The sequence below is a fragment of the Acidovorax sp. genome, assembly GCF_016783915.1.
Taxonomy (GTDB): domain Bacteria; phylum Pseudomonadota; class Gammaproteobacteria; order Burkholderiales; family Burkholderiaceae_C; genus Acidovorax.
Map to the genome: position 1 here is coordinate 57,672 of NZ_JADHVT010000004.1, position 45,609 is coordinate 103,280.

Annotated in this window: 39 protein-coding genes, 2 tRNA genes and 1 riboswitch; of the genes, 18 read left to right on the top strand and 23 right to left on the bottom strand. The window is 64.3% G+C overall.

The genetic code is table 11. From position 1 onward, the window contains the following. Positions 1-71 precede the first annotated feature (71 nt). The 16 genes from ISS20_RS01890 to rpsB form a co-directional block, all read right to left on the bottom strand. The gene (locus ISS20_RS01890; protein ID WP_291433157.1) at positions 72-845 is read right to left on the bottom strand and encodes an RNA methyltransferase; all 774 of its coding nucleotides are present in this window, start codon (positions 843-845) and stop codon (positions 72-74) included. A 20-nt stretch (positions 846-865) separates the two neighbouring features. Continuing rightward, positions 866-1,498: a ribonuclease HII gene (gene rnhB / locus ISS20_RS01895; protein WP_291433158.1), complete on the bottom strand. Its 633-nt coding sequence runs from the start codon at positions 1,496-1,498 to the stop codon at positions 866-868. Then, a complete protein-coding gene (gene lpxB, locus ISS20_RS01900; RefSeq protein WP_291433160.1) occupies positions 1,464-2,627 on the bottom strand; it encodes a lipid-A-disaccharide synthase in 1,164 nt (387 codons plus the stop codon). The genes rnhB and lpxB overlap by 35 nt, the downstream gene beginning before the upstream one ends. Before the next feature lie 10 nt (positions 2,628-2,637). Continuing rightward, positions 2,638-3,426 carry an acyl-ACP--UDP-N-acetylglucosamine O-acyltransferase gene (lpxA, locus tag ISS20_RS01905; protein WP_291433162.1) on the bottom strand — a complete coding sequence of 263 codons (789 nt, stop codon included), beginning with the start codon at positions 3,424-3,426 and terminating at the stop codon, positions 2,638-2,640. A gap of 21 nt (positions 3,427-3,447) precedes the next feature. After that, positions 3,448-3,888: a 3-hydroxyacyl-ACP dehydratase FabZ gene (gene fabZ / locus ISS20_RS01910; protein WP_291433164.1), complete on the bottom strand. Its 441-nt coding sequence runs from the start codon at positions 3,886-3,888 to the stop codon at positions 3,448-3,450. Positions 3,889-3,904: 16 nt separating this feature from the next. After that, positions 3,905-4,888, bottom strand: a complete 984-nt coding sequence (lpxD, locus tag ISS20_RS01915; protein ID WP_291433166.1) for a UDP-3-O-(3-hydroxymyristoyl)glucosamine N-acyltransferase — start codon at positions 4,886-4,888, stop codon at positions 3,905-3,907. Between the two features lie 24 nt (positions 4,889-4,912). After that, positions 4,913-5,434 (bottom strand): OmpH family outer membrane protein, encoded by a 522-nt coding sequence (locus tag ISS20_RS01920; RefSeq protein WP_056067203.1) that lies wholly within the window; start codon positions 5,432-5,434, stop codon positions 4,913-4,915. Next, positions 5,434-7,731, bottom strand: coding sequence for an outer membrane protein assembly factor BamA (bamA, locus tag ISS20_RS01925; protein ID WP_291433170.1), 2,298 nt, complete (start codon positions 7,729-7,731; stop codon positions 5,434-5,436). Before bamA ends, ISS20_RS01920 begins: the two co-directional genes overlap by 1 nt. A 45-nt stretch (positions 7,732-7,776) precedes the next feature. Further along, positions 7,777-9,141, bottom strand: coding sequence for an RIP metalloprotease RseP (gene rseP / locus ISS20_RS01930; RefSeq protein WP_291433172.1), 1,365 nt, complete (start codon positions 9,139-9,141; stop codon positions 7,777-7,779). A gap of 29 nt (positions 9,142-9,170) precedes the next feature. Continuing rightward, positions 9,171-10,349 (bottom strand): 1-deoxy-D-xylulose-5-phosphate reductoisomerase, encoded by a 1,179-nt coding sequence (ispC, locus tag ISS20_RS01935; RefSeq protein WP_291433232.1) that lies wholly within the window; start codon positions 10,347-10,349, stop codon positions 9,171-9,173. Next, positions 10,349-11,203 (bottom strand): phosphatidate cytidylyltransferase, encoded by an 855-nt coding sequence (locus tag ISS20_RS01940; protein ID WP_291433174.1) that lies wholly within the window; start codon positions 11,201-11,203, stop codon positions 10,349-10,351. Before ISS20_RS01940 ends, ispC begins: the two co-directional genes overlap by 1 nt. 27 nt (positions 11,204-11,230) lie before the next feature. After that, positions 11,231-11,962: a polyprenyl diphosphate synthase gene (gene uppS / locus ISS20_RS01945; protein ID WP_291433176.1), complete on the bottom strand. Its 732-nt coding sequence runs from the start codon at positions 11,960-11,962 to the stop codon at positions 11,231-11,233. Between the two features lie 23 nt (positions 11,963-11,985). Continuing rightward, on the bottom strand, positions 11,986-12,546 hold the full coding sequence (frr, locus tag ISS20_RS01950; RefSeq protein WP_291433178.1) for a ribosome recycling factor: 561 nt from the start codon (positions 12,544-12,546) through the stop codon (positions 11,986-11,988). A 49-nt stretch (positions 12,547-12,595) separates the two neighbouring features. Next, the gene (gene pyrH, locus ISS20_RS01955; protein WP_008906712.1) at positions 12,596-13,318 is read right to left on the bottom strand and encodes a UMP kinase; all 723 of its coding nucleotides are present in this window, start codon (positions 13,316-13,318) and stop codon (positions 12,596-12,598) included. Positions 13,319-13,377: 59 nt separating this feature from the next. Further along, the gene (gene tsf, locus ISS20_RS01960) at positions 13,378-14,304 is read right to left on the bottom strand and encodes a translation elongation factor Ts (protein ID WP_291433180.1); all 927 of its coding nucleotides are present in this window, start codon (positions 14,302-14,304) and stop codon (positions 13,378-13,380) included. A 106-nt stretch (positions 14,305-14,410) separates the two neighbouring features. Then, a complete protein-coding gene (gene rpsB, locus ISS20_RS01965) occupies positions 14,411-15,163 on the bottom strand; it encodes a 30S ribosomal protein S2 (protein WP_291433182.1) in 753 nt (250 codons plus the stop codon). A 187-nt stretch (positions 15,164-15,350) separates the two neighbouring features. Here rpsB and ISS20_RS01970 point away from each other — a divergent pair, with 187 nt between their 5' ends. The 3 genes from ISS20_RS01970 to ISS20_RS01980 all read left to right on the top strand — a co-directional run bounded on the left by ISS20_RS01970 (position 15,351) and on the right by ISS20_RS01980 (position 19,608). Then, positions 15,351-16,706, top strand: a complete 1,356-nt coding sequence (locus ISS20_RS01970) for an amidase (protein WP_291433184.1) — start codon at positions 15,351-15,353, stop codon at positions 16,704-16,706. A 52-nt stretch (positions 16,707-16,758) separates the two neighbouring features. After that, positions 16,759-17,991: an FAD-dependent oxidoreductase gene (locus ISS20_RS01975; RefSeq protein ID WP_291433185.1), complete on the top strand. Its 1,233-nt coding sequence runs from the start codon at positions 16,759-16,761 to the stop codon at positions 17,989-17,991. Positions 17,992-18,078: 87 nt separating this feature from the next. Next, on the top strand, positions 18,079-19,608 hold the full coding sequence (locus ISS20_RS01980; RefSeq protein WP_291433186.1) for an NAD(P)H-hydrate dehydratase: 1,530 nt from the start codon (positions 18,079-18,081) through the stop codon (positions 19,606-19,608). A gap of 3 nt (positions 19,609-19,611) precedes the next feature. Here ISS20_RS01980 and ISS20_RS01985 read toward each other — a convergent pair whose 3' ends face one another. Next, positions 19,612-20,352 carry an AraC family transcriptional regulator gene (locus tag ISS20_RS01985; protein ID WP_291433188.1) on the bottom strand — a complete coding sequence of 247 codons (741 nt, stop codon included), beginning with the start codon at positions 20,350-20,352 and terminating at the stop codon, positions 19,612-19,614. Positions 20,353-20,482: 130 nt separating this feature from the next. Here ISS20_RS01985 and ISS20_RS01990 point away from each other — a divergent pair, with 130 nt between their 5' ends. Further along, the gene (locus ISS20_RS01990) at positions 20,483-21,481 is read left to right on the top strand and encodes an alpha/beta fold hydrolase (protein ID WP_291433190.1); all 999 of its coding nucleotides are present in this window, start codon (positions 20,483-20,485) and stop codon (positions 21,479-21,481) included. Positions 21,482-21,574: 93 nt separating this feature from the next. On the opposite strand, the gene rnr is transcribed toward ISS20_RS01990, so the two are convergent. Next, positions 21,575-23,908 carry a ribonuclease R gene (rnr, locus tag ISS20_RS01995; protein ID WP_291433193.1) on the bottom strand — a complete coding sequence of 778 codons (2,334 nt, stop codon included), beginning with the start codon at positions 23,906-23,908 and terminating at the stop codon, positions 21,575-21,577. Positions 23,909-23,927: 19 nt separating this feature from the next. Between rnr and ISS20_RS02000 the strand changes: the two genes are divergently transcribed. Continuing rightward, a tRNA-Leu gene (locus tag ISS20_RS02000) sits at positions 23,928-24,012 on the top strand. A 186-nt stretch (positions 24,013-24,198) separates the two neighbouring features. Continuing rightward, positions 24,199-24,283, top strand: a tRNA-Leu gene (locus tag ISS20_RS02005). A gap of 150 nt (positions 24,284-24,433) precedes the next feature. On the opposite strand, the gene ISS20_RS02010 is transcribed toward ISS20_RS02005, so the two are convergent. Then, positions 24,434-27,214: a DUF349 domain-containing protein gene (locus tag ISS20_RS02010; RefSeq protein ID WP_291433195.1), complete on the bottom strand. Its 2,781-nt coding sequence runs from the start codon at positions 27,212-27,214 to the stop codon at positions 24,434-24,436. Between the two features lie 951 nt (positions 27,215-28,165). On the opposite strand from ISS20_RS02010, the gene ISS20_RS02015 reads away from it, so the two are divergent. The 4 genes from ISS20_RS02015 (at position 28,166) to ISS20_RS02030 (ending at position 32,182) form a co-directional block, all read left to right on the top strand. Continuing rightward, a complete protein-coding gene (locus tag ISS20_RS02015) occupies positions 28,166-29,011 on the top strand; it encodes a lytic transglycosylase domain-containing protein (protein ID WP_291433197.1) in 846 nt (281 codons plus the stop codon). 95 nt (positions 29,012-29,106) lie between these two features. Then, positions 29,107-29,260: riboswitch (ZMP/ZTP riboswitch) on the top strand. Positions 29,261-29,295: 35 nt separating this feature from the next. After that, a complete protein-coding gene (gene glyA / locus ISS20_RS02020) occupies positions 29,296-30,540 on the top strand; it encodes a serine hydroxymethyltransferase (protein ID WP_291433199.1) in 1,245 nt (414 codons plus the stop codon). 17 nt (positions 30,541-30,557) lie between these two features. After that, the gene (nrdR, locus tag ISS20_RS02025) at positions 30,558-31,007 is read left to right on the top strand and encodes a transcriptional regulator NrdR (protein WP_291433201.1); all 450 of its coding nucleotides are present in this window, start codon (positions 30,558-30,560) and stop codon (positions 31,005-31,007) included. A gap of 272 nt (positions 31,008-31,279) precedes the next feature. Then, positions 31,280-32,182, top strand: a complete 903-nt coding sequence (locus tag ISS20_RS02030) for a DMT family transporter (RefSeq protein ID WP_291433203.1) — start codon at positions 31,280-31,282, stop codon at positions 32,180-32,182. A 48-nt stretch (positions 32,183-32,230) separates the two neighbouring features. On the opposite strand, the gene ISS20_RS02035 is transcribed toward ISS20_RS02030, so the two are convergent. After that, complete coding sequence (locus ISS20_RS02035; RefSeq protein WP_291433205.1) at positions 32,231-34,069, bottom strand: bifunctional metallophosphatase/5'-nucleotidase; 1,839 nt, start codon at positions 34,067-34,069, stop codon at positions 32,231-32,233. A gap of 41 nt (positions 34,070-34,110) precedes the next feature. Next, the gene (aroC, locus tag ISS20_RS02040; RefSeq protein ID WP_291433207.1) at positions 34,111-35,208 is read right to left on the bottom strand and encodes a chorismate synthase; all 1,098 of its coding nucleotides are present in this window, start codon (positions 35,206-35,208) and stop codon (positions 34,111-34,113) included. Positions 35,209-35,419: 211 nt separating this feature from the next. Here aroC and ISS20_RS02045 point away from each other — a divergent pair, with 211 nt between their 5' ends. Beyond that, the gene (locus ISS20_RS02045; protein WP_291433209.1) at positions 35,420-37,657 is read left to right on the top strand and encodes an EAL domain-containing protein; all 2,238 of its coding nucleotides are present in this window, start codon (positions 35,420-35,422) and stop codon (positions 37,655-37,657) included. A gap of 63 nt (positions 37,658-37,720) precedes the next feature. On the opposite strand, the gene ISS20_RS02050 is transcribed toward ISS20_RS02045, so the two are convergent. After that, positions 37,721-38,170, bottom strand: coding sequence for a CBS domain-containing protein (locus tag ISS20_RS02050; protein ID WP_015013536.1), 450 nt, complete (start codon positions 38,168-38,170; stop codon positions 37,721-37,723). A 158-nt stretch (positions 38,171-38,328) separates the two neighbouring features. Here ISS20_RS02050 and ISS20_RS02055 point away from each other — a divergent pair, with 158 nt between their 5' ends. The 3 genes from ISS20_RS02055 to ISS20_RS02065 all read left to right on the top strand — a co-directional run bounded on the left by ISS20_RS02055 (position 38,329) and on the right by ISS20_RS02065 (position 40,969). Beyond that, complete coding sequence (locus ISS20_RS02055; protein ID WP_056743725.1) at positions 38,329-39,639, top strand: O-acetylhomoserine aminocarboxypropyltransferase; 1,311 nt, start codon at positions 38,329-38,331, stop codon at positions 39,637-39,639. A gap of 2 nt (positions 39,640-39,641) precedes the next feature. After that, positions 39,642-40,460, top strand: a complete 819-nt coding sequence (locus ISS20_RS02060) for an alpha/beta hydrolase (protein WP_291433215.1) — start codon at positions 39,642-39,644, stop codon at positions 40,458-40,460. A 161-nt stretch (positions 40,461-40,621) separates the two neighbouring features. Beyond that, complete coding sequence (locus ISS20_RS02065; RefSeq protein ID WP_056743649.1) at positions 40,622-40,969, top strand: Mpo1-like protein; 348 nt, start codon at positions 40,622-40,624, stop codon at positions 40,967-40,969. A gap of 104 nt (positions 40,970-41,073) precedes the next feature. On the opposite strand, the gene ISS20_RS02070 is transcribed toward ISS20_RS02065, so the two are convergent. Then, entirely contained in the window at positions 41,074-42,324 is a 1,251-nt protein-coding gene (locus tag ISS20_RS02070) for a YihY family inner membrane protein (protein WP_291433217.1), read from the bottom strand. Positions 42,325-42,345: 21 nt separating this feature from the next. Between ISS20_RS02070 and ISS20_RS02075 the strand changes: the two genes are divergently transcribed. From ISS20_RS02075 to ISS20_RS02090, 4 genes are read left to right on the top strand one after another with little or no spacing between them, the layout of a single operon-like run. Continuing rightward, a complete protein-coding gene (locus ISS20_RS02075) occupies positions 42,346-42,786 on the top strand; it encodes a DUF2069 domain-containing protein (RefSeq protein WP_116749480.1) in 441 nt (146 codons plus the stop codon). Between the two features lie 57 nt (positions 42,787-42,843). Further along, entirely contained in the window at positions 42,844-44,259 is a 1,416-nt protein-coding gene (locus ISS20_RS02080; protein WP_291433222.1) for an FAD-binding oxidoreductase, read from the top strand. Positions 44,260-44,278: 19 nt separating this feature from the next. After that, on the top strand, positions 44,279-44,746 hold the full coding sequence (locus tag ISS20_RS02085; RefSeq protein ID WP_291433224.1) for a GNAT family N-acetyltransferase: 468 nt from the start codon (positions 44,279-44,281) through the stop codon (positions 44,744-44,746). A gap of 20 nt (positions 44,747-44,766) precedes the next feature. Continuing rightward, positions 44,767-45,387 carry an SMI1/KNR4 family protein gene (locus ISS20_RS02090; protein WP_291433226.1) on the top strand — a complete coding sequence of 207 codons (621 nt, stop codon included), beginning with the start codon at positions 44,767-44,769 and terminating at the stop codon, positions 45,385-45,387. The last annotated feature ends 222 nt before the right edge of the window (positions 45,388-45,609 follow it).

The following is a 45,609-nucleotide window of genomic DNA, read 5'->3' on the forward strand; positions in this document are numbered from 1 at the left end:
CCAGCGTCTATGACCTGCGGGCCCAAGGCTCGCCCTGAGCGCCCATAGCACCGCGGCGGGCGCAGACAGGTTCAGCGCCCTGCCCCGCTCGCGTGCAGGCAGATGGCTGCAGCCGCTGCCACGTTCAGAGACTCCTCGCCACCGGGCTGGGCGATACGGATGCGCAAGGCAGCTCGATCCTCCAGAGCCGGACTGACGCCTTGTCCTTCGTGGCCCAGCACCCACGCACAAGGCCAAGGCAAGGCTGCACGGTGCAGAAAATCGCCTGCGTGCGAGCTGGTGACCAGTAGCGGCACCTGCAGGGCAGCCAGATCGTCCAGCGCCAGCCCCTCGATCAGGTCGAGCGCGAAATGCGCCCCCATGCCTGCCCGCAAGACTTTGGGCGACCACAACGCGGCGCTGCCTTTGATGGCCGCCACCTGGCGGAAGCCGAAAGCCGAGGCGCTGCGGAGGATGGAGCCCACGTTGCCCGCGTCTTGCACCCTGTCCAGCACCACAGTGGCTGCATCGGGCCGCAGGGACGCCGCTGCGGGCAGTTCCAGGATAAAGCCCATCTGCGCGGGAGACTCCAGCCCGCTGATGTCTGCAAACAGCGCATCGGCAAGCACTATGAATTTCGTAGCTGCTTGGGCATATTCAATCTGCGCTTGTGGCCAAAAAGACTCTGAAAACACCGCCACCGATGCCCGCAGCCCCCGAGCGAGCGCAGCGCGGCACAAATGATCGCCTTCAAGCCAGACACGGCCCTGCTTGCGGTACGCCGTCGTGTCCTGGGCCAGACGGCGCAAATCCTTGACGAAGGTGTTATCGCGGGAATGGATGGCGGTCACGGACGAGGATGTCATGGCAAATTTTCAGTGCCCGGTCAGGAGCCGGTGCGCAGGTTCTGGGCCACAGGCGCAAACGAGCGCCGGTGGTAAATGCAGGCACCGTGCTCGCGCAAGGCTGCCATGTGCACGGCCGTACCGTACCCCTTGTGGCCGGCAAAACCGTACTGCGGAAACTCGTCATGCACCTGCGCGCACCAGCGGTCGCGATGCACCTTGGCGAGGATGGAGGCCGCCGAGATGGCAGGCACCAACGCATCGCCCTTGACGATGGCCTCCGCCGGAACGTCCAGCACGGGCAGCCGGTTGCCGTCCACCAGCACCATGGCCGGTTTGAGCCGCAGCCCCATGACGGCACGGCGCATGGCCAGCAGCGTGGCCTGCAGGATGTTGAGCTGGTCGATTTCTTCCACGCTGGCCTCGGCAATGCTGCAGCACAGGGCCTTGGCGCGGATCTCGTCGTAGAGCTTCTCGCGCCGAGCGGCCGTGAGTTTCTTGGAGTCGGCCAGGCCTGCAATAGGGTGCAGGTCGTCCAGGATCACGGCGGCGGCCACCACTGGCCCGGCCAAGGGGCCACGGCCGGCCTCGTCCACCCCGGCCACCAGGCCGGGGGGATGCCAGGGCAGGCAGGCCTGCTCAGGCAGCGGGGGCGAGGATCTTCTGGATCGCATCGGCAGCCAGTTGGGGAGTGTTGCGCAGCAGGCTTTCGTGCAGGGCCGTAAAGCGCTGCTCCAGCGCCGTAATTTTCAGCGGTTGTTGGCGCCGCGCATCCAGCCAATGCAGCGTGGCTTCACACAGCGCCTGCGGCGTGGCGGCATCCTGGATCAGCTCAGGCACCACGAACTCACGGCACAAAATATTGGGCAGGCCTACCCAGGGTTGCAACTGCTTGCGGCGCATGAGCCACCAGCTGAGCGGGTGCATGTGGTAGCCGATAACCATGGGCCGCTTGAAGAGCGCAGCCTCCAGCGTCGCGGTGCCGCTGGCGATCAAGGTGGCATCACACGCCGCGAGCACGGTGTGCGACTGGCCCGTAGTGATTTGCAAGGCCCCCCCCAACCCACACGCGCGCGCCACTTGTTCGATGCGGTCACGCAGTGCGGGCACCGCAGGCACTATCAATTTGATAGCTGACCGCGCTTTCAGCACTAGCGCTGCAGCCTCAAAGAATGGCTGCGCGATGTACTGGATCTCGGAGGACCGGCTTCCCGGCAGAATGGCCAGCACCTCATCAGAGTCCTGCAGACCGAGTTGCGCCCGGGCGGCAGCGCGGTCCGGCACCATGGGAATCACGCCTGCCAGCGGGTGCCCCACATAGGTGGCGGCAATGCCGTGCTGAGCGAGCAGCTCCGGCTCAAACGGGAAGATGCACAACACATGGTCTGCACTGCGGCGGATTTTTTCGACACGGTCGGCGCGCCACGCCCAGATCGAGGGGCAAACGAAGTGCACAGTCTTGATGCCAGCGGCGCGCAAATCGGCCTCCAGGCCCAGGTTGAAATCGGGCGCATCCACACCAATGAACACATCAGGGCGGTCTTTGAGCAGACGCTCACGCAGCTGCTTGCGGATGCCCAGCAACTCGCGCAGCCGGCGCAGCACTTCCATGCTGTAGCCGTGCACCGCCAGCTTGTCGCTGGGCCACCAGGCAGTAAAGCCACGGCGTGCCATCTGCGGCCCGCCAATGCCGCGGGACTGGAGCCCAGGCCAATGCGCTTGCATGCCATCGATGAGCAAGCCTGCGAGCAGGTCGCCCGACGTCTCGCCCGCCACCATGGCGACGCGGGGGGAAGCGGCCATTACCGAGCCCTCAGCGCGCTATGCCGCGCGTTGCGTCGGCCAGGAACCGCTCCATCATCGCGGCATCCTCGCTGGCCTGCGGTGCGGACTGTGCCAACTCTGCAATGGCGGCGCGTGCGGCCTCCAGCGTGAGGCCCTGGCGGTAAATCAGCTTGTGCATCTGCTTGACTGCGGCAATGCGTTCGACCGAGAAGCCACGGCGGCGCAGCCCTACCACGTTGTAGCCACGCACGGCCAGCGGATTTCCATCCACCAACATGAAGGGTGGCACATCCTGCGACACAGCGCTGGCAAAGCCCACCATGGCATGAGCACCAACCTTGACGAACTGGTGGATCCCAGTGAGCCCTCCCACCGTCACCCAATCGCCCAGATGCACATGGCCTGCCAGCGTGGTGTTGTTGGCCAGCGTGGTGTGGTTGCCCACATGGCAATCATGGGCGATGTGGGTGTACGCCATGATCCAGTTGTCATGGCCCACGGAGGTGATACCACCGGCCTGGGGCACACCCAGGTTCAGCGTGCAGAACTCGCGGATGGTGTTGCGGTCACCGATGACCAGCTCGGTCGGCTCGCCTGCGTACTTCTTGTCTTGCGGGATCGCGCCGATGGAGTTGAACTGGAAGATGCGGTTGTCAGCACCAATCGTGGTGCGCCCGTCAATTACGCAATGCGCACCGACCGTGGTCCCCGCACCAATGGACACGTGTTCGCCGATGACTGAATATGGCCCCACTGTGACCGTGGGGTCCAGGCGGGCACCGTCCGCAACGATGGCAGTAGGGTGGATATTACTCACGATCCAACAGGCCTGAACCGATCAACCCACGCTGCGCATGGTGCACATGAGCTCGGCCTCGCAGGCCACCTCTTCGCCCACGCTGGCCACGCCCTTGAACTTCCAGATGCCACCGCGCACGCGGTCGATGGTGATGGTCAGGATCAACTGATCGCCGGGCTCCACAGGGCGCTTGAAGCGCGCGCCGTCAATGCCGACAAAGTAGTAGATGTTGTTCTCATCGGGCACCTTGCCCATGGCATCGAACGCCAGCAAGCCTGCAGCCTGGGCCAGTGCTTCCAGGATCAACACACCCGGCATCACCGGACGGCCAGGGAAATGCCCCATGAAATAGGGCTCGTTGAACGTAACGTTCTTGATGGCCTTTATGCGGGTGTTGCTCTCCAACTCGATCACCTTGTCCACCAGCAAAAACGGGTAACGGTGGGGCAGTTGTTTGAGAATTGCGTGAATATCCATCATCGAGTTGTTCTTCCGTTCATGCTGCCTTGAGGGCCTGCTCCAGCGCCTTGATACGCTCGCGCAGGCTGTGCAATTGTTTGAGTGTGGCAGCGTTTTTTTCCCAGCGCGCATTGTCGTCGATGGGGAACATGCCGGTGTACTGGCCGGGCCGGGTCAGCGAGCGCGTCACCACCGTGGCGGCCGAAATATGCACGTTATCGGCCAGCTCCAGATGCCCCAACACGATGGCCCCGCCGCCCACAGTGCAATGCGCCCCGATGGTGGCACTGCCCGCCACACCCACGCACCCAGCCATGGCCGAGTGTTTGCCGATCCGCACGTTGTGGCCAATCTGGATCAGGTTGTCGAGCTTCACGCCATCTTCGACCACCGTGTCCTGCAGCGCACCCCGGTCGATGCAGGTGTTGGCGCCAATCTCGACGTCATCTCCAATGCGCACGGCACCCAGTTGCTCGATCTTGACCCACTGCCCGTTTTCCGGCGCAAAACCGAAACCGTCGGCCCCAATCACCACGCCCGGATGCACGATGCAACGCGCGCCGATATGACAGCCCTCACCCACGGTGACACGCGACTTGAGCACGGTATCGGCGCCCACCGTGGCACCCCGCTCGACCACGCACAACGGACCAATGGTGGCCGAAGGGTGCACCTGTGCCGAGGGATCAACCACTGCACTGGGATGCACGCCGGATGGCCGCGCGGGCGCATTGCGCTGCCGCCACAACTGGGTGGCCCGGGCGAAGTACACGTAGGGGTTGTCAACCACAATGCAGGCACCACGCGCCAGTGCGGCGTCGCGCATGGTAGGCGCCACAATGACACAGGCCGCCCGGGAGGCGGCCAGTTGCTGTTGGTAGCGGGGGTTGCTCAGGAAACTGAGGTCTCCTGGGCCCGCGACCTCCAGTGGCGCAATGCGGGCGATGGCGGTTTCCCGCCCCCCTCCTTCCAGCGAACCACCGAGCGCATCAACAATGTGCCCGAGAAGCAAGCTGCTCACGCGCCACCTGTCCTGCGCAGCGGCTTACTTGGCAGCAGCAGCGGCATTCAGGGCCTTGATCACCTTGTCGGTGATGTCGTGCTTGGGGTTGATGTAGACGGCCTCTTGCAAGATCACATCGTACTTCTCGGCCTCGGCAACCTGCTTGACCACCTTGTTGGCACGTTCCAGCACTTGCGACAGCTCTTCGTTCTTGCGAGCACTGAGGTCTTCCTGGAATTCACGGCGCTTGCGCTGGAAGTCACGGTCCTGATCCACCAGCTGGCGCTGGCGCGCGGTGCGCTGGCTCTCCGCCATGGTGGGTGCTTCACGCTCAAACTTGTCGCTGGCAGTCTTCAGGGTATTGCCCAGATCCACCAGCTCCTTCTCACGACGGGAGAACTCCTGCTCCAGCTTGGCCTGCGCAGCCTTGGCTGTGGTGGCTTCACGGAAGATGCGATCAGTGTTGACGAAACCGGCTTTGAACTCTTGCGCTTGTGCAGGGGCTGCGATGGCAACGGTGCCAAGCAGCAAGGCCACGGAGAGATGGCGAGAAAAGGATTTCATTAGAAAGACGTTCCAATCTGGAATTGCAGTTTCTGGATTCTATCGCCGGCAAACTTGCGCACTGGCTGCGCAAATGCCAAACGCAAGGGGCCGAGCGGCGAAATCCAGCTCAGACCCAGGCCCACGGAGGCACGCATGTCACTGAAGGTAACTTTGTCGTTCTCGCCGTACACATTCCCCACGTCCAGGAACGTGAAGATCCGCAGGGTCCGGTCATTGCCAGCGCCCGGGAACGGAGCAATCAACTCGGTGTTCAGCGTGATCTTCTTGGGACCGCCCAACGATGCCCCGGTCACATCACGCGGGCCCAGGGTACCCTGGTCGAAACCACGCACCGAACCAAGGCCACCGGAGTAGAAGTTCTTGAACACAGGGAATGGACGGCCGTTCAATCCCTTGCCATAGCCCGCCTCGCCATTGAATGCAATGGTGAAGCGCTTGTTGAGGGGGATGTATTGCTGATACTGGTAATTGGCCCGCACATAGCGCGCATCGCCCGCTACGGACCATTCGGAATTGAGGCGCTGGTAACGACCGGAATTGGGTGCCAGAGCGCTGTCCCGGTCGTCACGGGACCAGCCCACCGTCAAGGGAATCGACGTGCTGCTGTAGCCGAACTTGTCGGCATAGAACAGGTAAGTGGCCGGAATGTTCGTCCCGGGCTTGATGCGGGTTTGCTCCAACCCGCCGCCAAAGAACACCGTGTCGGTCTCGCTGAAAGGCACCCCAAAGCGCACGGAGGTCCCCGTGGTGACCAGTTGGTAGTTACCGCCCTGGTCCTCATAAGGCTTGTCGGTGCGGTAGTACACATCGAGCGTGCGCGAGATGCCTTCGGGCGTGAAATACGGATTGGTCGTGCTGAATACCAGGGTGCGCCGGTACTTGCTGGTGTTGACGTCGATGCCCAGGTAGTTGCCTGAGCCAAAGATGTTCTCCTGCTTGATGCCAAAGGAGAGCGACGCCTTCTCAGCGCTTGAAAAACCCACGCCCAGTTGCAACGAACCGGTGGGCTTTTCTGCCACGTTGATCACCAGATCGACCTGGTCGGGCGAACCTGGCACTTCCTGTGTCTCCACGTTCACTTCTGTGAAGAAGCCCAGACGATCCACGCGGTCGCGGGACAGACGGATCTTGTCGCCGTCATACCAGGAGGCCTCGTACTGGCGGAACTCTCGGCGAATGACTTCGTCGCGCGTGCGGTTGTTGCCGCTCACGTTGATACGGCGCACGTAGGCGCGGCGCGCTGGTTCGGCCTGCAGCACGAAATTGACACGGTTGTTCTCGCGGTCAATTTCGGGCACAGCCTCCACGCGGGCAAATGCAAATCCAAAACGGGCGAAGTATTCGGAAAACGCCTTGGTGGTTTCAGTCACCTGGTCAGCGTTGTAGGGCTCACCGGGGCGGATGGTCACCAGCGACTTGAACTCGTCGTCGCGGTCCAGATAGTTGCCCTCGAGCTTCACGCCCGACACCACATACCGCTCGCCTTCAGTCACATTGACGGTGATGGAAATGTCCTGCTTGTCCGGAGAGATGGCGACCTGCGTGGAATCCACACGGAACTCCAGGTAGCCGCGCTGCAGGTAATACGAGCGCAGGGTTTCAAGGTCGGCATTGAGCTTGGTGCGCGAATAGCGATCGGACTTGGTGTACCAGCTCAGCCAGCCCCCCGTATCCTGGTCGAACAGACCCTTGAGCGTCGATTCGTTGAACGCCTTGTTGCCCACGATGCGCACTTCCTTGATGCGCGCAGGCTCACCTTCGGTCACCGTGAAAGTCAGGTTCACGCGATTGCGCTCAATGGGCGTCACCGTGGTCACCACCTCGGCGCCATACAGGCTCTTGTTGATGTACTGACGCTTGAGCTCCTGCTCGGCACGGTCGGTGAGCGCCTTGTCGTAAGGGCGCCCTTCCGTCAGACCCACCTCGCGCATGGCTTTTTTGAGGGCATCCTTGTCGAACTCCCGGGCACCAGCAAAGTCCACATCAGCCACCGTGGGGCGCTCTTCCACCACCACCACCAGCACGTTGCCACTGGCTTCCAGGCGCACGTCCTTGAAAAGCCCCAGGCCGAACAGGGCACGGATCGCAGCTGCACCTTTTTCGTCGTTGTAGTCGTCACCCACCCGCAGGGGCATGGACGCAAACACGGTACCGGGCTCCACACGCTGCAAGCCTTCCACGCGAATGTCCTGCACCTTGAATGGCTCCAGAGCCCATGCCGCATTGGCGGCAAAAATCATGGCTGCAACGGCCGATGCGGTACGCACGCCCAGGCGATTGATGTGTTTTTTCATGAATGAAGCAGGAGCCGCAGTTGCAGGGCAAGCGCAGCAAAAGTGTTAGCCAAAGAGCCGGGTGATATCGTTGAACAGGGCTATGGACATCATGACCAGCAGAATCGCAACGCCTCCACGCTGCAGTCGCTCCATCCATGCGTCCGACACGCCCCTGCCCGTGACACCCTCCCAAAGATAATACATCAGGTGCCCACCGTCCAAGACAGGCAACGGAAGCAGGTTCAGCACTCCCAGGCTCACACTGATGAGGGCGAGAAAGATAAGGTACTGAGTCAGCCCCATGCTGGCGGAGCGGCCTGCATAGTCGGCAATGGTCAAGGGGCCACTCAGGTTCTTGAGCGACGCCTCGCCGATCACCATACGGCCCATCATGCGCAGGGTCAGCAGCGACACATCCCAGGTCTTCACCACGCCGCCCCACAGGCCATCGACTAGCCCGTAGTCCACCGTGACAAACTCCGGCGTGGCCCCCACATAAGCGCCAATGCGCCCCACCGTATTGCCGGGCTCAGTCACGGCGTCGGGCAACACATCCAGCGTGATCACCTGACCACCGCGCTCAATGCGCCATGGCTGCGCCAATGGTTCGTTACCGCGCACCGACTGCCGGATCAACTCGCGCAGTTGCTGCCCGTCCACCACATCGATCTGCCCCACCTTGAGCACCACATCACCTTGGCGCAGACCAGAACGCTCGGCCGCACTTTGTGTCATGACCTCGCCCAGCACGGGACGGGTCCAGGGGCCGAGGATGCCAACCTTGCGAAACAGCTGGGCATCAGCCTCGCGGCTGTCGATCCGGGACATGTCGAGCACGACCTCGCGGTGGCCCACGCCATGGGCGGACTGCACATCGAGACGTACGTTCAGCCCCTCCAGCGCACCCCGGGTTAGCAGCCAGCGCAGGTCTTCAAACGAGCGAACCGGCTCCAGTTCTTCGGCGCCCAATGCGGCGCGCTCCACCAGTTCGCCACCACGCAAACCGGCACTGTGTGCTACCGAGCCCGCCGCAGGACTCGCAAGAATGGCCCGGGGCTCTTCAACGCCATTCCAGTTCACCACCGAATACAGCAGCACTGCGAGCAACAGATTGGCAATGGGCCCAGCAGCGACGATGGCGGCACGCGAGCGCAGGGGTTGGGTGTTGAAGGCCAGATGACGCTCTAGTGCAGGCACGGGTGCCTCGCGCTCGTCCAGCATGCGCACATAGCCCCCCAAAGGGAAGGCTCCCAGCACAAACTCCGTGGGAGAGCCCTGGGGCTGCCAGCGCAGCAATGGCTTGCCAAAACCCACAGAGAACCTCAATACCTTGACCCCACAGGCCACCGCCACGCGGTAGTGCCCGTATTCGTGCACCGCGATCAGAAGACCGAGGGCCACGATGAAGGCAGCGATAGTGAGCAGCATGGAAGGATGGTTCCTGAGTTGGACGACAGTCAGGCAGCCAGACGGCCCGCCACATGTTCTGCCGCATGGCGAGCCTGGGTGTCCAGATCCAGCAATGCGGCGAGCGAATCGGGCTTGGAGGGCGAAACTGCGTCCAAAGTTGCAAGGTTGACCGCATGAATATGGTCAAAACGCAGCCGACCGGACAAAAAAGCGCCCACAGCCACCTCATTGGCAGCATTCAGTACCGCCGTGGTTCCCTCCGCCGCCTTCAGGGCCTGCCAGGACAGGTGCAAACCCGGAAAACGAATGGCGTCCGCGTCCTCGAACGCCAGGGCGCTCAGGGTGGAGAAATCCAGTTTGCTGGCACCGCTGGTGATGCGCTCGGGCCAGGCCAGGCCACAGGCAATGGGCACTCGCATGTCGGGGGTACCCAGCTGCGCCAGGATGGAGGCGTCCCTGAACTGAACCATCGAATGGATGATCTGCTGCGGGTGGATGACCACCTTGATCTGGTCCGGGTGCAGATCAAATAGCCAGCGCGCCTCGATGACCTCCAGGGCCTTGTTCATCATCGTGGCCGAATCCACTGAAATCTTGCGTCCCATCGAGAAGTTGGGGTGTGCGCAGGCCTGGTCAGGGGTGATTTGCGCCAACGTGGACGGATCCCGCTGACGGAACGGGCCGCCCGAGGCAGTGAGCAGGATGCTGTCCACCCGGTCAGACCAGGTGGCAGGGTCTTCTGGCAAGCACTGGAAGATCGCAGAGTGTTCGCTGTCGATGGGTAGCAGTGTGGCACCACCGTCGCGCACGGTCTGCATGAACAGCCCGCCACCCACGACCAGTGCTTCCTTGTTGGCCAACAGCAATCGTTTGCCTGCGCGCGCCGCAGCCAGGCACGGAGCCAGACCGGCGGCCCCCACGATAGCAGCCATTACGGCGTCAACCTCATCATGGGCCGCTATGATTTCAAGAGCATCTTGCGCTTGTATCACTTGCGTCGGGAGGCTGTTAGCCTGTAATTTTTCCGCCAGCAGCGCCGCATGGGATGCGCTGGCCATCACTGCGTAGCGAGGGCGAAACTGCGCGCATTGCTCCAGCAGCAGGTCCACTTGCGTCGCAGCGCTGAGGGCAAACACCTCGAAGCGCTCGGGGTGGCGTGCCACCACATCCAGCGTGCTGGTCCCAATGGAGCCGGTAGAGCCGAGAACGGTGAGTCGTTGTTTCATCATGGGGTCGTCAGGCTCGTGAGCATCATGGCCAGGGGCAGTGTGGGCAGCAAGGCATCCACGCGGTCCAGCACGCCGCCGTGTCCGGGCAGCAGGCCACTGCTGTCCTTGACACCAGCGCTGCGCTTGATGAGCGACTCCACCAGGTCACCCGACACGCTCATGGCGACCATGAACAACGCCGCAATCACCAGCATCCACCAGCCCTGTTGTGCCATGCGGGTGTAGAAACTGGGCACTGCCGCCTGCCAGTGGGCATCGGCCGCCACCCAGACAAAGGCCATCACCATCACCCCTGCCAAGCCACCCCACACACCCTCCCAACTCTTGCCGGGGCTGATCGAGGGTGCGAGCTTGCCTTTGGTAAACCGCAGTCCCAACGCACGGCCCGCAAAGTAGGCAAAGATGTCCGCCACCCACACCAGCAGCAGCACCGACAACAGAAAATTGATGCCCACATTGCGTGCCTGCACTACCGCCAGCCATGCCAACCACAAGGCCAACACCCCAGCGACCAGGCGCAAACCGGCCGGTATGCGGGGCCAGCCGGGCACCCCGGCCTTGAGCAGCCAGGCAGCCGCCAGGACCCACAGCCCGCCGCCCACCACCCACAGGGCAGTCAACGGGCGATCGACCCAGCCCAGCGCCCACGACCCGGCGCACAAGGCCACACAGGCCACACCCACCGCCACGGAACCCGCTTGGCCGAAGCCGCTCAGACGCCCCCATTCCCAAGCCCCGGCAGCCATCAGAACCAGCACGACCAGCGTGAACGGTATGGTGTTGGCGTAGAAAAGCGCGGGCAACAAGATGGCCAGCAGAACAAGGGCTGTGATGACGCGCTGTTGAAGCATGAGGGCTTTCAGAACCTGTTCAGGTTCTCAACCCGGCATCGGATCAGGATGCGCGGACAGAATCTGTTCAGAGGTTTTGCCAAAACGGCGCTCGCGGCGGCTGAAGGCGTCGATGGCCTCGTCCAGGGCGGACTCATCGAAATCGGGCCACAGCCGGTCGCTGAAGAAGAACTCGGAGTATGCCGATTGCCAGAGCAAAAAGTTGCTGATCCGCATTTCTCCCCCGGTGCGGATCACGAGATCGGGGTCGGGCACGTGGGCCAATCCCATCGCATTGTGCAGACTGGCCTCGGTGATGGGCTCGCCACGGGCAGCCAGCGATGCAGCCGCCTGCGCGATGTCCCAGCGGCCTCCGTAGTTGAAGCACACGTTGAGCACCAGGCGGGTGTTGTCCGCCGTGGCGGCTTCTGCCTGACCCAGGCCGTCTCGCACCTTGGGCGAAAGGCTGCCACGTTCGCCCACAAAATGAAGACGCACGCCGTCCTTCTTGAGCTGGGGCACCTCGCGCGCCAGCGCCATCGCCAGCAGCTCCATGAGGCCGGAGACCTCATCTGCGGGACGATTCCAGTTTTCGGATGAAAACGCAAACACCGTGAGCACACGCACGCCGCGCTGTACGCAAGCGCGCGCGCAGCGGCGCAGTGAGTCAACCCCTTGCTTGTGGCCTGCCAGGCGCGGTAAAAATCGGCGCGTAGCCCAGCGGCCGTTGCCATCCATGACGATGGCAATGTGGTGTGGCACCACCGTAGATACAGACATGGGAATGTTCAAGCCCTTGGGGCTCAAACCGCCATGATTTCCTGCTCTTTGGCTGTCACCAGCGCGTCGATCTCGGCGATGTGCTTGTCGGTGAACTTTTGCACTTCAGTTTCGGCGCGCTTCTGGTCATCTTCGGACGCCAGTTTGTCCTTGACCAGTTTCTTGACGGATTCGTTGGCATCGCGGCGCAGGTTGCGCACGGCAATCTTGGCGCTTTCGCCTTCGTTGCGCGCGAGCTTGGTCATTTCCTTGCGTCGCTCTTCGCTCATGGGGGGCATGGGCACGCGGATCAGGTCGCCCATGGAAGCCGGGTTCAAGCCCAGGTCGCTTTCGCGGATGGCTTTTTCAATCTTGGCACCCATGCCCTTTTCCCAGGGTTGCACGCTGATGGTGCGCGAATCGATCAGCGCCACGTTGGCCACCTGGCTCAGCGGAACCAGGGAGCCGTAATACTCGACCTGCACCGTATCGAGCAGGGCCGGATTGGCACGACCGGTGCGAATCTTCTGCAGGTTGTTCTTGAACGCGGTGATGGACTGGTCCATCTTGGTTTCAGCAGTCTTCTTGATGTCGGCAATCGTCATGTTTTCTCCTCGGGCCGACCTGCATGCAATGCAGGCCTTTCCATCGTGATCAAGCGTAAACCAGCGTACCTTCGTCTTCGCCCATCACCACGCGCTTCAAGGCACCGTGTTTGATGATGGAGAACACCTTCACGGGCAGCTTCTGGTCACGGCACAGGGCGAAGGCAGTCGCGTCCATGATGCCCAGATTGCGGGACATGGCCTCGTCAAAGCTGAGCTTGGTGTAGCGCGTCGCCGTGGGATCCTTCTGGGGGTCGGCAGTATAAACGCCGTCCACCTTCGTGGCCTTGAGCACCAGCTCGGCGCCAATTTCAGCGCCACGCAGGGCGGCTGCTGTGTCGGTGGTGAAAAACGGATTGCCCGTACCGGCCGCGAAGACCACGACCTTTCCCTCTTCAAGATACTGCAGCGCCTTGGGGCGCACATAGGGCTCGACCACCTGCTCGATGGCAATGGCGGACATCACGCGGGCCACCAGGCCCTGCTTGTCCATGGCATCTGCCAGGGCCAGGGCATTCATCACGGTAGCCAGCATGCCCATGTAGTCGGCAGTGGCACGGTCCATACCAACCGAGCCGCCCGCGACACCACGGAAAATGTTACCCCCACCGATCACCACGGCCACCTGGACACCCAGGCGGGTCACTTCGGCGATCTCCTCGACCATGCGCACGATGGTGGCGCGGTTGATACCGAAGGCGTCATCTCCCATCAGCGCCTCACCAGACAGCTTGAGCAAAATGCGCTTGTGGGCTGGTGCAGCGTTGGACATAGGAAATTTCTCCGGTAAGTGATGCGAGGCTTGGGTGGGGTGGTTATTGCAGGGAACGATCAGGCAGCAGCCTTGGCAGCAGCCACCTGGGCGGCCACTTCAGCAGCGAAGTCGTCCACCTTCTTCTCGATGCCTTCGCCCACCACGTACAGCGTGAAACCCTTCACGTTGGTGTTGGCAGCCTTGAGCATCTGGGCCACGGTCTGTTTGCCGTCGGCAGCCTTCACGAAGACCTGGTCGGCCAGCGAGACTTCCTTGAGGTACTTCTGCACAGCGCCGTCAATGCGCTTGGCCGTGATTTCGGGGCTTTGTGCGGGCTTGCCAGCAGCCACCAGTTCCTTGTTGGCTTCATCAGCCTTGCCTTCGGCCACCGAGCGCTCCTTGGCGATCAGTTCGGCGGGCACGTCGGCGCTGGTCAGGGCCACGGGCTTCATGGCGGCCACGTGCATGGCAACGTCCTTGGCGGCGGTGGCGTCACCATCGAACTCGACGACCACACCGATGCGCGAGCCGTGCAGGTAGGCTGCCAGGTTGGAGCCGCTGAAGCGCTTGAAGCGGCGGAACGACATGTTCTCGCCGATCTTGCCGATCAGGCCCTTGCGCACATCTTCGAGCGTGGGGCCGAAGCTGTCTTGGCTGTAGGGCAGCGCGCCCAAGGCTTCGACGGTGGCGGGGTTGTGCTCGGCCACCAGCTTGGCAGCGGCGTTGGCCATGGCGATGAAGCTGTCGTTCTTAGAAACGAAGTCGGTTTCGCTGTTGACTTCGACCAGGGCACCGGTGGTGCCGTCGATGTAGCTGGCGACCACGCCTTCGGCCGTGATACGCGATGCAGCCTTGCCAGCCTTGGTGCCCAGCTTGACGCGCAGCAGCTCTTCAGCCTTGGCCATGTCGCCGTCGGCTTCCGTCAGCGCCTTCTTGCATTCCATCATCGGAGCGTCGGTCTTGCCACGCAGTTCAGCAACCATGCTTGCGGTAATTGCAGCCATCTTTGTTCCTTCAGTGTTCAGTTCAGTCAGTTCAGATTCGGGCTAAAAAAAAGGGGGCTCACCAGGGGCCCCGCTTTTGTTCGCGACGGATCGCGCAGCCGGGCTATCAGGCAGCGGCTTCTTGCACTTCCACGAATTCGTCGGTGCTCTCGGCGGTAGCAGCCTTCACGACTTCGTTCACGGCGTTGGCACGGCCTTCGATGATCGCGTCAGCGATGCCACGGGCGTACAGCGTCACGGCCTTGGCCGAGTCGTCGTTACCAGGGATCACGTAGTCGATACCTTCGGGCGAGTGGTTGGTATCAACCACACCGATCAGCGGGATGCCCAGCTTCTTGGCTTCGGCCACGGCGATCTTGTGGAAACCCACGTCGATGATGAAGATGGCGTCAGGCAGAGCAGCCATGTCCTGGATGCCGCCGATGTCCTTTTCGAGCTTTTCGATTTCGCGGGAGAACGTCAGTTGCTCTTTCTTGCTCAGGTTCTCGAGGCCAGCTTCTTGCTGAGCCTTCATGTCCTTAAGGCGCTTGATCGAGGTCTTCACGGTCTTGAAGTTCGTCAGCATGCCGCCCAGCCAGCGCTGGTCCACGAAAGGCACACCAGCGCGCAGGGCTTCGGTAGACAGGATTTCACGGGCTTGGCGCTTCGTGCCGACCATCAGGATCGTGCCGCGGTTGGCAGCCAGTTGCTTGGCGAACTTTTGGGCTTCCTGGAACAGTGGCAGCGACTTTTCCAGGTTGATGATGTGAATCTTGTTGCGATGGCCGAAGATGTAGGGGGCCATCTTGGGGTTCCAGAAGCGGGTTTGGTGACCGAAGTGGACACCAGCTTCCAGCATTTCGCGCATGGTAACGGACATAAAAATACTCCAAAGGTTAGGTCTAAAATCAGCCCCAATATTTGCAGTGCCGTGATCCTCACGAACACCGCAACACCTTGACAGGGCTGCTTTGCGATTGGTCTTGCCACAGCGGCCACGCTGGTTGTGCAAACCTTGCACCACTGCGCTACTGCTCCCAGCAAAACCCAAAGATTCTAGCACACCCATGCTCCCTGACCTGATCGCCACCCGTGAGCAACTGCGGGACGGCGCCACCACCGCGCCCGCCGAGCTGGAGCGCTGCATCGACGCCGCCCAGGCCGCATCCAACACCCACAGCTTTTTGCGCACGCTGTTTGACGAGGCACGCACCACGGCGGTGCAGCCGGGCGTGGCCCAGTTGCCCCTGGCCGGGCTGGCGGTGTCGGTGAAGGACTTGTTTGACGTGGCCGGCCAACCCACCCCGGCGGGCTCCACCGCGCTGGCAGAGGCTCCCGGTGCGGCGGCGGACTGCCCGGCTGTGGCCCGGCTGCGCGCAGCAGGTGCCAGCCTGATCGGCCGCACCAACATGGTGGAGTTCGCGTTCTCTGGCGTCGGCGTCAACCCCCACTACGGCACGCCTGCTGCCTGGGATGCCCGCTTTGGCGCCCTGCCCCGCGCGCCCCGCGTGCCCGGCGGGTCTTCGTCCGGCGCCGGGGTATCGGTGGCCACCGGCGCGGCTTTCATCGGGCTGGGATCGGACACCGGTGGCTCCATCCGTATTCCTGCAGCGCTCAACGGCATCGTGGGCTTCAAGAACACGGCCCGGCTGGTGCCTACCGCCGGCGCCGTGCCGCTGTCCACCACCCTGGACACCGCCTGCGCCATGACGCGCACCGTGCGCGACGCCATCGTGGCGCACGAGGTGCTGGCCGCCCGGCGCGTGACACGCAGCCTGGCGCCGCTGTCCCAGTACCGGCTGGCGGTACCGTCCACTCTCTTCCTCGACGGGCTGGACGCCCCCGTGGCGCGCGCCTTTGAGCGCAGCGTGGAAGCCTTGCGCCAGGCGGGTGCCCAGATCGACACCATCGCCCTGCCCGCCGTGCTGGAGCAGCCAGCCTACGGCTTTGCCGCCCCCGAAGCCTACGCCTGGCACCGCGAGCTGCTGCAGCGCGCAGGCGACCGCTACGACCCCCGGGTGCGCATGCGCATCGAAAAAGGCGCCACGCTGATGGCCTGGGAATACATCGACCTGCTGCAGGCACGCCAGCAATGGATCGCCCGCATGCTCGCGGACATGGAGCCGTACGACGCCCTGCTGTCCCCCACCGTGCCCATCCTGGCGCCACTGCTGGCCGATGTTGCCCCTGCAAATGGCGCGGACAAGGCGAAGGACGCCGCCCGCGATGCCGAGTTCTTCCGCATGAACAACCTGCTGCTGCGCAACACCAGCGTGGTCAATCTGCTGGACGGCTGTGCGCTGTCACTGCCCTGCCACGTGCAAGGGGAACTCCCGGTCGGGCTGATGGTCTGGCACGGGGCGCTCAGGGATGACACGGTGCTCAACATCAGTCTGCAGATCGAGCAAACACTACAAAAATAATAGCTACCAGCGCATGATTCACTAGCGCTACAAGCCAAAAACACCCAAATTCATGAAGATTGCCATCGTGGGCGCCGGCATTGTCGGCGTCACCACCGCGTACGAACTGGCCAGCGACGGCCACGAAGTCACGGTGTTTGAACAACGCAGTGCGGCCGCCGAAGAGGCCAGCTTTGCCACCGCCGGGCTGCTGGCGCCCCACCTGCTCAGCCCCTGGGCGCTGCCGGGCTTCGGCCAGCCGCTGCGACTGATGGGGGCACAGGCCACCCTGCGGTTGGCTGGCGGCCTGACCCGCGCCAACTGGGCCTGGCTGCGGCGCTGGCGCAGCATGGCGCGCAGCCACAGCGCCCCGGCCACCGCTGTCGAACGCCTGGCGCAATACAGCCAAGCTCGACTGCAGGCCATTGCGAACCAGCATGAGCTGGACTTTGAAGCCAGCGACGGCCGCCTGGTGCTGCTGCGCACCGAAGAAGACCGCACCCGCCTGCAACCCGCGCTGCAAGTGCTGCGCGACAGCGGCGTGGCCCTGCGTGAGATCGACGCCGATGTGGCGCGCCAGATCGAGCCCGGCCTCTCGCCCGAAGCCCCGTTGGCGGGCGCGATCCACCTGCCCGATGCGCGCGCGGGCAACTGCCGTCTGTTTGCACAGTTGCTGCGCCAGGGCATCCAGGGTGCAGGAGTGCAGTTTGTGTTCAACACCCGCGTAGACCGCGTCGGCACCAGCCCCACGGGCGTGGCGCTGCAGGGCGAAACGGACCTGCGCCGCTTTGATTCCGTGGTGCTGTGCGCCGGCATGGCATCGGCCACGCTGCTGCCCGCACTGGGCCTGGGGCTGCCCATGGCGGCTGTCTACGGCTACTCCGTGAGCGCCCCACTGCGCGAATCCACCCACGCCCCCCGCGCCAGCGTGGTGGATGCGGGCCAGCAAATCTCCATCACCCGCCTGGGCCAGCGCGTGCGCATTGCCGGTGGCGCTGAACTGGCCGGGGCCGATGCCGAGCACCACACCCCCACACTGCAGCGCCTGTACCGCACGCTGAACGACTGGTTCCCCGGGGGCGCGCAGCTCTCATCCAACCTGCAGATCTGGCGCGGTGCCCGCACCATGCTGCCCGACGGGGCCCCGGTGGTGGGCGCCAGCGGCGTGCCGGGCCTGTGGCTCAACACCGGCCATGGCGCTGGCGGCTGGGCCCTGGCCTGCGGCAGCGCGCGGGCGCTGGCCGATCTGATAGCCCAACGGGAACCCGAAGTGTCGCTGGACGGGCTCGGCATGCGACGGTTCTGAGCCAGTCAGCGCTTTCACCTCACCAGGCGGCGGCGCACAATGGCAGGCACGCTGCCGCTTGCAGCGCCCCTTGCCATATGCAGCCCCATGCACCGCATCACCGCCCACCAGCCCCACCCCCTGTTCAACACCGCCGCCACACGCCGCCTGGAGAAAACGGCGGCAGCCGCCCTGCCCACGCACACCCTCATGCAACGCGCAGGACTGGCCGTGGCGCAGCTGGCCCAGGCGTTGGCGCCCCACGCACGCACGGTATGGATTGCCTGTGGCCCCGGCAACAACGGTGGTGACGGGCTGGAAGCTGCCAAGCACCTGCAGCGCGGTGGCCGCAGAGTCGTCGTGACCTGGCTGGGGCAGCCCGATACGGCCCCGGCCGATGCCAGGGCCTCGTGGCAGCGCGCACAGGACGCTGGCGTGGTCTGGTCTGATACCGCGCCCGACGACCTGGGTGCAAGCGACCTGTGCATTGATGCGCTGCTGGGCATTGGTGTCTCGTCTTCACCCAACAGCCTTGCACGCGCGCCCGATGCCCGGCTCCAGGCCTGCCTGCAAGCCCTGCACAGCAGCCCAGCCCCACTGCTGTCTGTGGACCTGCCCAGCGGGCTGGACGCTGACACCGGCCAGTTTGCTACAGGCCTTGCGCCCCATACGCCACCCCACCTGCACCCTCACGCTCCCCCGGCACGCCACACGCTGAGCCTGCTCACCCTCAAGCCCGGCCTGTTCACTGCCGCCGGACGGGATGCCGCAGGCCAGGTGTGGCTGGACGACCTGGGTGTAGACCCCGGGCATGAGCCGCCCAATGCTTGGCTCTATGGCCCCGCCCTGCCCGTCCCCCGCGCCCATGCCAGCCACAAGGGCAGTTATGGCGACGTGGCCGTGGTGGGCGGCGAGGGGCTGACCGAGCGTGGCATGGGCATGGCGGGCGCAGCACTGCTGGCGGCATCGGCCGCCCTGCACAGCGGCGCGGGCCGGGTGCTGGTGGCCCTGCTAGATAAGGGGCATCTGCAACTGGATCCACAGCAGCCAGAGCTGATGCTGCGCAGCTTTGACGCACTGGCGCTGGAGCAGCTCACCGTGGTCTGCGGATGTGGCGGCGGGCAGGCCATCGCACGCGTGCTGCCAGAGGTCATCACCCGCGCGGCCCGCCTGGTGCTGGATGCCGACGCGCTCAACACCATCGCAACCCGGGCCGCACTGCACGCGCTGGTGGTGGCACGCGGACAGCACGGGCAACCCACCGTGCTGACCCCCCATCCGCTGGAAGCCGCCCGCCTGCTCGGCCTGACCACGGCCGAAGTCCAGGCCAACCGGCTGTGCGCCGCGCAGCAGTTGGCGGACCAGTTCAACTGCGTGGCCGTGCTCAAGGGTTCGGGCACCGTGATTGCGGCGCCCGACCGCGTTCCAGCCATCAACCCCACCGGCAACGCACGGCTGGCTACGGCAGGGACGGGTGATGTACTGGCCGGCATGGTGGGCGCCCACCTTGCTGCGGGCGCCAGCGCCTTGCGCGCTGCGAGTGAAGCGGTGTACCAGCATGGCCAGGCAGCTGATCATTGGCCTGTGGGCCAGCAGACATTGACGGCCAGCACGCTGGCGCGGCGCGTCGGCGGCTGAGCGCTACTGCAGCAGCGTGACCTGCCTGAGCGGCTTGAGCACGCTCGACGGCGTCATGCCAAAGGTCTGCCGAAATATCCGGCTGAAATGGGCCGAATCAGAGAACTCGCCGTGCAAGGCCGCATCGGTCAGACGCGGGCTGACGGCCAGCCCCGCCATGGCCAGCCGCACCTGGGACCAGACCCGATAGGTACGCAAGCTCACCCCCATCTCGGCGCGGAACAGGTGGTTGAATCGCGACGCTGAAAGCTGGACGCCCGAGGCCAGCTCACCCCGTGCCACACGCCCCGCGTGCGGATTGCGCAGCGCATGCAGACTGCGCACCACGCGCTGGTCCAGCGGCGCGACCTCGCTATCGAACGGGCAGCGCAGCAAGGCAGGCAGATCGAAGTGATGCAGATAGCCCTCCATGGCACTGCGCGCACCCACAGGGACTGCAACATCCAGCACCACGCCACCCTCTTGCTGGAACAGACCGCGCAACCCGCGTGCTTCGCGCGAATCGGGCTCCAGGTACACCAGGGCGACCGCCTCGCCACAGGGGTCGAACAGGTGCTCCACGCCCGCATCCACCAGCGCGCTGTGGCAGGTCTGCACACGCCCTGCCCCCCAGTGCACCGCGAACCGGCCCGAGAGCCCCATCAGTAGCACCGGCGACGCATGGCAGTGCCAGCCCGTTGCAGGGATCTCTCCGATGTAGAGCGCCCGGTCAGTGCCCAGGGTCAGTGTGTTGCGTGCTGGCATAGCCCAAACCTACAAGTTTTTTTACCGCGTTCTCCGTAGCCTTGCCTCTCCCGCCAGGGGCCGAGCGTATGTTGACGCTTGAAGCAGCAGTCCTTGGCATGCAAGCAGCCATACCCTTGGAGAACGCCTCTTGAAACGCATCGCTATTTCTGTCGCAACGGCACTGGTACTGGGCACGGTCGGCCTCTACTACGGGGCACCTTCGCTGTTCAAAGAGCCCCTGCTCAGCGCCAATCGCCATCTGTCCGGCCTGGACGAAAAAACCGCCGATGCGGCCATGCACACCATCCACTACCTGGATAACGGCACTCCCCCAAACCCCGCGTCGGTTCACAGCAGTGACACACCCATCGTTCTGCTGCACGGCATTTTTGCGGAGAAAGACCATTGGGTGGATTTTGCGCGACCGCTCACCGACCAGTACCGGGTGATTGCCCCAGATATACCGGGCTTTGGCGAGAGCACGCGGCGGGCGGACCAGGCCTACGACTACGGCGCCCACGTCACGCGGCTGGCCGCGTTTCTGGACGCGCTCGGCCTTGCGAAAGTGCATCTGGCGGGCAACTCGATGGGCGGCACCATCGCCGCTCTCTTTGCTTTGCAGCATCCCGAGCGCGTGGCCAGCGTGGCGTTCATCGGCGCACCCCACGGCATTCGCTCGCCCCAGCCCAGCACCATGGACCGCCTCATCGACACCGGACAACGCCCGCTGGTGGCCCACGACGCCACCGCCTTCAAAGCGATGATGGATTTGGTGTTTGAAAAGCGCCCCTTCCTGCCCTACCCCATCCTGCATGCCTCCGAGCAGGACGCGCTGCGCAACGCTGCATCCAACACCCGCCTGTGGGACGCGCAGCTGAAAGACCGCTATCTGCTGGAACAACACCTGGCCCGCCTGCAGCAGCACCCCACCCTGGTCCTGTGGGGCGACAGCGACCGCGTGTTCGACCGAAGCGGCCTTCAGGCGGTGCAGAAGCTGCTTCCGCAGGCACACATCGCCGCACTGCCTGGCATCGGGCACCTACCCATGATGGAAGCCCCCGCCGACACGGCACAACGGTATGCGCGCTTTCTGGAGCAATCGAGCGCCCCTCAAGCCGCCAATCATGCACACTTCAATAAAAAATAGCCGCAAGCGCATGTTCTATATGCGCTTGCAGCTATCAATTAAATAGCAATGATGAGACGAGCTGGAGGGCCTTGGTCCACCAGCTCGACGACCTCAGCCGCGGCGCGGCTTGCGCGCTTTGCCTTTGCTGGACTTACCCGCCACCGCCTTCTTGACCGATGCTTTAAGCGACTGGATCGGCGAACGCGCGGCCCGCTCGCGGGTCAGGCCCGCCTGCTCGGTGGCAGATGGACCTGCGGCCTTGTCGGCCTTGCGTCCGCCGGACCGACCACCCGCCTTGCGGGCACCACCACCAGCCCCCTCGGTGCCCACACCCTTGTCCTTGAGCGCGCGGCCCAGCAGCTCCTCGCCTTCGCGCACCAGGCGGAAGTCGATCTTGCGCCCGTCCAGATCCACACGGCTCACCTGCACCCGCACCCGCGCGCCGATGGCGTAGCGGATACCTGTGCGCTCGCCGCGCAGCTCCTGGCGCGCCTCGTCGAACTTGAAGTATTCGCCGCCCAATTCGGTGATGTGCACCAGCCCCTCGACGTACATCGCGTCCAGCGTCACGAAGATGCCGAAGCTCGTCGCAGCACTGACCACGCCACTGTATTCCTCGCCCAGGTGCTCGCGCATGTACTTGCACTTGAGCCAGGCTTCCACATCGCGGCTGGCCTCGTCGGCGCGGCGCTCGTTGGCACTGCAGTGCAGGCCTGCGGCCTCCCAGGCCTGGGTGTCGCGGCTGGGCGGTTTCACATCCTTGCGTGGCTTGGCGCCAGGTGCGGCCACGCGGGCCGCCAGCCGTTTGGCCAGCTTGGCATGGGCTTCGCCGGGTGTGGGCAAGGACGGCAGCGCGTACTTCGTCTTGCTCAGGATGGCCTTGATGACCCGGTGCACCAGCAAGTCGGGATACCGACGAATGGGGCTGGTGAAATGGGTGTAGGCATCGAACGCCAGGCCAAAGTGCCCACTGTTGACGGGCGTGTAGATGGCCTGCTGCATGGAGCGCAGCAGCATGGTGTGGATCTGCTGTGCGTCGGGCCGATCCTTGGTCGCCGTAGCAATCGCCTGGAAGTCGCCCGGCTTGGGATCGTCGCCAATCGTCATGCCCACAGCCATGGCCTTGAGGTAGTTGCGCAGGATCTCCTGCTTCTCGGGCGTGGGGCCTTCGTGCACGCGGAACAGGCCCGGCTGGCCACCCTGCGCAATGAAGTCGGCGCTGCACACGTTGGCCGCCAGCATGGCCTCCTCGATGAGCTTGTGCGCGTCGTTGCGGGTGCGCGGCACGATCTTTTCGATGCGGCCGTTTTCGTCGCAGACGATCTGCGTCTCGGTGGTCTCGAAGTCCACGGCGCCACGTTGCTGGCGTGCAATGAGAAGCGCACGGTACACGTCATGCAGGTTGAGCAGGTCCTTGACGCGGTCCTTGCGCTTGCTGGCCTCCGGGCCGCGCGTATTGGCCAGGATGGCTGCGACCTCAGTGTACGTGAAGCGCGCGTGGCTGAACATCACAGCCGGGTAGAACTGGTACGCATGCACCTCGCCCTTGGCGGTGACCAGCATGTCGCAGACCATGCACAGGCGCTCCACCTCGGGGTTGAGCGAGCAGAGCCCGTTGCTGAGCTTCTCGGGCAGCATGGGGATCACGCGGCGCGGAAAGTACACGCTGGTGGCACGGTCGTAGGCATCGATGTCGATGGCGCTGCCCGTTTCCACATAGTGGCTCACGTCGGCAATCGCCACCAGCAGACGCCAGCCCTTGCTGCGGCCGACCTTGGCGGGCTCGCAATACACGGCATCGTCGAAGTCGCGCGCGTCTTCGCCGTCGATAGTGACCAGGGGCACATCGGTCAGGTCCACGCGGCGCCTCTTGTCCTGCGCACGCACCTTGTCGGGCAGCTCCTTGGCCTGGGCCAGGCAATCGGCCGAGAACTCGTGCGGCACGCCGTATTTGCGCACCGCGATCTCGATCTCCATGCCGGGATCGTCCACCTCGCCGAGCACTTCGGTGATGCGGCCCACGGGCTGGCCGAACAGCGCGGGAGGTTCTGTCAACTCAACCACCACGACCTGCCCAGGCTTCGCGGCGCCCGTGGCGCCCTTGGGGATCAGTACATCCTGGCCATAGCGCTTGTCTTCGGGAGCCACGAGCCACACACCACTTTCCTGCAGCAGTCGGCCGATGATGGGCTGGGGTGGACGTTCGATGATTTCCACAACGCGGCCTTCGGGACGGCCACGGCGGTCCTGGCGCACGATGCGCACGCGCACACGGTCCTTGTGCAGGACTGCGCGCATTTCGTTCGGGGGGATATAGATGTCGCCTTCGCCATCGTCGCGGATGACGAAACCGTGTCCATCACGGTGCCCTTGCACGCTGCCTTCGATCTCTTGCGACAAATGTGTGGCTGGCTGCGTGCCGGGGGTGGATTTTTTGTTATACAATCTTAGTCTTTCCTGAAATGCCCAGGTGGCGGAATTGGTAGACGCACTAGTTTCAGGTACTAGCGAGTAACATCGTGGAGGTTCGAGTCCTCTCCTGGGCACCAAGTTTAACGAGAACCAGCGATGGTTTTCAAAATATCGAAGCCGCTGTACACCCAGCGGCTTTTTTATTTGCTGATATGTTTTGCGCGCCCTGCTGCGGCCAAAGATTTTTGAGCCGATGGCACATTTTTTTGAAAACTCTCCAGAAGCCCGAATTTCTTGTCCTATAATTCGAGGCTGATCTGAAAGCCCAGGTGGCGGAATTGGTAGACGCACTAGTTTCAGGTACTAGCGAGTAACATCGTGGAGGTTCGAGTCCTCTCCTGGGCACCAAACATATAAAAAGCCGTTGCATCCGCAACGGCTTTTTTGTTTTCAAACCATCAAAGCAAAGAAAAAAACGAGACCGCCAGCGGTCTCGTTTTTCGTTCTGTCTGCTGCCCTGAGGGTACACGCGCCGCGGCGCGCGCCCCAGCCCTTCAACTACTTGCGCAGCAGCGTCTTGAGCACGTTCTGCAAACGGCGCGCGTTCGCCGCATCGCTATTGCTCGCCAGCACGCGCGCCACATCCTGACCCCATGTCTGGGTGGGCGCAGGGTCGTTGCGGCGCGTCAGCAACTGCAGTTGCAACATGCGCCGCGCGGCAATGTGCTCTGCAGGCGTTGGGGCCTCGGCCGCCATTTCAAGGCGCAGCAGCGCTTCTGCCGCATCGCCCTTGGGCGCTGCCGACAATGCCTGTGTCCAGGCACTGCGCACCGATGCCGTCACACCTGAACCCAGATCTTGCGTGCCGGGGACCAGCGCAGCATCGCGCTTTTCCCATGCGGTCAACAGCTGGGTCAAGGCTTCGCCGTGGGCCTGCGCGGCCAACTTCTTCAGAGCCAGCTGTGCGTGCTCCATCGCCTCGCGCTGTGCGCGGAACGCTGTGTCACCCAGACGGGGGCCACGGTCCTCGAACGCCGGGCGATCACCAAAACGGCCACCTCGATCAGCACGATCGCCCATGCGGCCATCAGTGCGTGGGCCACGGGCACCGTCTCGGTCACCAGGGCGCCCATCACGGCGGTCACCAGGGCGCGCACCACGGCCGGTGGCTACCGGAGCGTCTTTTTTCATGCCAGGGCGATCATCCCCACGCACAGCCACAACAGGTCGTGCAGCAGGCTTGGGGGTCGCGGGTACGGGTGCAGGCGCTGCGGCAGTAGCATCACCACCTTCCACAGCCTCCACAGAGGCATCCGCTCCGACTTCGGTAGCAAGGGGAGCAGCGGGAGCAGCATTCACCTGGACTTCGGCGTGCGACTGTGCATCCTTGTTGGCCGTGGCGACAGCTTCGGCCGCCTGGGCCTGTCCGCGCAATGCGGCTTCCAGCGCCTGCATGGCAGCGCGGATCTGCTGCGCATCACCAGTGGCGTTGGCTGCTTCCAGCGCCTTGGAGGCCTCCAGAACCACGCGGTCCCGCGCACTCAGCTCGGTGACAGCGCGATCACGATCCACCGACTTGCGATTGAACGCTTCATCAATGGGCTTGCGGAAAGCGTCCCACAGCTTTTGCTCGTGCTTGCGATCCAGCGGCACCGTCTGCGCCTCGGCTTGCCAGCGCTGCTGCAGTGCCTTGACGGCATCGATACGCAGCGACGGAGCTGCGCCAAGGGCTGTGGCCTCGTCGATCATCGCGTGGCGACGCGCCAGGCTTTCCTTCTGCGCGGACTCCAGTGGTGCAGCAGCCAGGGCAATGGCCTGCTTCCACAACGGCTGCAGTTCGGCAAAGATTTTTTCACCCACATGGCCGCCTTCGCGCCAGCGGTCACCAAACTGGTACAGCGCACGATTGATGGCCTTCCAGTCGCCCGACGCAGCATGCTCTTGCGCCCAGGCCTTGACCTCTTCGATCAGCGCCAGACGTTGCGCCTTGTGCTCGGCCGCTTCGGAGCGGATCTTCTCCAGCCATGCTTCCACGACCTTGTGCGCTGCGTTGCAGGCTTCGTCAAACTTCTTCCAGAGAGCGTGGTTGGGGGCACCGCCCTGGTCTGCCTGCTTCCACTGGTCTCGCAGATTGCGCAGAGTCTCCTGCATTTTGCGGCCACCCAGAGCCTGCCCCTCTGGGCGGTTGAGCAGGGCTTCGGCCTTGGCCACCAGGTCCTCACGCACCTGGTCTGCGCTCCAGCGCTGCCAGCCTTCCAGTTCACCGGCAGCCACCAGCGCCGAGTGCACCTGCTGCTCCAGGGCGTTGTCAATGTGTTTGCCATGCACCTTGAGCACAGCACGCAATGCAGCTGCCGCGCCAGCGCTGGCCTTGCCATGGCCTTCGGCAGTTTCTTTTTCGAGCGTCGCCAACGCATCACGCACCAGTTGGTGGGCTTTTTCGATCACCTCTGGCGCCACCTTGGGTTTGGCGACACGGGCTGGCTTGCTGGCCGCTGCTGAAGCAGCCGCAGCGGCGGCGGCCTCCGTGGGCAGGCCACGGGCAGCGCGCAATTCGTCCGCCCACACCGGCACGGGAGGCAGGGGCGCGGAGACATCTTCTGCCGCTGCAGCCGCCTGGGCGACTGCGGGCTGAAAAGCCTCCCACACCACCAGCAACTGGGTGCGAGAGGCATCCAGCAAAGGGGGGAACCGCGCTTCGACGCTCGCCCAGCTCGCATCGCCCGTGAGCTCCTGGGCCTGCTCCTGCCAGCGTGCGACATCGGCGCGCAGCAGCTCCAGCGCAGCATGTGCATCACGCCAAGGTTTGGTGGAGAGCACTTCAATGCGCTGCGCCAGCAGCACAGCGGCCTCGCGCTGCACCTGCACACGGTGCTGCAGGTCTTCGATGACCTTCACACGGTCCGCCAGCTGCACCTTGAGCAGCGACAGCGGCTCGCGCGAAAGAGGCGCGCCGGCCTTGGCGGCATCACGTTGCCAAGCCAGGGCATCTGCAATATTGAGCTTGGGGGCGGCCAGCAGGGCCTGGGCCTTGTCCGCCCACTCAGCCGCAATGGCCTCCTGCCCCTTGGCACGGCGGATTTCGTCCAGACGTTCGCGCACGGCGCGGGCTGCGCCCTTGTCACGTCCGCTCAGCTCCTTGAACACCTCCTGCAGCTGCTCGGGGGCTGGCTGCGTCGCCAGCCAGTCGCGGATACGGGAGGCGCGCTCACCCGACGTGGCGGCAGAGAAAGCGCCGCCGGTCAGCGCATCGAGCGGGTGCGGCTCGTGGGTTTTGGCCGGGGCCGGATTCACTTCAGGTGCGTCGGACATTTTGCTGCGGGAAAAAAATGGAAACATGGATCCAATGAATAACGAAGGCGTCCCAGGCGCAGGGCCTGGGGCCGTGCCCGAGCGACCGCACCATGCGCACGCGAGGGCAACAAAGGGGCTATTTTCACCGGATTGGGCCAGCAGGCCGTAGCGGGGTGCATCATCAACACCAGCAAGGTGATCTGGCACAAGGCTCTGCGAGACAAGCTGCCCCGCTGATGGACCTCTGCGAGGACGCCGCGCGACACTCCGGGCGAAGGGTCGCCGCTCTAGGGAACAGCCCCCATTATCTATATATAAGACAGCGCCGCCCACACACATGGCGAAGCACCAATAAGAAAGCCCAACGAGCAGTGCCTGAAGGGCCTGCCCGCCGGGCTTGACGGCTGACACAACGGTCTTTGCCATCGATCGCGATGCGGAGAGAAAGGTCCGCATGGCGAGGAGGCAAGGTATTGCCTCCAGGGGTTGCCATGGAAGCGGCATCTGCTGCACCTCGGCACTGAATGCCCTCGGAGGGAGACTTCGCTTCGTCTGGCGATGCCTGAAATCTACAGGCGCCTCCACCTTATCAAACTCGCTTCGCCAACTCAAATCGGATTCTCAATGGCGGCGAAACGCCCGATTGAATTTGACATGGAGATGTCAGCCACCACCTGCCAGCCCACAGCGCTAAACGGCCCCTCACCCCACAAAAACTGTGATTTTTTACATAGTTTTCATAATTTTTATGTCTAAAAAAGAATTTTGTTAGTATTGACTATGCATTTAGTGAGCTTCTAGAATCCGCCAGCCCCAAAAACAGGGCTAGTACAAACCCCAATCGCTGCCGAACCCGGCTAAGTCAACCCAGGGCGCCAAGCACTCCACAGACGTGCAGCCCGGACTTGATGGCGTACCAATCCAGGCGACCTGCCAGAAAAGCACAGTCCACCGTGACTGCCTCGCTCCACTGGCCCGCCTCAGAAAGGAAGAGCTATGACAGCGTCAGGAAAAATAGTCTCCGGCGTGCGAACCTTCGCGGCCGACGTGACCGAAGGTTTTCTTGAAATCACCCACAACAGCTTCGCCCTTATTGGCTTGGCCGTTGCCTTTGTCGTCATTGCCCTCACTGCACGGCCCGATCTGCGCCAGGCCGGCGAAGAGCAACTGATGAACTGGCTGCAAGCCCGCCAGGTTGAAATGCTGGGCATGCCCATCGAGCCGGAGGCAAGCGAGCGCGCCACGGCCGTCAACCCCAAAGATCTGCCCAAGGAACAGGCAGCTGTGGCCTTCTGGCTCAGCAAGAAGTACCGCGTGGCACCTGAGCCTCTGAGCGCACTGGTGGCAGAGGCTTACGAGATTGGCACCCGCGCCAAGATCGACCCTACCCTGATCCTGGCCATCATGGCCATCGAGTCGAGCTTCAATCCGTTTGCCGAAAGCGCCGTGGGCGCACAGGGACTCATGCAGGTGATGACCCGCGTGCACACCGACAAGTACCAGAGCTTTGGCGGCCACTTTGCCGCCTTTGACCCGGTGAGCAACCTGCGGGTGGGTGTGAAGGTGCTGCAGGAATGCATCGCCCGCGCTGGCTCGCTCGAAGGCGGTCTGCGCTTTTATGTGGGTGCTGGCAACATGGCCGACGATGGAGGCTACGCAGCCAAGGTGATGGCGGAGCATCTCCGCTTGCGCCAGGTGGCCGGTGGCCGCGCAATTCCTTTCAATCCTCCGCCATCCTTGTCTACCCAGGCTCCGGTACAGAGCATTCCTGCGGCAGCACCCCGCACCACGCCCCCGGCAGCAGCCAGCGACAAGGTGGCACTGCTGACACCTGACTTGTAAACCAGTAGGTTACCCGGCGCGCCCTGGGAACGACCTTTGCACCAAGTGGTTTGGAGGTTTGTATGGTGTGCCAATGGCGCAGTGTCGGCTACACTAGAGGTGCACGCGACTGGCGATAGGCGCTGCATCCAGCCGATGGATGTTGCCGCTGACGTGGAAACCAGCAAGAACCTACTTCTTGTGAACCACTGGGAAGCGTGCCGCAGGGGTCCAGCCCCATGCGTTCAGCCGTTCGCCTGGGCAGCCCTTGTTTCAAGGGACACAAGTTCATAGGACTGCCAATCATGTACGACCGCAATATTCTTGTCGAACAAACCGACCCCGAGCTGTTTGCTGCCATCCAGGCCGAGAACGCGCGCCAAGAGCACCACATCGAGCTGATCGCCAGCGAGAACTACGCCTCCCCCGCCGTGATGTGGGCCCAGGGCACCCAGCTGACCAACAAATACGCCGAAGGCTATCCAGGCAAGCGCTACTACGGTGGCTGCGAGCATGTGGACGTAGCCGAACAACTGGCCATTGACCGCGTCAAGCAGCTGTTCGGCGCAGAAGCCGCCAACGTGCAGCCCCACTGCGGTGCGTCGGCTAACGAGGCCGTGTTCCTGGCCTTCTTGAAGCCCGGCGACACCATCATGGGCATGAGCCTGGCCGAAGGCGGCCACCTGACTCACGGCATGCCCCTGAACATGTCCGGCAAGTGGTTCAACGTGGTTTCCTATGGTCTGGATGCGAACGAAGCCATCGACTATGAAGCGATGGAAAAGAAGGCCCACGAGACCAAGCCCAAGCTCATCATCGCCGGTGCCTCGGCTTACAGCCTGCACATCGACTTTGCACGTTTTGCCAAGGTGGCCAAGGACGTGGGCGCGATCTTCATGGTGGACATGGCCCACTACGCTGGCCTGATCGCCGCTGGCGTGTACCCCAACCCCGTGCCCCACGCTGACGTGGTCACATCGACCACGCACAAGAGCCTGCGCGGCCCCCGTGGCGGCATCATCCTGATGAAGGCCCAGCACGAAAAGGCCATCAACAGCGCCATCTTCCCCGGCCTGCAAGGCGGCCCGCTGATGCACGTGATCGCAGCCAAGGCAGTGGCTTTCAAGGAAGCGCTGCAGCCAGAGTTCAAAACTTACCAGGAACAAGTCGCCAAGAACGCCAAGGTAGTGGCCGAGACGCTGACCGCACGCGGCCTGCGCATCGTGAGCGGCGGCACGCAAAGCCACGTCATGCTGGTGGACCTGCGCGCCAAGGGCATTACCGGCAAGGAAGCCGAGGCCGTGCTCGGTGCCGCCCACATGACCATCAACAAGAACGCGATCCCCAACGACCCTGAAAAGCCGATGGTGACCAGCGGCGTGCGCATTGGCACCCCCGCCATGACCACGCGTGGCTTCAAGGAAGAAGAAGCCCGCATCACGGCGAATCTGATTGCCGACGTGCTGGACAACCCGCGCGACGAGGCCAACATCGCTGCCGTGCGCGCCAAGGTCAATGCGTTGACCGCTCGCTTCCCTGTCTACGGCTAAATCCCCAGCCAAGAGCCATGAAGTGCCCCTTCTGCAGCCACCTCGAAACGCAAGTCGTTGAAACGCGGGTGTCTGAGGATGGGGTCTTCATCCGCCGCCGCCGCCAGTGCGGCGCGTGTGACAAGCGCTTCACCACGTACGAGCGGCCGGAGGTGAGCTTTCCGGCCATCGTCAAAAAGGACGGGCGCCGCATTGAATACGACCGGGGCAAGCTGCTGGCTTCGTTCAATCTGGCATTGCGCAAGCGCCCTGTCAGCACCGACCAGATCGACAGCGCCATCGAGCGCATCGAAGAAAAACTGCTCAACCTGGGGCAGCGCGAAGTAATCTCCAGCCGCATTGGCGAGCTGGTCATGCGCGAGCTCAAGAAGCTCGACAAGGTGGCCTATATCCGCTTTGCCAGTGTGTACCGCAGCTTTGAAGACATCGACGACTTCCGCGCCATGGTGGATGAGGTGCGCAAGTAGCAGTGTGTTCCCCGGAGTGGCCGTCGCGCTGATGCCCTCTCCGTGTCCTCCTACCCCCCTGCTACCTTGTCTGCGCGATGCAGCGCGAGGGGCCACTGGCACGGATTGCACGTTGCAACGTTCGGCCATGGCCCCTGCGCATGTCGCGCATGCTACTTCGCAGAAGCTATTAATTTGATAGCTACTGCAGCATGATGGACTAGCGCTTCAGGCGGTTTTTACGTCAAAACTACCGCACAGCACTCAGGCAAGGTCCGCGCAAGTGCCCGACAATGCGCGCGGTGAAAACTCGCCATTTCCTGCAGCTGGTGCTGCTGTCTGCCCTGTGGGGCGCTTCCTTTCTGTTCATCCGCGTCGCCAGTCCGGTTCTGGGCCCCAATGTCATGGCCGCGCTGCGGATTGGCCTGGCCACTCTCACACTGATCGGCATCATGCGGTGGGCGGGCGAGCCCTGGCCCTGGCGCCACTGGCGTGAGCTGCTGGGGCTTGGCACGCTGACGGTGGCAGTACCCTTTCTGCTGTACGCCTGGGCGGCCCTGCACCTGCCTGCGGGCTACAGCTCGCTACTCAACACCATGGCCGTGCCGTTTGGCGTGATTGCCGCCGCCTGGATGAAGGAGGACACGCTGAGCACGCGCAAATGGGCGGGCTGCCTTTGCGGCTTTGCAGGGGTCGCGCTGATCGTGCAGCTGGGGCCTGTGGCGCCCACCTCATCGGTGCTGCTCGCGGCGGGCGCGTGCGTGGCAGCCGCGGCCTGTTATGGCCTGTCTCTCACCTGGATGAAACGGGCGACAAAGCGCATGTCGCCGCTGTCGATTGCCGCAGGCATCCACGCTGCAGCCCTGTTGCTGCTGCTACCGGGGGCGGCATGGACCTTGCCCGCCGCGCGTTTTACTCCAGAGGCACTGGCCGCCGTGGCCGTGATGGGCATCGTGACCTCAGGGCTGGCGTACTGGCTCAACCTGCGGGTCCTCAAACATGTCTCGCCCGTGGCCGCCATGAGTTCCGCCTTCATGATCCCGCTGTTTGGTGTGGCCTGGGGGCATGTGTTTCTGGGCGAGGCCCTGGGGCCGGGCATGCTCTGGGGTGGCACCTTGGTGCTGGTGGCGACCGGGCTGGTCACAGGTTTTAACCCCCTGCGATGGCTGGGTGCTTTGCGCCGCACCGAAGGCTGACCCACTGCCCCACTGACTGACCGAGCGACCCAGCGCCGGAGACGGGCTTCAGCGCGCGACGGTCGCGACGCGGGTGATACGGTTGGTGGTTGGCGGCATCACTGGGCTTTGCAGGCGGAAATAGGACTCCAGCGCGTCCAGATCCAGCGCCCCCACGCGCCGGTCCTGGCCTTGCGTCAACACTGTGAAGTTGTCGCCGCCGCTGTCCAGGAAGCTGCTCATCACCACACGCACCGACTGCGTGTCTGTCACTGGCGCGCCATTCAGCACCATGTGGCTGATGCGCGCCCCGGCAGGCTGGCTCAGGTCGTAGCGGTAACTGAACCCACTGGATACCGACAGCACCCGGGGTCTCTGCACAGTGTTGCCGGCGCTGGCGAACTGCTGCTCCAGCACCGCGCGGATCTGCGCTCCCGTGAAGGTCTTCACCACCAGCTGGTTGCCAAAAGGCTGCACCGCATACAGCTGGCCATAACGCACCAGGCCTTGCCCATCAGGCACCAGGTCGGCGCGCAGGCCGCCCGGGTTCATGAAGGACAGCTGCGCACCACCGTCCGCAGGCGCTCGCGTGGCCAGCAACTGGGCGTCCGCTACCAGGTTGCCCAGCACGCTCTCCAGCGCCGCATTGGGTTGGCGGCGCATGGCCCCCTGGGCCTGGCCCACCGGCCGCTGGGCCAGTGGAATGGCGGCAGCGCGGTAGGTGTCGATGATCTTTTGCACGCCGGGATCCGCAGGGAACGTCGGCACGGCAGTGGTCAGCGGCACCAGCCCCTGGGCGCCGATGAAGGCCTCGCCCTGCACCACCACATTGCGCGCCGTCTTGCTCACCAGGCGGCGGGTCTGCGTATCCACGCGCAGCTGGATGTCGGTGAGCAGCGTGCCGTACTGGCCCGCACTTGTCAGCAAGAAGGGCTTGGCCGGGTTCACACGGCTGTAGTCGCATACATAGGCCTGGTGCGTGTGGCCGGAGACCACCACATCCACGGCCGGGTCCAGGCGCTCCAGGATGGGCACGATGTCGCCCGACAGACCTGCGCAGCTGGTCTCCTGCACGCCCGCCGTGGTGCCCCCGCCTTCATGGATGGCCACCACGATCACATCGGCGCCTTGGGCCTTGAGCTGAGGGATCAGCGCGTTGGCCGTGGCCGCCTCGTCCTCAAAACGCAGCCCAGCGACCCCGGACGGGCTGACCATGGTCGGCGTAGCCTGCAGCGTGAGGCCGATAAACCCCATGGTGACGGTGACACCGCCTTCGGTAAACCGCTTGAGCCCCGTGGCGGGCAGCAGGGTGCGGCCGTCCTCGCGCACCGTGTTGGCCGCGAGCAGGCCAAATTGGGCCCCCTCAAAAGGCTTGCTGATGCGGCAGGGCTCGCGCGAGGTGAACTTCTCGCAGCCCCCGTGCTGCAAGCGCAGCAATTCGCGCCAGCCCCGGTCAAATTCGTGGTTGCCCACCGCATTGAAGTCGATTTGCATGCGGTTGACGGCCTCGATGGTGGGCTCGTCCAAAAACAGCGACGACACCAGCGGCGACGCCCCCACCATGTCGCCTGCCGACACCACCGCGTGATGACGGGACTGTGCCTTGAGGGCCGCCATGGCGCTGGCAAAGTACGCCATGCCCCCGGCAGGCGCCAGCACCGGGCCGGTGGGCCCCTGCACGCGGTGCGCCATGTGGGGCGGCTCCAGATTGCCGTGCAGGTCGTTGAAGCCGATGAGGGTGATGTCGATGGTGGGTCGCGTGGCCTCAGCCACCGGCGCGGGAGCCCCCGGGCTGGTGCAACCGGTCAGCCACAGTGCCACGCTGACCAGCGCCACGCCGCAGCTACCCCGCAGGGCCCAGCGAATGCGCGCCGTGTGACCGTCAGCCTTCAACAAGCCGTTGCTCATAGGAAAGAGACCGCCCGCAGGACGGCGCAAAAAGGAGAGGTTTACAGAAACGATGCCTGGATCGGCGGCACGGGTGGCACCACGTCGCCGCACTGGGCACGGTGGCGCAGTGCGTGCTCCATCACCACCAGCGCCAGCAGCGCCTCGGCAATTGGCGCAGCACGAATGCCGACGCACGGGTCGTGGCGGCCCTTGGTGATCACCTCTGTACTCTTGCCATGGATGTCGATGGACTCGCGCGGGCTGATGATGGAGCTGGTGGGCTTGATGGCAATGCTGACCTCCAGGTCCTGCCCCGTGCTGATGCCGCCCAGCACGCCACCCGCATTGTTGGTGCGAAAGCCCTGGGGCGTCATCGAATCACCATGCATCGTGCCCCGGTGGGCCACGCTGGCAAAACCGGCGCCAATCTCCACGCCCTTCACGGCGTTCAGGCCCATCATGGCGTGGGCAATGTCTGCGTCCAGCTTGTCGTACAGCGGCTCGCCCAGGCCCACAGGCACGCCCGTGGCCTGCACGCGGATGCGGGCGCCACACGAATCCCCCGCTTTGCGCAGGGCGTCCATGTAGTCCTCGTACTGCTGCACGTCGGCCACAGGGGCAAAGAAGGGGTTGCTCTGCACGTGGTCCCAGCTCTCGAACGGGATGGCCAGCTCGCCCAGCTGCGTCATGCATGCACGGAACTGCGTGCCGTATTGCTGAGCCAGCCACTTCTTGGCCACCGCGCCTGCGGCCACCGTGGGCGCCGTCAGGCGGGCCGACGACCGGCCACCGCCGCGCGGGTCGCGGATGCCGTACTTGTGCCAGTACGTGTAGTCAGCATGGCCGGGGCGAAAGCTCTCCGCGATGTTGCTGTAGTCCTTGCTGCGCTGGTCGGTGTTGCGGATCAAAAGCGCAATGGGTGTGCCGGTGGTCTTGCCTTCGTACACGCCGGAGAGGATTTCCACCGCATCGGGCTCGTTACGCTGCGTGACGTGGCGGCTGGTGCCCGGGCGGCGCCGGTCCAGGTCGGCCTGAATGTCTGTTTCGGTGAGCGACATGCCGGGCGGGCAACCGTCGATCACGCAGCCAATGGCCGGGCCGTGGGATTCACCAAAGTTGGTGACTGCGAATAAGGTACCGATGGTGTTGCCGCTCATGGCGGGGATTATCCCAGAGCCCCAGGGAGCCATCGCGCAACACCACCGGTCTACCGGGGCGCACCACTGCGCACCCGAGAAATCTACCATTGCAATGTCGCATGCGCGGGGCCCGATGGGGGCCGTGGCCCCCAGGCACGGGCAGGACATATCTCGCTTGGCAGGGCTCTGGGCGCTTGTTAGCATGTAACCATCGATTTCTGGGATCTACATGCCCGCCCTCGCGCCACCCTCTCCGGGTCCAACATCGCCGTCCCGCACCCTTCTGACTGCCGCACTGGCAGATGCACCGCTTCGCCGCGCACTGGATGCCAGCGACAACGCCGTCGTCCTGACCAACAGCGCCAAACGGGTGGTCTACATCAACGAAGGGTTCACACGGCTGTTTGGCTACCAGCCCGCCGAGGTGCTGGGCAGGCACCTGAGCGAGGTCTTGCTGGGCCCCCACTCCGATCCGGACCTCCTCGAAAGCATCCGGGGCAATGTGCTGACCAAAGGCAGTTTTCGTACGGACACCCTGCTTTACAGCAAGGCGGGGCAACCGCGCTGGGTGTCGCTGGTGATCAATGCGTCCGACGAAAGCTCGGGCGGACCGGGAGGCAGCATCTCGATCTTGACCGACATCACGCTCACCAAGATGCACGAGGTGCTGCAGACGCGTGTGCTCGAAGGCATGGTCAACGAGTTGCCCCTGCCCGAACTGATGGCACTGGTCTGCCGCGAGGTCGAACGCATTGCGCCCGAGGTCACCGCTACCATCCTGGCGGTGGACGCACAGGGCCGGCTGCACCCGCTGGCAGCGCCCAGCCTGCCAGCCATCATCAGCCGCGCGCTGGACGGACTGGCCATTGGCCCCACGGCAGGGTCGTGCGGCACCGCGGCTTTCCGCAACGCGCCCGTGGTGGTCACCGATATAGCCACAGACCCGCTCTGGGACGACTACCGTGACCTGTTTGCACCGAGCGGCCTGCGCGCCTGCTGGTCCAGCCCCATCCGTGACCACCGGGGTCAGCCGATCGGCACCTTCGCGTTCTATTTCCGCGAGCCGCGCGCACCCGACGCGCTGCATCAGCGCCTGGTCGATGTGTGCCTGCACCTGTGCGCATTGGCCATCGAACGCGACAGCACGCACCAGCGCATCCACCAGCTGGCGTTTTTTGACGTGTTGACCGGGCTGCCCAACCGCGCACTCTTTCGGAACAGCGCCGAACGCACACTGACCGACCTGCGGCAGAGTGGCCACACAGGCGCCCTGCTGTATCTGGACCTGGACCGGTTCAAGCAGGTCAATGACACCCAGGGGCACGCTGCGGGTGATCTGCTACTGAGCGAAGTGGCCCAGCGACTGACCCAGGGCTTGCGCGCCCGCGACCTGATTGCCCGCCTGTCGGGTGACGAATTTGTGCTGCTGTTGTCCGAGTGCACCACCGAACAGGCCGTGCAAAGCGCCCACCGTGTGCTGCACGACATTGCCCAGCCGCTGGATATTTTTGGGCAGACCCACGTGCCCCACGCGAGCATCGGCATTGCGATGTTTCCAAACGATGGTGACACCATCGACACCCTGCTGCGCCATGCCGACCAGGCCATGCACCAGGCCAAGAGCGACCATCGCCACAGCCTGCAGCTGTTCAGCGCCGAGATGAACCGCCGCGCCCAGGAGCGCGCCTCGCTGGAGCGTGCGCTGCAGCAGGCACTGTCCGACCGCAGCCTCACGCTGCACTACCAGCCGCAGGTGCTCAGCGGCTCCCCCGGCATATTGCACGGTGTGGAGGCTCTGGCGCGCTGGAACCACCCGCAGTGGGGCATGGTGCCACCGTCGCAGTTCATCCCTGTGGCCGAGGACGCCGGCCTGATCCATGACTTGACCTTGTGGTTGCTGGACGAAGCCTGCCGCCAGCTGGCGGCCTGGCGCGCTGCGGGCCACGATGTACCCTGCGTGGCCGTCAACCTGTCGGGCCGCAGCTTCCACCGGCCCGAATTTGCGCAGGAGATCGGCGATGCGCTGCAGCGCCATGGCCTGCGCGCCAGCGATGTGCTGCTGGAGATCACGGAGAGTGTGATGATGGATGCGCGGCCCGTCACGCTGCAGAACATCGAGGCCCTGCACCACCAGGGTTTCAAGCTGTCCCTGGATGACTTCGGCACCGGCTATTCCAGCCTGAGCTACCTGCACCGCCTGCCCATCAGCGAGCTCAAGCTCGACATGGCTTTTGTGCAGGACCTCACCACCAGCGCCACGGCGCGCGCCCTCACGGTGTCGGTGCTGAGCATTGCGCACAGCCTGGGCATGGTGGTGGTGGCTGAGGGGGTGGAGACCACCGGCCAGCAGCAGTGGCTGCAGGCCCACGGCTGCCCGGTCATGCAGGGCTACCTGTTCGGCAAGCCGCTACCACCCGATGAGATCGAGGCTTGGCTCTGCGCCCAGGCGCCTCGCCCCTATCGCTGACCTGGCTAGAGACACATCTGTGCCGTCATGCCGGGGCGCGGGCCTCGCGCCCTGCCCACAACCTCAGGTACGGGGTTCTTCTTCCGGCCAGTCCCGGATGTAGGCCTTGAGCATCTTGTTCTCGAAGTTCTGGCTGTCCACCACGGCCTTGGCCACATCATAGAAGCTGATAACGCCCATCAGCATGCGGCGGTCCATCACGGGCATGTAGCGTGCGTGGCGGTCCAGCATCATGCGGCGCACTTCGTCCATGTCGGTTTCGAGGGTGCAGGTCAGGGGCGCATCGTCCATGGCCGTGCGCACCAGCATCGTGCCCACGCTGCCGCCGTTCTTGACCAGCGCCTGGATCACTTCGCGGAAGGTGAGCATGCCCACCAGGTCGCCATGCTCCATCACCACCAGCGAGCCAATGTCGCGCTCTGCCATCAGGCTCACGGCACCCGCCAGCGGCTCGTCCGGCGATGCGGTGTAGAGGGTGTTGCCTTTGACGCGAAGGATGTCGCTGACTTTCATGGTGCGGAGTCTCCGGGGGATCGGGAAGAATCGGAAAGAGTATGTGTGGGCCCGCACACACCAGCACATCCGCTGGGGTTGCCCAGGTGCTGCAGGCTGTTTGTCGGCAAATATAGCCCACAATGCCCGCCTGCATTGACAACATGGGAGACACACAGATGCCCGGTTACTCCGACCCCGGCTTTGACACGCTGGCGCTGCACGCAGGCGCCAGCCCCGACCCCGCCACCGGCGCGCGCGCCGTGCCCATCCACCTGACCACCTCGTTCGTCTTCGAGTCGAGCGACCACGCCGCGTCCCTCTTCAATCTGGAGCGCGGCGGCCATGTGTACAGCCGCATCAGCAACCCCACCAATGCGGTACTGGAGCAGCGCGTGGCCGCCCTGGAAGGGGGCGTGGGCGCCATCGCCACCGCCAGCGGCCAGGCCGCGCTGCACCTGGCCATCGCCACACTCATGGGCGCGGGCAGCCACATCGTGGCCAGCACGGCGCTGTATGGCGGATCGCAGAACCTGCTGCACTACACGCTGTCACGCTTCGGCATCGAGACCACGTTTGTGAAGCCCGGCGATATCGACGGCTGGCGCGCCGCTGTGCGCCCCAACACCAAGCTGTTTTTTGGCGAGACTGTGGGCAACCCCGGCCTGGATGTGCTGGACATCCCCACCGTATCCTCCATCGCTCACGAGGCCGGCGTGCCGCTGCTGGTGGACTCCACCCTGACCTCGCCCTGGCTCATCAAGCCTTTTGAACATGGAGCGGATCTGGTCTACCACTCGGCCACCAAGTTCCTCTCGGGCCACGGCACGGTGGTGGGGGGCATCGTGGTGGACGGAGGGAGCTTTGACTGGGACGGTCCAAAGTCGGCCGGCAAATTTGCCGAGCTGACGCAGCCCTACGACGGCTTTCACAACATGGTGTTCACCGAAGAGAGCACCGTGGGTGCCTTTCTGCTTCGCGCGCGGCGCGAGGGCCTGCGCGACTTTGGCGCCTGCATGAGCCCGCACACCGCCTGGCTCATCCTGCAAGGCATCGAGACCCTGCCGCTGCGCATGGCGCAGCACATGCGCAACACGGAGAAGGTCGTCGAATTTTTGGCCGCGCAGCCGTTCGTTTCGCGCGTGGGCCACCCGTTGCTGGAGTCTCACCCCAGCCATGCCTTGGCGCAAAAGCTGCTGCCACGCGGTGCGGGCTCGGTGTTCAGCTTTGACCTCAAGGGCAACCGCGAGCAGGGCAAGAAGTTCATCGAAACCCTCAAGGTCTTCAGCCACCTGGCCAATGTGGGCGACTGCCGCAGCCTGGTGATCCACCCGGCCAGCACCACGCATTTCCGCATGAGCGACGAAGCGCTGGCGGGCGCAGGCATCAGCCAGGGCACGATCCGCCTGTCCATCGGCCTCGAAGATGCCGACGACCTCATTGACGACCTGAAACGCGCGCTCAAAGCCGCAGAAAAGGCGGGGGCCTGACCATGCACATCCAAGTCAACGGTGCCGCCATCTACTGCTACACCGGCGGCAAGGCATTTGATGCCGCCAAACCGACCGTGGTGTTCATCCACGGCGTGCTCAACGACCACAGCGTGTGGGCCCTGCAAAGCCGCTACATGGCCAACCACGGCTGGAACGTTCTGGCCATCGACCTGCCCGGCCACTGCCGCAGTGGCGGCGATGCCCCCGCCACGGTGGAGCAAGGCGCGGACTTCATCGGCGCGCTGCTCGATGCCGCGGGCGTGCAGCGCGCGGCGCTGGTAGGCCACAGCTGGGGTTCCCTCATCGCCATGGAAGCCGCTGCGCGCCTGAAGGACCGCATCAGCCACCTGGTGCTGGTGGGCACCGCCTTCCCGATGAAGGTGTCGCCCGCACTCATCGAGGCCTCGCAGACCGACCCGGAGAAGGCGATGCGCATGGTCAATGTGTTTTCCCGCAGCACCCTGTCTGCGCCCCCGTCGGCCCTGGGCCCGGGCACCTGGGTGTTTGGTGCGGGCATGGCGCTGGGGCGCAAGGTGCTGCGCAGCAATACGGCAGTCAACGTGTTCCACCGGGGATTTGTGGCCTGTGACAGCTATGCCGGTGGCGAAGCGGCCATGGCGCAACTGACCTGCCCCGTGCTGTTTGCGCTGGGCAGCCAGGACCAGATGACGGCGCCCAAGGCCGCACAGGGACTCGTCAAGGCCGCCCAGGCGGCGGGCAAGCAGGTGCAGACCGCCCATCTGCCCGTGGGGCACAACCAGATGACCGAGGCGCCTGAAGAGACACTGGCCGCAATCCGGGACTTCCTGGCCCGGTGACTCCCAAACCCCGGCGCGCTGGCAGGCCCGCCGGGGCCTTCAGAACCCGTTCAAAGCGGCAGACCCGTTGGCGACACCACACCCGCACTGCCCCGCTGGTGCGCACCGGGGCCACGGCGTATAACGCGGGCAGAGCCCCAACGCCGCCCGGAGACAACGCCATGACCACCCAGACTGCCACCCCGCAACCAGCGCCCAGCACGGACCCTCGGGCCTTCAAGCGCTTCGCGGACTTCTACCCGTTCTACCTGAGCGAACACAGCAACCGCACATGCCGCCGCCTGCATTTTGTGGGCTCCACGCTCACGCTGGTCTGCCTGGCCATGCTGGTGGCCACGGGCAAGCCCCAGTACCTGCTATACGGCCTGCTCTGCGGCTACGGCTTTGCCTGGGTGGGGCACTTCGGCTTTGAAAAGAACAAGCCCGCCAGCTTCAAGCGCCCGCTGTACAGCTTCATGGGCGACTGGGTCATGTACAAGGACATCTGGACGGGTAAAGTGCCCCTGTGAGATGACTTGAAGCCCAAGAGGCTGGAAACGCTAGTGCAACCTGCCTCTTTAGCTATTATTTATATAGCAATGAGCCGCCACTTGAAGGCAGTCATCCACCCCGGTTAACGCGCCTGCAACACATCCGCCATGCGCAAGCTTTCGAGCCTGGCGTTGACCCACAGCGGCCCCAGGCTGTCCACGCGCTGCAGCAGCAAGCGCTGCACCAGGGGCGCAAGCAAGGTGCTTTCCGGGTCGGCCAGCAGCACATAGCGGGACTCGGGCACGTCGGCTGCACTCACCGCAGCATCGGCCACCTGTCCGACCCAGTCCAGCGCGGTCAGGGCTTCCAGCACGGGTTCCAGCTGCAATCCATCGACCCGCAGCAACTGGGCCAGCTGGCTGGGGCGCAGGCCCTTGATGGGCTGCTGGCGCGCACGGTGCAGCGCCTGCAGCACCTCCACCGCCAGCTGAAACGTCCAGCCCGCTACCGTGCCGCGCCGTGCCACCCCCGCCAGCAGGCTGGGCAGGTACGCGGTCACCACCGCCCCAAGCAGCACGATGACCCAGGCCACATAGATCCAGACCAGCAAGATGGGCAGCGTGGCAAACGCGCCGTACACCACGGAATAGGTGGGCACCTTGCCCAGGTACACCGCCAGCACCTTCTTGGCCAGCTCGATGCACACCGCGACAAAAAAGCCGCCCGTCCAGGCGTGCCGCCATTTCACCGGCGTGTTGGGCACATAGTGGTACAGCGACGCCATGCCGCCCGCCAGCACCACAAACTGGATCGAATCGAACAGCAACTGCACGCCATCCGGCAGGCGCTTGACCAGCCCGCCCGAGGCCGACATCACATACGAAGTGAGGGCCAAGCTCGCGCCCATCAGCAACGGGCCGAGCGTGATAGCCGCCCAGTAGATCAGCACACGCTGTCCCAGCGGCCGCAGGCGCTGCACGCGCCAGATGTCGTTGAGCGTACGGTCGATGGTCAGGATCAGTGCCAGCGCCGTGGCCAGCAGGATGCTGAACCCCGCCACCCCCAGGCTGCTGGCCTTGGCCGCAAACTGCGTGAGGTAGCCCAGCACCTGCCGCGAGATGCTGTCGGGCACCAGGCTGCTGACCAGCCAGCCCTGCAGCGCGTCCTGCAGCTTGCCGAAGATGGGAAATGCGGTGAACACCGCCAGCGCCACCGTAAAAAACGGCACCAGCGCCAGGATGGTGGTGAAGGTGAGGCTGCTGGCCGTGAGGCCCAGGTGGTCCTCACGAAAGCGCTCACGCAGCGTCTGGGCCGTGGTCTTCCATGGGAAGTGCGACAGCTCATTGATCAACGCCTCGGTGCGCGACGCTACTGTCTGTATGGAAAAAGGCATGGCCGATATGATGCCACCCCAATGACCGACTCTCCCACCGCCCCTGCCTCCCCTCTCACACCGTCCGACAACGGCGTTGCCGCCACACGCTGGGTAGCCACCGGCAGCCTGCTCGCCCTGATTGTTCTGTGCCTGGCCTGGGAACTGGTGCTGGCCCCCTTGCGCCCAGGCGGCACCTGGCTGGCGATCAAGGCCCTGCCGCTGTGCATCCCGCTGGCAGGCATCCTGAAAAACCGCATGTACACCTACCGCTGGGTCAGCCTGGTGATCTGGCTGTACTTCACCGAAGGCGTGGTGCGCGGCTGGGGCGACAAGCCCCCATCGCAATGGCTGGCCTGGGGCGAAGTGGCCTTGTGCCTCGTGCTGTTCACCGCCTGCACGCTGCATGTGCGCGTGCGCCAGCGCAACGCCAAGGCAGCCGCCGCTGCGGCGGAAGCCAGCGCAGCGCCACCCGCCCCCTGATGCCCATGTCGCAGCCCTCCGCTACCCGATCAACCCACTGAACCCGTCGCTTCACCCATGACCACCTTGCTCGACACCCTGCGCACCATCGTCGGCCCCGCCCATGTGCTCAACGAAGGCGATCTCACCGCCTGGGAACAGGACTGGCGCCGCCGCGTACGCGGCAAGGCCCTGGCCGTGGTGCGCCCTGCCAATACGCAAGAGGTGGCCGCTGTGGTCAAGGCCTGTGCGGCAGCGGGCACCGCGATCGTTCCGCAAGGCGGCAACACCGGTCTGGCCGTGGGCTCGACGCCCGATGACAGCGGCACACAGATCGTGCTGAGCCTCACGCGCATGAACGCGGTGCGCAGCGTGGACACCGACAACCTGACCATGACGGTAGAAGCGGGCTGCATCCTGCAGAACCTGCAGGACGTGGCCGAGAAGGCCGGCGTGCTCTTCCCTCTGAGCCTCGCTGCCGAGGGCAGCTGCACCATTGGCGGCAACCTGGGCACCAACGCAGGCGGCACGCAGGTGGTGCGCTACGGCAATGCGCGCGACCTGTGCCTGGGCCTCGAAGTGGTCACGCCGCAGGGTGAGGTGTGGGACGGCCTCAAGGGCCTGCGCAAGGACAACACCGGCTACGACCTGCTCGACCTGTTCGTCGGCAGCGAAGGCACGCTGGGCATCATCACCGCCGCGACGATGAAGCTCTACCCCGAGCCCGCCGCGCGCCTCACCGCCTGGGCCGCTGTGCCATCCATGGAGCACGCCGTGGCGCTGCTGGGCCTGGCGCACAAGCAGCTGGGCGCGGGCCTCACGGGCTTTGAGGTAATGGGCCAGTTTGCGCTGAGCCTGGTGGGCAAACACATGCCGCAGCTGCGCGTGCCCTTTCTGGGCGACGACAACGCGCCCTGGTGCGTGCTGCTCGAAAACTCCGACAGCGAATCCGAAGAACACGCGCGTGCACGGTTTGAATCGCTGCTGGAGACCGCGTTTGAAATGGGCTGCGTGACCGACGCCGTGGTGGCCGAGAACCTCACGCAGGCGCACCAGCTGTGGCACATCCGCGAGAGCATTCCGCTCGCCCAGGCCGAAGAGGGCCTGAACATCAAGCACGACATCTCGGTGCAGATCTCGCGCATCCCTGCCTTTGTGGCCCACACCGACGCGGTGCTGCAGCGCGAGATCCCCGGCGTGCGCCTGGTCAACTTCGGCCACCTGGGCGACGGCAACCTGCACTACAACGTGCAGGCACCGGCAGAAGGCGACCCCAAGGCCTTCCTGCGCGAGCACGAGGCGCATGTGAACCACCTGGTGTACGAGGCCGTGGCCGAGTTTGGCGGCTCGTTCTCGGCCGAGCATGGCATCGGCGAACTCAAGGCCGACAAGCTCGCCAAGTACCAGTCGCCCGTGGCGCTTGGCATGATGCGCGCCATCAAGCAGGCGCTGGACCCGCAGGGCATCATGAACCCGAAGCGCGTGCTGCAGTAAACCCACAGAAAGCTGACCCATGACCGCTGCCGTGACTGTGCGCCCGGTTCAACCCGAAGACTACGCCGCCTGGCGACCGCTCTGGGACGGCTACAACGCGTTCTACGGCCGCTTTGGCGCCACCGCGCTGCCTGAGCACATCACGCAAGCCACCTGGCAGCGGTTTCATGACGCGGCAGAGCCCATGTTCTGCCTGGTGGCGCAGGACGATGCCACCGGCGAACTCCTGGGCCTCACGCACTATCTGTTTCACCGCAGCATGACGCGCATCGAGCCCGTGTGCTACCTCAGCGACCTGTTCACCCACGAAGCCGCGCGCGGCCGGGGCGTGGGACGGGCGCTGATCGAAGCGGTGTACGGCGCAGCGCGCGCCGCCCGATCTTCCCGCGTGTACTGGCAAACCCACGAGACCAATGCCGCCGGGCGCCAGCTATATGACAAGCTGGCCAAGCACCATGGTTTCATCGTGTACGCACAAGAACTTTGACAGCCACACAAGGTCCGCCCATGACACTGCCTGATCTGCACCGCGCCATCGCCGAACACAAAGGCACGTTCTCCTGTGAGCGCATCAACAAGCCGCAAGAGACCAAAACGGTGAATTTTCAGCACCACATCCAGCCCCCCGCTGCGCTGGATGCCCCCCTGCCCGGTGTGGGCCAGCTCGCCGCTTTCTACGCCACGTTCGGCGGCGTGCTGCTGTACCACGATGCCGACTCGGGCGACGCCGCCCGCTACATCGCCCCACCCGCTGAATGGCCCACGCTGCAAGAGGCGTTTGAGGGCTGGACAGAACACCTGAGCGACGAAGAACGCGAAGAGATCCTGCCCGACTGGATCGAGCACTGCCAAGTGATTGGCGAGACACCCCATTCGGGCAACTACATCCTGATGGCGACCGATGGCGAGTGCGCCGGCCAGGTGTTCGAGTTCGACCACGACGGTTTTGAATTCACCCACGTGGCTGACGACCTGGTGGACTATGTGCAGCGCCTCCTCCACCTCGACAGCCCCACGCTGGCCAACATCGCTTCGCACATGCGCTTCATCGACAAGGACACGGGGGCACAGTGGTGGATTCTGGAAATGAGCGACAACCAGGGCCACCGGGTGCGTACCGACGTGTGAGCTGCGGCAGGGGTGGGAGCACCCATAGCTATAAAAATGAGAGCTTTCAGCGCATATAAATTGGGCGCCAGAGGCCATTTTTACTAGAACATTCGCCCTCCCGTCCGTGACACGAAGGGCAACGCCACTGCAGAAAAGGTGACGTCACAACACCTTGCGCATTGGCTGTGCCTTTAGCCCCGCCCAGGTTTGCCCCGCTCCATGCGGCACATAGCCAAGGCG

Excerpts from the sequence above, each read along its gene's own strand:
- ISS20_RS01890 (WP_291433157.1), bottom strand. The coding sequence starts at position 845 with ATGACATCCTCGTCCGTGACCGCCATCCATTCCCGCGATAACACCTTC.
- rnhB (WP_291433158.1), bottom strand. The coding sequence starts at position 1,498 with ATGCGATCCAGAAGATCCTCGCCCCCGCTGCCTGAGCAGGCCTGCCTG.
- lpxB (WP_291433160.1), bottom strand. The coding sequence starts at position 2,627 with ATGGCCGCTTCCCCCCGCGTCGCCATGGTGGCGGGCGAGACGTCGGGC.
- fabZ (WP_291433164.1), bottom strand. The coding sequence starts at position 3,888 with ATGATGGATATTCACGCAATTCTCAAACAACTGCCCCACCGTTACCCG.
- ISS20_RS01920 (WP_056067203.1), bottom strand. The coding sequence starts at position 5,434 with ATGAAATCCTTTTCTCGCCATCTCTCCGTGGCCTTGCTGCTTGGCACC.
- bamA (WP_291433170.1), bottom strand. The coding sequence starts at position 7,731 with ATGAAAAAACACATCAATCGCCTGGGCGTGCGTACCGCATCGGCCGTT.
- rseP (WP_291433172.1), bottom strand. The coding sequence starts at position 9,141 with ATGCTGCTCACTATCGCTGCCTTCATCGTGGCCCTCGGTCTTCTGATC.
- ispC (WP_291433232.1), bottom strand. The coding sequence starts at position 10,349 with ATGAAACAACGACTCACCGTTCTCGGCTCTACCGGCTCCATTGGGACC.
- ISS20_RS01940 (WP_291433174.1), bottom strand. The coding sequence starts at position 11,203 with ATGCTTCAACAGCGCGTCATCACAGCCCTTGTTCTGCTGGCCATCTTG.
- uppS (WP_291433176.1), bottom strand. The coding sequence starts at position 11,962 with ATGTCTGTATCTACGGTGGTGCCACACCACATTGCCATCGTCATGGAT.
- frr (WP_291433178.1), bottom strand. The coding sequence starts at position 12,546 with ATGACGATTGCCGACATCAAGAAGACTGCTGAAACCAAGATGGACCAG.
- pyrH (WP_008906712.1), bottom strand. The coding sequence starts at position 13,318 with ATGTCCAACGCTGCACCAGCCCACAAGCGCATTTTGCTCAAGCTGTCT.
- tsf (WP_291433180.1), bottom strand. The coding sequence starts at position 14,304 with ATGGCTGCAATTACCGCAAGCATGGTTGCTGAACTGCGTGGCAAGACC.
- rpsB (WP_291433182.1), bottom strand. The coding sequence starts at position 15,163 with ATGTCCGTTACCATGCGCGAAATGCTGGAAGCTGGTGTCCACTTCGGT.
- ISS20_RS01970 (WP_291433184.1), top strand. The coding sequence starts at position 15,351 with ATGCTCCCTGACCTGATCGCCACCCGTGAGCAACTGCGGGACGGCGCC.
- ISS20_RS01975 (WP_291433185.1), top strand. The coding sequence starts at position 16,759 with ATGAAGATTGCCATCGTGGGCGCCGGCATTGTCGGCGTCACCACCGCG.
- ISS20_RS01980 (WP_291433186.1), top strand. The coding sequence starts at position 18,079 with ATGCACCGCATCACCGCCCACCAGCCCCACCCCCTGTTCAACACCGCC.
- ISS20_RS01985 (WP_291433188.1), bottom strand. The coding sequence starts at position 20,352 with ATGCCAGCACGCAACACACTGACCCTGGGCACTGACCGGGCGCTCTAC.
- ISS20_RS02010 (WP_291433195.1), bottom strand. The coding sequence starts at position 27,214 with ATGTTTCCATTTTTTTCCCGCAGCAAAATGTCCGACGCACCTGAAGTG.
- ISS20_RS02015 (WP_291433197.1), top strand. The coding sequence starts at position 28,166 with ATGACAGCGTCAGGAAAAATAGTCTCCGGCGTGCGAACCTTCGCGGCC.
- glyA (WP_291433199.1), top strand. The coding sequence starts at position 29,296 with ATGTACGACCGCAATATTCTTGTCGAACAAACCGACCCCGAGCTGTTT.
- nrdR (WP_291433201.1), top strand. The coding sequence starts at position 30,558 with ATGAAGTGCCCCTTCTGCAGCCACCTCGAAACGCAAGTCGTTGAAACG.
- ISS20_RS02030 (WP_291433203.1), top strand. The coding sequence starts at position 31,280 with ATGCGCGCGGTGAAAACTCGCCATTTCCTGCAGCTGGTGCTGCTGTCT.
- ISS20_RS02035 (WP_291433205.1), bottom strand. The coding sequence starts at position 34,069 with ATGAGCAACGGCTTGTTGAAGGCTGACGGTCACACGGCGCGCATTCGC.
- aroC (WP_291433207.1), bottom strand. The coding sequence starts at position 35,208 with ATGAGCGGCAACACCATCGGTACCTTATTCGCAGTCACCAACTTTGGT.
- ISS20_RS02045 (WP_291433209.1), top strand. The coding sequence starts at position 35,420 with ATGCCCGCCCTCGCGCCACCCTCTCCGGGTCCAACATCGCCGTCCCGC.
- ISS20_RS02050 (WP_015013536.1), bottom strand. The coding sequence starts at position 38,170 with ATGAAAGTCAGCGACATCCTTCGCGTCAAAGGCAACACCCTCTACACC.
- ISS20_RS02055 (WP_056743725.1), top strand. The coding sequence starts at position 38,329 with ATGCCCGGTTACTCCGACCCCGGCTTTGACACGCTGGCGCTGCACGCA.
- ISS20_RS02060 (WP_291433215.1), top strand. The coding sequence starts at position 39,642 with ATGCACATCCAAGTCAACGGTGCCGCCATCTACTGCTACACCGGCGGC.
- ISS20_RS02065 (WP_056743649.1), top strand. The coding sequence starts at position 40,622 with ATGACCACCCAGACTGCCACCCCGCAACCAGCGCCCAGCACGGACCCT.
- ISS20_RS02070 (WP_291433217.1), bottom strand. The coding sequence starts at position 42,324 with ATGCCTTTTTCCATACAGACAGTAGCGTCGCGCACCGAGGCGTTGATC.
- ISS20_RS02075 (WP_116749480.1), top strand. The coding sequence starts at position 42,346 with ATGACCGACTCTCCCACCGCCCCTGCCTCCCCTCTCACACCGTCCGAC.
- ISS20_RS02080 (WP_291433222.1), top strand. The coding sequence starts at position 42,844 with ATGACCACCTTGCTCGACACCCTGCGCACCATCGTCGGCCCCGCCCAT.
- ISS20_RS02085 (WP_291433224.1), top strand. The coding sequence starts at position 44,279 with ATGACCGCTGCCGTGACTGTGCGCCCGGTTCAACCCGAAGACTACGCC.
- ISS20_RS02090 (WP_291433226.1), top strand. The coding sequence starts at position 44,767 with ATGACACTGCCTGATCTGCACCGCGCCATCGCCGAACACAAAGGCACG.